The organism is Streptococcus sp. Marseille-P6264, assembly GCF_902460355.1.
Lineage (GTDB): Bacteria > Bacillota > Bacilli > Lactobacillales > Streptococcaceae > Streptococcus.
The window spans coordinates 403,560-461,230 of the sequence record NZ_CABPTO010000001.1 but is presented as its reverse complement, the minus strand read 5'-3'; the positions used below and the strand labels follow the sequence as shown (position 1 = coordinate 461,230).

The 57,671-nt window shown below is 42.1% G+C and carries 54 protein-coding genes, 1 pseudogene, 1 riboswitch and 1 other annotated feature (2 of these 57 cut by a window edge); of the genes and pseudogenes, 49 read left to right on the top strand and 6 right to left on the bottom strand.

What is annotated here, in order from left to right; all coding sequences use genetic code 11:
- The 20 genes from FZ941_RS02360 to rplL all read left to right on the top strand — a co-directional run.
- On the top strand, positions 1 to 591 hold the 3' portion of the coding sequence (locus tag FZ941_RS02360; protein ID WP_015604689.1) for a F0F1 ATP synthase subunit gamma. Its footprint begins 288 nt before the window's first position; only the last 591 of its 879 coding nucleotides appear in the window; its start codon lies off the left edge, out of view; it ends in the stop codon at positions 589 to 591.
- 37 nt (positions 592 to 628) lie between these two features.
- Positions 629 to 2,035: a F0F1 ATP synthase subunit beta gene (gene atpD / locus FZ941_RS02355; protein ID WP_005589740.1), complete on the top strand. Its 1,407-nt coding sequence runs from the start codon at positions 629 to 631 to the stop codon at positions 2,033 to 2,035.
- A gap of 7 nt (positions 2,036 to 2,042) precedes the next feature.
- Positions 2,043 to 2,465 (top strand): F0F1 ATP synthase subunit epsilon, encoded by a 423-nt coding sequence (locus FZ941_RS02350; protein WP_095666415.1) that lies wholly within the window; start codon positions 2,043 to 2,045, stop codon positions 2,463 to 2,465.
- 241 nt (positions 2,466 to 2,706) lie between these two features.
- Positions 2,707 to 2,937, top strand: coding sequence for a DUF1146 family protein (locus tag FZ941_RS02345; RefSeq protein WP_005589742.1), 231 nt, complete (start codon positions 2,707 to 2,709; stop codon positions 2,935 to 2,937).
- A gap of 68 nt (positions 2,938 to 3,005) precedes the next feature.
- A complete protein-coding gene (gene murA, locus FZ941_RS02340) occupies positions 3,006 to 4,286 on the top strand; it encodes a UDP-N-acetylglucosamine 1-carboxyvinyltransferase (RefSeq protein WP_148886697.1) in 1,281 nt (426 codons plus the stop codon).
- Positions 4,279 to 4,467, top strand: coding sequence for a DNA-directed RNA polymerase subunit beta (locus FZ941_RS02335; protein ID WP_148886696.1), 189 nt, complete (start codon positions 4,279 to 4,281; stop codon positions 4,465 to 4,467). The genes murA and FZ941_RS02335 overlap by 8 nt, the downstream gene beginning before the upstream one ends.
- A 73-nt stretch (positions 4,468 to 4,540) precedes the next feature.
- Positions 4,541 to 5,389, top strand: a complete 849-nt coding sequence (locus FZ941_RS02330; RefSeq protein WP_148886695.1) for a DNA/RNA non-specific endonuclease — start codon at positions 4,541 to 4,543, stop codon at positions 5,387 to 5,389.
- A gap of 207 nt (positions 5,390 to 5,596) precedes the next feature.
- The gene (locus FZ941_RS02325; protein ID WP_148886694.1) at positions 5,597 to 6,556 is read left to right on the top strand and encodes an ROK family glucokinase; all 960 of its coding nucleotides are present in this window, start codon (positions 5,597 to 5,599) and stop codon (positions 6,554 to 6,556) included.
- Positions 6,557 to 6,600: 44 nt separating this feature from the next.
- Positions 6,601 to 7,008 (top strand): hypothetical protein, encoded by a 408-nt coding sequence (locus tag FZ941_RS02320; RefSeq protein WP_148886693.1) that lies wholly within the window; start codon positions 6,601 to 6,603, stop codon positions 7,006 to 7,008.
- 83 nt (positions 7,009 to 7,091) lie between these two features.
- Positions 7,092 to 7,931 carry a thymidylate synthase gene (locus FZ941_RS02315; protein WP_148886692.1) on the top strand — a complete coding sequence of 280 codons (840 nt, stop codon included), beginning with the start codon at positions 7,092 to 7,094 and terminating at the stop codon, positions 7,929 to 7,931.
- A 135-nt stretch (positions 7,932 to 8,066) separates the two neighbouring features.
- Positions 8,067 to 8,552: a hypothetical protein gene (locus FZ941_RS02310; protein ID WP_148886691.1), complete on the top strand. Its 486-nt coding sequence runs from the start codon at positions 8,067 to 8,069 to the stop codon at positions 8,550 to 8,552.
- Positions 8,553 to 8,705: 153 nt separating this feature from the next.
- A complete protein-coding gene (locus FZ941_RS02305) occupies positions 8,706 to 9,218 on the top strand; it encodes a dihydrofolate reductase (protein WP_148886690.1) in 513 nt (170 codons plus the stop codon).
- Positions 9,219 to 9,437: 219 nt separating this feature from the next.
- Entirely contained in the window at positions 9,438 to 10,667 is a 1,230-nt protein-coding gene (gene clpX / locus FZ941_RS02295; RefSeq protein ID WP_015604700.1) for an ATP-dependent Clp protease ATP-binding subunit ClpX, read from the top strand.
- A gap of 9 nt (positions 10,668 to 10,676) precedes the next feature.
- A complete protein-coding gene (gene yihA, locus FZ941_RS02290; protein ID WP_148886689.1) occupies positions 10,677 to 11,264 on the top strand; it encodes a ribosome biogenesis GTP-binding protein YihA/YsxC in 588 nt (195 codons plus the stop codon).
- 283 nt (positions 11,265 to 11,547) lie between these two features.
- The gene (locus FZ941_RS02285; protein WP_148886688.1) at positions 11,548 to 12,246 is read left to right on the top strand and encodes a glucosaminidase domain-containing protein; all 699 of its coding nucleotides are present in this window, start codon (positions 11,548 to 11,550) and stop codon (positions 12,244 to 12,246) included.
- A 137-nt stretch (positions 12,247 to 12,383) separates the two neighbouring features.
- Positions 12,384 to 13,331: a homocysteine S-methyltransferase gene (gene mmuM / locus FZ941_RS02280; protein WP_148886687.1), complete on the top strand. Its 948-nt coding sequence runs from the start codon at positions 12,384 to 12,386 to the stop codon at positions 13,329 to 13,331.
- A 107-nt stretch (positions 13,332 to 13,438) separates the two neighbouring features.
- Positions 13,439 to 14,236 carry a formate/nitrite transporter family protein gene (locus FZ941_RS02275; RefSeq protein WP_005589763.1) on the top strand — a complete coding sequence of 266 codons (798 nt, stop codon included), beginning with the start codon at positions 13,439 to 13,441 and terminating at the stop codon, positions 14,234 to 14,236.
- Between the two features lie 284 nt (positions 14,237 to 14,520).
- Positions 14,521 to 14,862 (top strand): hypothetical protein, encoded by a 342-nt coding sequence (locus FZ941_RS02270; RefSeq protein WP_148886686.1) that lies wholly within the window; start codon positions 14,521 to 14,523, stop codon positions 14,860 to 14,862.
- Positions 14,863 to 14,921: 59 nt separating this feature from the next.
- Positions 14,922 to 15,056, top strand: a sequence feature (ribosomal protein L10 leader region).
- A 38-nt stretch (positions 15,057 to 15,094) separates the two neighbouring features.
- Positions 15,095 to 15,595: a 50S ribosomal protein L10 gene (gene rplJ, locus FZ941_RS02260; protein WP_001287273.1), complete on the top strand. Its 501-nt coding sequence runs from the start codon at positions 15,095 to 15,097 to the stop codon at positions 15,593 to 15,595.
- Positions 15,596 to 15,668: 73 nt separating this feature from the next.
- Complete coding sequence (rplL, locus tag FZ941_RS02255; protein WP_001196964.1) at positions 15,669 to 16,037, top strand: 50S ribosomal protein L7/L12; 369 nt, start codon at positions 15,669 to 15,671, stop codon at positions 16,035 to 16,037.
- A gap of 378 nt (positions 16,038 to 16,415) precedes the next feature.
- On the opposite strand, the pseudogene FZ941_RS02250 reads toward rplL, so the two are convergent.
- Positions 16,416 to 16,784 (bottom strand): annotated as a pseudogene (locus FZ941_RS02250) (cysteine peptidase family C39 domain-containing protein); the annotation flags it as partial.
- A gap of 381 nt (positions 16,785 to 17,165) precedes the next feature.
- Here FZ941_RS02250 and FZ941_RS02245 point away from each other — a divergent pair.
- The 4 genes from FZ941_RS02245 (at position 17,166) to FZ941_RS02225 (ending at position 22,079) form a co-directional block, all read left to right on the top strand.
- Positions 17,166 to 17,339 carry a bacteriocin gene (locus FZ941_RS02245; protein WP_262366262.1) on the top strand — a complete coding sequence of 58 codons (174 nt, stop codon included), beginning with the start codon at positions 17,166 to 17,168 and terminating at the stop codon, positions 17,337 to 17,339.
- Positions 17,340 to 17,354: 15 nt separating this feature from the next.
- Positions 17,355 to 17,495, top strand: a complete 141-nt coding sequence (locus tag FZ941_RS02240) for a bacteriocin (protein WP_262366261.1) — start codon at positions 17,355 to 17,357, stop codon at positions 17,493 to 17,495.
- Positions 17,496 to 18,560: 1,065 nt separating this feature from the next.
- Positions 18,561 to 20,297 (top strand): ABC transporter ATP-binding protein, encoded by a 1,737-nt coding sequence (locus FZ941_RS02230; protein WP_148886684.1) that lies wholly within the window; start codon positions 18,561 to 18,563, stop codon positions 20,295 to 20,297.
- Positions 20,298 to 20,306: 9 nt separating this feature from the next.
- Positions 20,307 to 22,079, top strand: coding sequence for an ABC transporter ATP-binding protein (locus FZ941_RS02225; RefSeq protein ID WP_148886683.1), 1,773 nt, complete (start codon positions 20,307 to 20,309; stop codon positions 22,077 to 22,079).
- Positions 22,080 to 22,168: 89 nt separating this feature from the next.
- On the opposite strand, the gene FZ941_RS02220 is transcribed toward FZ941_RS02225, so the two are convergent.
- A complete protein-coding gene (locus tag FZ941_RS02220) occupies positions 22,169 to 22,852 on the bottom strand; it encodes a B3/4 domain-containing protein (RefSeq protein ID WP_148886870.1) in 684 nt (227 codons plus the stop codon).
- Between the two features lie 73 nt (positions 22,853 to 22,925).
- Positions 22,926 to 23,909, bottom strand: a complete 984-nt coding sequence (locus FZ941_RS02215) for a YdcF family protein (protein ID WP_148886682.1) — start codon at positions 23,907 to 23,909, stop codon at positions 22,926 to 22,928.
- A 239-nt stretch (positions 23,910 to 24,148) separates the two neighbouring features.
- On the opposite strand from FZ941_RS02215, the gene brnQ reads away from it, so the two are divergent.
- From brnQ to sdbB, 12 genes are all read left to right on the top strand, one after another.
- Positions 24,149 to 25,480, top strand: a complete 1,332-nt coding sequence (brnQ, locus tag FZ941_RS02210) for a branched-chain amino acid transport system II carrier protein (RefSeq protein WP_148886681.1) — start codon at positions 24,149 to 24,151, stop codon at positions 25,478 to 25,480.
- 241 nt (positions 25,481 to 25,721) lie between these two features.
- Positions 25,722 to 31,103, top strand: coding sequence for an SSURE domain-containing protein (locus FZ941_RS02205; protein ID WP_148886680.1), 5,382 nt, complete (start codon positions 25,722 to 25,724; stop codon positions 31,101 to 31,103).
- A gap of 80 nt (positions 31,104 to 31,183) precedes the next feature.
- Positions 31,184 to 31,882, top strand: coding sequence for a response regulator transcription factor (locus FZ941_RS02200; RefSeq protein ID WP_111694521.1), 699 nt, complete (start codon positions 31,184 to 31,186; stop codon positions 31,880 to 31,882).
- A complete protein-coding gene (locus tag FZ941_RS02195) occupies positions 31,879 to 32,913 on the top strand; it encodes a cell wall metabolism sensor histidine kinase WalK (RefSeq protein WP_015604713.1) in 1,035 nt (344 codons plus the stop codon). The genes FZ941_RS02200 and FZ941_RS02195 overlap by 4 nt, the downstream gene beginning before the upstream one ends.
- 142 nt (positions 32,914 to 33,055) lie before the next feature.
- Complete coding sequence (ccdA2, locus tag FZ941_RS02190; protein WP_148886679.1) at positions 33,056 to 33,766, top strand: thiol-disulfide oxidoreductase-associated membrane protein CcdA2; 711 nt, start codon at positions 33,056 to 33,058, stop codon at positions 33,764 to 33,766.
- Between the two features lie 27 nt (positions 33,767 to 33,793).
- Entirely contained in the window at positions 33,794 to 34,114 is a 321-nt protein-coding gene (locus FZ941_RS02185) for a hypothetical protein (protein ID WP_148886678.1), read from the top strand.
- A gap of 67 nt (positions 34,115 to 34,181) precedes the next feature.
- Entirely contained in the window at positions 34,182 to 34,745 is a 564-nt protein-coding gene (locus FZ941_RS02180) for a redoxin family protein (protein WP_148886677.1), read from the top strand.
- Between the two features lie 15 nt (positions 34,746 to 34,760).
- Positions 34,761 to 35,882 carry a peptide-methionine (R)-S-oxide reductase MsrB gene (gene msrB, locus FZ941_RS02175; RefSeq protein WP_148886676.1) on the top strand — a complete coding sequence of 374 codons (1,122 nt, stop codon included), beginning with the start codon at positions 34,761 to 34,763 and terminating at the stop codon, positions 35,880 to 35,882.
- 59 nt (positions 35,883 to 35,941) lie between these two features.
- On the top strand, positions 35,942 to 36,676 hold the full coding sequence (locus FZ941_RS02170; protein ID WP_148886675.1) for a response regulator: 735 nt from the start codon (positions 35,942 to 35,944) through the stop codon (positions 36,674 to 36,676).
- Positions 36,673 to 38,376, top strand: coding sequence for a sensor histidine kinase (locus FZ941_RS02165; RefSeq protein ID WP_148886674.1), 1,704 nt, complete (start codon positions 36,673 to 36,675; stop codon positions 38,374 to 38,376). The genes FZ941_RS02170 and FZ941_RS02165 overlap by 4 nt, the downstream gene beginning before the upstream one ends.
- A 345-nt stretch (positions 38,377 to 38,721) precedes the next feature.
- Complete coding sequence (gene ccdA2, locus FZ941_RS02160; RefSeq protein WP_148886673.1) at positions 38,722 to 39,429, top strand: thiol-disulfide oxidoreductase-associated membrane protein CcdA2; 708 nt, start codon at positions 38,722 to 38,724, stop codon at positions 39,427 to 39,429.
- 12 nt (positions 39,430 to 39,441) lie between these two features.
- A complete protein-coding gene (gene sdbB / locus FZ941_RS02155; RefSeq protein WP_148886672.1) occupies positions 39,442 to 39,993 on the top strand; it encodes a thiol-disulfide oxidoreductase-associated lipoprotein SdbB in 552 nt (183 codons plus the stop codon).
- Between the two features lie 332 nt (positions 39,994 to 40,325).
- On the opposite strand, the gene FZ941_RS02150 is transcribed toward sdbB, so the two are convergent.
- Genes FZ941_RS02150 through FZ941_RS02140 form a run of 3 tightly spaced genes read right to left on the bottom strand, consistent with a single transcriptional unit; the run spans position 40,326 to position 43,129 of the window.
- Positions 40,326 to 41,549 carry an NAD(P)H-dependent oxidoreductase gene (locus tag FZ941_RS02150; protein ID WP_148886671.1) on the bottom strand — a complete coding sequence of 408 codons (1,224 nt, stop codon included), beginning with the start codon at positions 41,547 to 41,549 and terminating at the stop codon, positions 40,326 to 40,328.
- A 22-nt stretch (positions 41,550 to 41,571) separates the two neighbouring features.
- On the bottom strand, positions 41,572 to 42,180 hold the full coding sequence (locus FZ941_RS02145; RefSeq protein WP_148886670.1) for an NADPH-dependent FMN reductase: 609 nt from the start codon (positions 42,178 to 42,180) through the stop codon (positions 41,572 to 41,574).
- A 19-nt stretch (positions 42,181 to 42,199) separates the two neighbouring features.
- Positions 42,200 to 43,129: an FAD:protein FMN transferase gene (locus FZ941_RS02140; protein ID WP_316246080.1), complete on the bottom strand. Its 930-nt coding sequence runs from the start codon at positions 43,127 to 43,129 to the stop codon at positions 42,200 to 42,202.
- A 242-nt stretch (positions 43,130 to 43,371) separates the two neighbouring features.
- On the opposite strand from FZ941_RS02140, the gene nox reads away from it, so the two are divergent.
- The 13 genes from nox to FZ941_RS02070 all read left to right on the top strand — a co-directional run.
- Positions 43,372 to 44,751: a H2O-forming NADH oxidase gene (gene nox / locus FZ941_RS02135; RefSeq protein WP_148886668.1), complete on the top strand. Its 1,380-nt coding sequence runs from the start codon at positions 43,372 to 43,374 to the stop codon at positions 44,749 to 44,751.
- A 237-nt stretch (positions 44,752 to 44,988) separates the two neighbouring features.
- Positions 44,989 to 45,807, top strand: coding sequence for a PrsW family intramembrane metalloprotease (locus FZ941_RS02130; protein ID WP_148886667.1), 819 nt, complete (start codon positions 44,989 to 44,991; stop codon positions 45,805 to 45,807).
- 184 nt (positions 45,808 to 45,991) lie between these two features.
- A complete protein-coding gene (locus FZ941_RS02125) occupies positions 45,992 to 47,545 on the top strand; it encodes a chloride channel protein (RefSeq protein WP_148877626.1) in 1,554 nt (517 codons plus the stop codon).
- Between the two features lie 127 nt (positions 47,546 to 47,672).
- Entirely contained in the window at positions 47,673 to 48,545 is an 873-nt protein-coding gene (gene efeO, locus FZ941_RS02120) for an iron uptake system protein EfeO (protein ID WP_148886666.1), read from the top strand.
- Between the two features lie 4 nt (positions 48,546 to 48,549).
- Positions 48,550 to 49,758, top strand: coding sequence for an iron uptake transporter deferrochelatase/peroxidase subunit (gene efeB / locus FZ941_RS02115; protein ID WP_148886665.1), 1,209 nt, complete (start codon positions 48,550 to 48,552; stop codon positions 49,756 to 49,758).
- The gene (locus FZ941_RS02110; RefSeq protein WP_148886664.1) at positions 49,736 to 51,433 is read left to right on the top strand and encodes an FTR1 family protein; all 1,698 of its coding nucleotides are present in this window, start codon (positions 49,736 to 49,738) and stop codon (positions 51,431 to 51,433) included. The genes efeB and FZ941_RS02110 overlap by 23 nt, the downstream gene beginning before the upstream one ends.
- Positions 51,426 to 52,133: a twin-arginine translocase subunit TatC gene (tatC, locus tag FZ941_RS02105; RefSeq protein WP_148886663.1), complete on the top strand. Its 708-nt coding sequence runs from the start codon at positions 51,426 to 51,428 to the stop codon at positions 52,131 to 52,133. Before FZ941_RS02110 ends, tatC begins: the two co-directional genes overlap by 8 nt.
- Positions 52,133 to 52,318, top strand: coding sequence for a twin-arginine translocase TatA/TatE family subunit (locus tag FZ941_RS02100; RefSeq protein ID WP_148886662.1), 186 nt, complete (start codon positions 52,133 to 52,135; stop codon positions 52,316 to 52,318). The genes tatC and FZ941_RS02100 overlap by 1 nt, the downstream gene beginning before the upstream one ends.
- Before the next feature lie 324 nt (positions 52,319 to 52,642).
- Entirely contained in the window at positions 52,643 to 53,626 is a 984-nt protein-coding gene (guaC, locus tag FZ941_RS02090; protein WP_148886661.1) for a GMP reductase, read from the top strand.
- Positions 53,621 to 53,718: riboswitch (purine riboswitch) on the top strand. (Overlaps the previous gene by 6 nt.)
- 101 nt (positions 53,719 to 53,819) lie before the next feature.
- Positions 53,820 to 54,401: a xanthine phosphoribosyltransferase gene (locus FZ941_RS02085; protein ID WP_148886660.1), complete on the top strand. Its 582-nt coding sequence runs from the start codon at positions 53,820 to 53,822 to the stop codon at positions 54,399 to 54,401.
- Between the two features lies 1 nt (position 54,402).
- A complete protein-coding gene (locus FZ941_RS02080) occupies positions 54,403 to 55,668 on the top strand; it encodes a nucleobase:cation symporter-2 family protein (protein ID WP_148886659.1) in 1,266 nt (421 codons plus the stop codon).
- Positions 55,669 to 55,909: 241 nt separating this feature from the next.
- Positions 55,910 to 57,253 (top strand): MATE family efflux transporter, encoded by a 1,344-nt coding sequence (locus tag FZ941_RS02075; RefSeq protein WP_148886658.1) that lies wholly within the window; start codon positions 55,910 to 55,912, stop codon positions 57,251 to 57,253.
- A gap of 226 nt (positions 57,254 to 57,479) precedes the next feature.
- Positions 57,480 to 57,671, top strand: partial view of an ATP-dependent Clp protease ATP-binding subunit gene (locus tag FZ941_RS02070; RefSeq protein ID WP_148886657.1) — the 5' portion only. 2,052 nt of this gene lie beyond the right edge of the window; 192 of the gene's 2,244 nt are visible here — the first part of the coding sequence; the start codon lies at positions 57,480 to 57,482; its stop codon lies off the right edge, out of view.

The following is a 57,671-nucleotide window of genomic DNA, read 5'->3' as shown; positions in this document are numbered from 1 at the left end:
GCAACCATCCTCAAATCAATGATGGAATTGATTTCTGAATACCACGAAAAGGATGACTATGTCATTATTTCGATCGGTGGAATGGGAGCTGATTTCTTCCGAGCACGGGGCATTCAGCCAATTTATGAATTGCGCGGCTTAGCCAATCATCCGAGTTTTGATGAAGTTCGGAAAATCATTTCCAAGACCATTGAAATGTATCAGAATGAGCTTTTTGATGAACTTTATGTGTGTTATAACCACCATGTCAACAGTTTGACCAGTCAGATGCGGGTAGAGCAGATGTTGCCAATCGTCGACTTGGATCCTAGTGAAGCGGATGAGAACTATATCCTTAATCTAGAATTAGAATCCAGTCGAAACGCGATTTTAGATCAGCTCTTGCCTCAGTTTGCTGAAAGTATGATTTACGGAGCCATTATTGACGCAAAAACTGCTGAAAATGCTGCTGGTATGACAGCCATGCAGACAGCAACGGATAACGCTAAAAAAGTTATCAATGATTTGACCATTCAGTATAACCGTGCTAGACAAGCAGCTATCACGCAGGAAATTACTGAAATTGTGGCGGGTGCAAGTGCACTGGAATAGTGTCACAGAAAATAAATATTATAAAGAGGAGAAAAGAATGAGCTCAGGCAAAATTACTCAGGTTATCGGACCGGTTGTAGACGTAGCGTTTGCAGCTGGCGACAAGCTACCTGAGATCAATAATGCACTTGTAGTCTATAAAAATGACGAAAAAAAATCAAAAATCGTCCTTGAAGTAGCTCTTGAGCTTGGTGATGGAGTGGTTCGGACCATCGCTATGGAATCAACAGATGGGTTGACTCGTGGCATGGAAGTGCTAGATACTGGCCGTCCAATTTCTGTACCAGTTGGAAAAGAAACACTTGGTCGCGTCTTTAACGTTTTGGGAGATACCATTGACTTGGATGCTCCTTTTGCGGATGATGCAGAGCGCCAGCCAATCCATAAGAAAGCTCCAACCTTTGATGAGTTGTCTACTTCATCAGAGATCTTAGAAACAGGTATCAAGGTTATCGACCTTTTAGCACCTTATCTGAAAGGTGGTAAAGTCGGACTCTTCGGTGGTGCCGGAGTTGGTAAGACCGTCCTGATTCAGGAATTGATCCACAACATTGCCCAAGAGCATGGTGGTATTTCCGTATTTACCGGTGTTGGGGAACGTACTCGTGAAGGAAATGACCTTTACTGGGAAATGAAGGAGTCTGGCGTTATCGAGAAAACAGCCATGGTCTTCGGTCAGATGAATGAGCCACCAGGAGCGCGTATGCGGGTTGCTTTGACTGGCTTGACGATTGCAGAATATTTCCGTGATGTGGAAGGTCAAGATGTTTTGCTCTTCATTGACAACATCTTCCGTTTCACGCAAGCAGGTTCTGAAGTTTCTGCCCTTTTGGGGCGGATGCCGTCAGCCGTTGGTTACCAACCAACGCTTGCGACAGAAATGGGACAATTGCAAGAACGTATCACATCGACCAAGAAGGGTTCTGTAACCTCTATCCAGGCTATCTACGTGCCAGCCGATGACTACACTGACCCAGCGCCAGCAACGGCTTTTGCCCACTTGGATTCTACAACCAACTTGGAACGTAAATTGGTTCAATTGGGGATTTATCCAGCCGTGGATCCGCTCGCTTCAAGCTCTCGAGCTCTTTCTCCTGAGATTGTTGGTGAAGAGCACTATGCAGTTGCTGCTGAAGTTAAACGCGTTCTTCAACGTTATCATGAATTGCAGGATATCATTGCCATCCTAGGTATGGACGAATTGTCAGATGAAGAAAAGACTTTGGTTGCGCGTGCGCGCCGGATTCAATTCTTCCTGTCTCAAAACTTCAACGTTGCGGAGCAATTCACTGGCCAGCCAGGATCTTATGTGCCTGTAGCTGAAACAGTTCGTGGCTTTAAAGAAATCCTCGAAGGCAAGTACGATAAGTTACCAGAAGATGCCTTCCGTGGTGTCGGTTCGATTGAGGATGTCATTGCTAAAGCTGAAAAAATGGGATTCTAAGAGGTGAATGATGGCTCAAATGACAGTACAAATCGTTACACCGGATGGTCTGATTTATGACCACCGTGCTGCATTTGTTTCCGTAAAAACGATTGACGGAGAACTGGGGATTTTGCCTCGCCATATCAATACAATTGCTGTTTTGGAAGTAGATCAGGTCAAGGTACGCAGAATTGATGATGACAAGCATATTGACTGGATTGCAGTCAACGGTGGCATCATAGAAATTGCTGATAATGTGATTACCATTATCGCTGACTCAGCAGAGCGTGAGCGTGATATTGATATCAGCCGTGCCGAGCGGGCCAAACTGCGGGCTGAGAAAGAAATCGAAGAAGCTCAAGACAAGCATTTGATTGACCAAGAGCGCCGTGCTAAAATCGCCCTCCAGCGTGCCATCAACCGTATTAACGTTGGAACAAGAATGTAATAAGTAAGAGGCTGGGACAAAAGTCCTAGCCTCATTTTTTCTTTGGATTGTCGAGCAAGACGCAGTGGTTGAGTGGGTCCTACTAGGCTGATTTCATCAGCTTTTACAGCCCTACTCAACTGTGCGGAGGTGGGACGACGAAATCGAATTCTAACGAATTACCGATTTCTGTCTCACTCTCTTTTATTGTCTCGTGTTTCTTTCCGCATGAAATAGTTTTTCTTATGGTATAATAAGAACTATGATAGAATTAATGTTTCGATTATGCAGTCATCTGCTCTTTATCTTTATGTCTTTTCATCTTTTGTCTACAGTGGTCAGTTGGGAAAGATTTCTAAAAGTAAATGCTGATAATGCCATCAAAATTCGTTTTTTGATTTTGTTGCTGAGTATTGCCCTGGGCTACATGGCTAGCCTATTTTTTATCGGCATTTATGATATGAGTCGGGCAATCTTTAATGGAACTTTATAAGGTCAGAATCTTGATTTTATGGTATGATAGTAAGGATGAATTTTTAAGGTTTGGAGTAACTAGTTAGTATGGAAAAAATTATTATTCAAGGTGGAAATAATCGTCTGGTTGGTCGAGTGAGGATTGAAGGAGCTAAAAATGCAGTGTTGCCACTGCTAGCTGCAACGGTCTTGGCCAGTGAAGGCAAAACGACACTCAAGAATGTGCCAGTCCTTTCGGATGTTTTTACCATGAACAATGTTGTTCGTGGCTTGAATACGCAGGTAGACTTTGACCAAGATGAAAATACTGTAGTTGTAGATGCGACTAAACCATTGACCGAAGAGGCTCCTTATAAGTATGTCAGCAAGATGCGGGCTTCGATTGTTGTATTGGGTCCCATTCTTGCTCGAAATGGGCATGCTAAAGTGTCTATGCCGGGCGGTTGTACGATTGGTAGCCGACCTATCGATCTTCATTTGAAGGGCTTGGAGGCAATGGGTGCTCAGATTACGCAGACTGCAGGATACATCGAAGCTAAGGCAGACCGCTTGATGGGAGCACATATTTACATGGACTTCCCAAGTGTTGGTGCGACCCAAAATATTATGATGGCGGCAACTTTGGCTCAAGGCACTACTGTTTTAGAAAATGCTGCTCGGGAGCCTGAGATTGTTGATTTGGCTTTATTGTTAAATAAAATGGGCGCTAAAGTCAGAGGAGCAGGAACGGAGACGATTACAATTGTCGGCGTTGATAAGCTGCATGGTGCTGAGCATAATGTCGTGCAAGACCGTATCGAAGCTGGAACCTTTATGGTTGCTGCTGCCATGACAGGCGGTGACTTGCTGATTGAAGATGCGATTTGGGAGCACAACCGTCCGCTTTTATCAAAAATGCAAGAAATGGGCGTGGAAGTGATCGAAGAAGACGAAGGGATCCGTGTCCGCTCGGATGTTTCAAAGTTAAAAGCTGTTTCTGTCAAGACCTTGCCATATCCAGGTTTCCCAACCGATATGCAGGCTCAGTTTACTGCCTTGATGGCGATAGCCCAAGGAGAGTCTGTTATGGTTGAGACGGTCTTTGAAAATCGCTTCCAGCACTTAGAAGAGATGCGACGGATGGGACTTCACTCCGACATTATGCGCGATACCGCTCGGATTTGGGGTGGTGGCAGCCTGCAGGGAGCAGAAGTCATGTCGACAGATCTCCGAGCTAGTGCGACCTTGATTTTGATGGGCTTGATTGCGGAAGGGGAGACAAAAGTCAGCAAGTTAGTTCATTTGGATCGTGGCTACTATAAATTTCATGAAAAGCTGGCAGCTCTTGGTGCCAACGTCAAACGCGTAAAGGAAGAAGATGATGAGTGAAAATTGGAAATACTTATCTAGACAGCTAGGCATCGTTGCCTTGGTGCTGATAGTCGCTTTTATCATTTTTTGTCTTGGTCTGGTCATCGGATATGGTGTGATTGGAAATGCAGATAATCCTTGGTCTATCTTATCACCAGATACCTGGAAAGAGCTTATTTCTAAGTTTACTGGTCAATGATCTGCCGAGAGTGTTCGTTAATTTACCGACTGTGCAGAATCTTTGCACAGTCCTTTTAAATGGATAGGAAAATATGCCAAAAAGAAAGAAATTACAAAAAAAGAGCACTAAATCTACTCAGACTATAGCTGGGCTTCTGGTTGCTCTGACTTTATCACTGGGAGCCTACTTTTTTGGAAATGGCAATCAGTCACCAGCGGTAAATACATCGTCAGTCATTAGTCAAAATAGGGATGCCAGTACACCTGATCAAACACTGGCTGAGAGTGTTCTCACTGATTCAGTGCGTTCACAACTTGGTGGAAAAATCGAGTGGAATGGAGCTGGAGCTTTCATCATCGATGGGAATAAAACGAACTTAAATACCAAAGTGTCGAGTGCACCTTATGCAGATAATAAAACGAAGATTGTTCAGGGGCAGACGGTTCCAACAGTCGCCAATGCCTTGCTTGCAAAATCGACCCGCCAGTATAAATCACGAGAAGAAACGGGAAATGGTTCTACTTCTTGGGTTCCTGCCGGTTGGCACCAAGTCAAACATCTATCAGGTGAATACAACCATGCAGTGGATCGCGGGCATCTCTTGGCTTACTCGCTGATTGGTGGTTTAAAGGGATTCGACGCCTCTACTAGCAATCCAGCCAATATCGCAGTCCAGACAGCTTGGGCCAATCAGGCCAATAAAGACAACTCGACGGGGCAGAATTACTATGAAACTCAGATTCGTCGTGCCTTGGATCAGAATAAGCGAGTCCGTTATCGTGTCACTTTGATTTATGCTTCGGAAAATGATCTGGTGCCATCTGGCTCGCATTTAGAAGCCAAGTCCAGCGATGGAAGTTTGGAATTCAATGTTTTTGTCCCAAATGTCCAGTCAGGAATTGTCCTTGATTATCGTACTGGCAAAGTGAGCCTTAGATAAATGTGGTTTACATAATATGATTTATTTGAAGTCAGCAGCTAAGCTGGCTTTCATGTCTTCAATAGACTTCCCGGCGCCTTAAGAGGTGCCGATTTTGCTTTGTATTGAAATGAGCATAAACTAAAAGCAAAAAATACCGTGCAAACCTTTTCATCGTTAAAAAAATCTGCTATAATAAGAGGGAGAACGAATACAGAGGAGAATATCATGTCAAAAAAAATTATTGGGATTGACCTTGGTGGTACATCTATCAAATTTGCAATTTTAACGCAAGAGGGCGAAATCCAAGAAAAATGGTCTATTAAAACCAATATTTTGGATGAAGGAAGCCATATTGTAGACGATATGATTGAGTCTATCCAGCATCGCTTGGAGCTCTTAAATCTATCAGCAGAGAACTTTATCGGAATTGGAATGGGATCACCTGGTGTGGTTGATCGTGAAAAAGGGACTGTTATCGGTGCCTACAACCTAAACTGGAAAACCCTTCAACCAATTAAAGAAAAGATTGAAAAAGCCTTGGGTATTCCATTCTTCATCGATAATGATGCCAACGTAGCTGCGCTTGGTGAGCGTTGGATGGGTGCTGGTGACAACCAACCAGACGTTGTCTTTATGACGCTTGGTACTGGTGTTGGTGGCGGTATTGTTGCAGAAGGTAAACTTCTTCACGGTGTAGCTGGTGCAGCAGGAGAGCTGGGGCACATCACTGTTGACTTCGACCAACCAATCGCATGTACCTGTGGTAAAAAGGGCTGTCTTGAGACAGTGGCTTCAGCAACAGGGATTGTCAACTTGACGCGTCGCTATGCTGACGAATACGAAGGTGATGCAACCTTGAAACGCTTGATTGATGATGGAGAAGAAGTAACAGCTAAAACTGTCTTTGACCTTGCTAAAGAAGGTGACGACCTTGCCTTGATCGTTTACCGTAACTTCTCTCGCTACTTAGGAATTGCTTGCGCCAATATCGGTTCTATCCTTAATCCATCAACTATTGTTATCGGTGGCGGAGTATCAGCAGCAGGAGAATTCCTTCTGCAAGGTGTTCAGAAGGTTTATGATGAAAATACCTTCCCACAAGTGCGTACATCAACTAAATTAGCTCTTGCAACTCTCGGAAACGATGCCGGAGTTATCGGAGCGGCTTCGCTGGTACTTCAGTAGTTCTAACCATATCCTCTCTTAGCAAAGCTATAAGGAGGGCTAAAATGAAGAGAAAAATCGCTTATTTTTTAGTAGTACTTCCCATCTTTATTTTGATTTTATCCGCTTGCAAATCCAAGACAGAAGGTTTTCTGACCATATTGAATAGTCAGAATCAGCAGATTTATCAGACAAGAAACACCAAAACCTTGGATGAATTTGCAGATATTTTAGATCTGGTAGAGTCTGAGGAAGATAATGAAGATGCCTGGGTCGATTTGCCTGATGATGCAGAGGTTAATTATATCTACGATATTAGTGGAAGAAAGGGAGAAAATGGTGTCAAATTTACGACCTACAAAAACTACCCCTATGTTACCATCTCAAATATTCCTGCTGTGTCAGATATCACCTTGAGATTATCAGAAAGAGATGTCAATAAGCTCAATCATCCAGATGAATGGGTCAAATAAACTTTTCTCCTGCTAAACTTGGCAGGAGAATTTTTTTGAAAAATCTGCTATACTAAAGAAAGTTTAAGGATTCAGGAGACATCATGACTAAAGCAGATACGATTTTTAAAGAGAATATAAAAAAGATTATGGAGCAAGGCGTTTTCTCTGAAAATGCCCGTCCGCGTTACAAGGATGGAAATGTGGCCAACTCTAAATATATCACTGGTTCTTTCGCAGAATACGATTTGAGCAAGGGAGAGTTCCCAATTACGACTCTGCGCCCTATTGCTATCAAGTCTGCCATCAAGGAAGTTCTTTGGATCTATCAAGACCAGTCCAATAGCCTGGAACTGCTCAACGACAAGTATCATGTTCACTACTGGAATGACTGGGAAGTCGGCGATACGGGTACTATTGGCCAGCGCTACGGAGCTGTTGTCAAGAAGCATGACATTATCCATAAAATTCTCCAACAGCTGGAAGCCAATCCTTGGAACCGCCGCAATATCATCTCTCTCTGGGATTATGAAGCGTTTGAAGAAACAGACGGTCTGCTACCATGCGCTTTTCAGACCATGTTTGACGTTCGACGTGTAGATGGAGACATTTATCTGGATGCGACTCTGACCCAGCGTTCAAATGATATGCTGGTGGCACACCACATCAATGCTATGCAGTATGTGGCTCTGCAGATGATGATTGCCAAGCATTTCGGTTGGAAAGTCGGCAAGTTCTTTTACTTTGTCAACAACCTGCATATCTATGACAATCAGTTCGAGCAGGCGGAGGAGCTATTGCGTCGGGAACCTAGCAACTGCCAACCACGGCTCGTTTTAAATGTGCCAGACGGAACCAATTTCTTTGATATCAAAGCAGAGGACTTTGAGCTCTTAGACTACGATCCAGTCAAACCTCAGCTCAAATTTGACTTAGCGATTTGATTGTATTTTCCCTACTGAATGAAGGTCAGTGGGGATTTTAAATTGTCAAGAGCAAATGATTGAAATATATTTTGTAAGTGCTATAATGACAATAGATATATGTGTTTCGCTAGTGCCTATCTCGGAGGTATTGATATGGAAGCAAATCTTTTAACACATAGAAGCAGGAGAAAACTCTTTAGTCTGGGCATTTGTTCATGTTTGCTTGGCTTATCGGTTTCTGTGACACCGATGGCTCTTGTGGGTGCGGATGAAGTCCAGCAGGCAGAGTCCCAACTTGAGCAAATTGCGGATTCTTCAGTGGAAGAAGATGATTTTCTACAGCTTGTAGACCAAGGTTCGGATGGGGCAAATCAGGGAAAGAAATCCTATACGATTGATTTGCTTTGTCATGGAAAAGGCCCTAAAAACAAAGGGACCGAGCAAAGCAATGCTGAGGATTCAACTGAAGGTAGGTCAGTCAAAAGAGAGGGATGCGATATTGATCCCTTAGCGGATAAAAAAGAGGCCGCCACTGCTGAGCCTAAGAAGACAGACTCAACCCTCTTGAACGTTTCCTTGTTTGGCCTTGTAGCTGCTGTTGTAGGATTTGTCTTTGTCAAAAAGATGAAGAAAGAGTAATTTGCCTAGCAAACAAATAGTCGATAATCTTTTGGGTTATCGATTTTTTATCTGGATTGGCTGACAAAAATAAATAGATAGAAGTGATAGTCCAAACAAGTCTTTTTTAATAAATTTTGATAGAATAGAAATATCAATGCGAAGGATGGAGAAATGACGAAAAAGATTGCGGCGATTTGGGCACAGGATCAAAATGGTCTGATTGGCAAAAACCAAAGCTTGCCATGGCATTTACCGGCAGAGTTGAAACATTTCAAGGAAATCACGACTGGACATGCAATTTTAATGGGGCGGGTGACTTTTGATGGCATGCATCGGCGCGTGTTGCCAAATAGAAAGACTCTGATTTTGACACGCGATAGGGATTATCAGATTGAAGATGAGCGTGTTTTGGTATTTCATGATCTTTCATCGGTGTTGAAATGGTATCAAGAGCAAGAGAAAAATCTCTATATTATCGGTGGCGGCCAAATCTTTTCTTTGTTTGAGCATGACTTGGATGAGGTGATTAAGACAGAAATCCATGCTAGCTTAGAAGGTGATACTTATTTCCCAACAGACTTTGATCTGACACAGTTCGAGGAAGCGAGCAGTCGCTTTCGACCCAAAGATGAAAAAAATGAGTATGATTTCACCGTAAAAATCCTCAAAAGAAAGGGTTCATAGGAATGGAAAGAAGTGTTTTTGGTTTTTTTACGGCCTTTTTATGTGCAATTTGTCTGATTTGTTCTTTTCAGACTTTTCGTAAAAAACGTTTTGGATTGGCTATTTTATTTTTGTTAAATGCTTTTACGAATCTTGTTAATTCCATCCATGCTTTTTATATGACCCTCTTTTAAAATGTAAATAAAAAATTGAATTAGAAATTTAGAATGGGAGTAAAAAATGCCTACAAATCGTAATAATGAGATGATGGTATATTGTTCTTTCTGTGGAAAGAATCAGGACGAAGTCCAAAAAATTATTGCGGGCAACAATGCCTTTATCTGTAATGAATGTGTCGAGTTGGCACAGGAAATTATCCGAGAAGAATTAGCTGAGGAAGTCCTGGCTGATCTTTCTGAAGTACCAAAACCACAAGAATTGCTCAATATTTTGAACCACTATGTGATTGGTCAGGATCGTGCTAAGCGAGCTTTGGCTGTTGCCGTTTACAATCACTATAAGCGGATTAATTTTCATGATAGTCGCGAAGAGGATGATGTGGAGCTGCAAAAATCCAACATCCTCATGATTGGTCCAACTGGATCTGGGAAAACATTCCTGGCTCAGACCTTGGCGCGTAGCCTCAATGTTCCTTTTGCTATCGCGGATGCTACAGCTTTGACTGAGGCTGGCTATGTGGGTGAAGACGTGGAAAATATCCTGCTCAAGCTTTTACAGGCAGCTGACTTCAATATTGAACGGGCAGAACGCGGCATCATCTATGTGGATGAAATCGACAAGATTGCTAAGAAGAGCGAAAATGTTTCTATCACTCGTGATGTTTCAGGTGAGGGTGTTCAGCAAGCCCTGCTGAAGATTATCGAAGGAACGGTTGCCAGCGTACCTCCTCAGGGTGGTCGTAAGCATCCACAGCAAGAAATGATTCAGGTTGATACCAAGAACATTCTCTTTATCGTTGGTGGCGCTTTTGATGGTATCGAAGAAATTGTTAAGCAACGTCTTGGTGAGAAGATTATCGGCTTCGGTCAAAATAATAAGGCAATCGACGAGGGTGCGTCTTATATGCAAGCTATTGTTGCGGACGATATTCAAAAATTTGGGATTATTCCTGAGTTGATTGGTCGTTTGCCAGTTTTTGCAGCTCTAGAGCAGCTGACCGTTGATGATCTGGTTCGCATTTTGAATGAACCGAGAAATGCGCTAGTGAAGCAATACCAAACCTTGCTTTCTTATGATGATGTTGAGCTTGAATTTGACGAGGAAGCCCTACAAGCCATTGCAAGAAAAGCCATCGAACGCAAGACAGGTGCGCGTGGACTTCGTTCCATTATTGAAGAAACCATGATGGATGTCATGTTTGAAGTACCAAGTCAGGAAAATGTTAAGCTGGTTCGGATCACGAAGGAAGCAGTGGACGGCACAGACAAGCCAATCTTAGAAACTGCCTAGGGGAAGCTTATGGAAATCAATACACATAATGCTGAGATTTTGCTGAGCGCAGCCAATAAATCGCATTACCCTCAGGATGATATCCCAGAAATCGCCTTGGCGGGTCGCTCCAATGTTGGTAAATCTAGTTTTATCAATACTCTGCTCAATCGTAAAAATCTAGCACGGACTTCAGGTAAGCCTGGTAAAACACAGTTGTTGAACTTTTTCAATATCGATGACAAGCTCCGTTTTGTGGATGTTCCTGGCTACGGCTATGCCAAGGTTTCGAAAACGGAGCGCGCTAAATGGGGCAAAATGATTGAGGAATACTTGACCAGTCGGGACAATCTGCAAGCGGTCGTGAGCCTAGTAGACTTACGCCATGATCCTAGTGCGGATGATGTGCAGATGTATGAATTCCTCAAATACTATGAAATTCCAGTTATTGTTGTGGCTACCAAGGCGGATAAAATTCCGCGTGGTAAGTGGAACAAGCATGAAAGTGCCATCAAGAAAAAGTTGGATTTTGACAAGACTGACGATTTTATTATCTTTTCTTCAGTTGATAAAACTGGTCTTGATCAAGCTTGGGATGCGATTTTGGGCAAAATTTAGATAGTAGATGATAAGGGAAATGAGATAGTTGAACCTTCAAAGTTTAAATATCCTAACCTGATTCCGTATGGATTGGAGTCAGGTTATTTTCATCTTTAGATAGAGCTGTATAACTTAGTGATAACGCCAAACGAGGAAATTTTACTTGTAACAATCGTGGCTTGTAAGACTTATATTTGTTAAAAATCTAAAAAATGTCATATACTTGTAATTTATTGCTAATGTTATTTTGCTTTTAGTATGTTACAATAGTAGAATAAATATTGTATTTAGGAGAAAGACTGTGAAGAAGAGAATTTCAAAAGAAAGAAAAAAACTTTTGACAGGTTTGGCAGTAATGGTGTCAACCGTTGTCTTTGGTCTGGCTTTGTCAAAGCAAATCAAGCCAGCAAGTGCAAATGATGCTGTTCAGCAACCATTGAACCAAACAGAATATTTCATTTCACAAATCAGTGAGCCAGCTCGCCAGTTGGCTCAGGATAATGATCTGTATGCTTCTGTGATGATTGCACAAGCTATTTTAGAGAGTGGTTCTGGCCAGTCTGGTCTATCAGGCTATCCTCACTATAATCTGTTCGGGATTAAAGGAGCCTATGCTGGTCAGTCAGCAACGATGGAGACTTTGGAAGAAGACGGTCAGGGCAATACCTACGCAATCAATGATCAATTCCGCTCTTACTCAAGCTACGCTGAATCACTTCAGGACTATGTTTATGTCTTGAGACAAAGTCATTTTGCGGGGGCTTGGAAGAGCAATGCACCAACTTATCAAGACGCGACAGCTGCCTTGACAGGTGTATATGCAACGGATAGTCATTACTATGCAAAATTGAACTATCTGATTGAAACATACAATCTGACTCAGTTTGATTCGCCTAGCTATCAGACAGGAGCGTCTAATATGGTTTACAATCCTTACCGTGGACAATACACGACTCAAGATGTTCTGGAAACAGACCAAGCATGGGCATCACATAACTAGATAAGAAAAAAGAGATTGTAATAATCTCTTTTTTGCGTTTTACTAATGAAGTAGACGATCATTTCAAATAAGCAGACTTATTTATCTTTAGCAAAACTGACTAAGCTGTTATTTTAGAAAAAGATTGAGGAGCAAGAATGGGAGCGTTTAAAGACTTACTTGAAAAGCAAGACATAATAATTCTAGATGGTGCTTTGGGGACAGAGCTGGAGAGGCAGGGCTATGATGTTTCTGGTCAGCTTTGGTCAGCTAAGTACTTGCTTGAGAATCCTCAGATTATCCAAGACCTGCATGAGGATTATGTTCGGGTGGGCAGTGACATTATCACCACTTCCAGTTATCAGGCCAGCATTCCAGCTTTTTTCGAAGAAGGATTGAGTTTAGATAAGGCTCATGAAATCGTCAAAGAAACAGTCCTTTTGGCACAGGCAGCGGTTAAAAATGTCTGGGGGAGATTATCGCTAGATGAACAGAAGCAGCGCTCTTATCCTTTGACAGCTGGATCGGTCGGGCCTTATGCTGCTTACCTGGCTGATGGTTCGGAGTACACAGGATCCTATCGCTTGAGTGAGGAGGAATTTAAAGACTTTCATCGTCCGCGCATTCAAGCCTTACTGAACGCGGGCTGTGATTTATTGGCACTTGAAACGATTCCTAACGGAGCAGAAACAGAGGCGCTTGTTCACTTGTTAGCAGAAGAATTTCCGCAGGCGGAGGCCTATTTATCTTTTACAGCTCAGACGGCATCGGCGATTTCGGACGGAACATTGATAGAAGAAGTTGGGCGCTTGGTTCAGTCGAGTCCACAAGTATTGGCTGTCGGTTTTAACTGCACAGCTCCGCATCTGCTTGTTCCCTTATTAGAAAAGTTAAAACAGGTGTGCGATAAACCCTTGCTGGCCTATCCAAATTCTGGAGAGGTCTATAATGTGGCGACGAATACTTGGCAGGACAATCCTGAGCAGCAGCCCTGTTTAACTGATTACAGTCAGCTTTGGAAGAAGCAGGGCGTTCAGCTTTTTGGCGGTTGCTGCCGAACACGGCCAGAAGATATAAGGCGGCTAGCAGGCGAACTAAGAACTTGAAATGTAGCTTTCCAAGTTCAAATTTAGCAAAAAACTTACAGAAAACGCTTTCTAAAAATAAAAGTTTGTGATATACTGTACATAGTTTAACTTAGAGGAGAATTATTATGGTCGAATCGACATTTATTCCAAAAATAGAAGCAGCTTGCCGTAAGAAAGAAGGCTTGTTTGACACAAGCAAGGGGAAGTATGCTGTTCGCTCTATCTTTGCGGGGGCCTTTCTGACCTTCAGTACAGGGGCAGGAGCTATTGCGGCAGACCTGACAAATAAGATTGTTCCAGGAACGGGTCGTTTTCTCTTCCCTTTTATCTTTGCTTGGGGATTGGCCTACATCGTCTTTCTGAATGCTGAGCTGGTGACTTCCAACATGATGTTTTTGACAGCGGGAACTTTCCTAAAGAAGATTGACTGGAAAAAAGCATTGATTATTTTGTTCTATTGTACTTTCTTTAATTTGATTGGGGCTCTGATTGCTGGGTGGCTCTTTGCTAATTCGGCGGCTTATGCGGGACTTAGCAAGGAAAGTTTCATTGCTGGTGTTGTGCAGATGAAGCTTGCCCGTTCAAATGAACTTATTTTACTTGAGGGAATACTCGCCAATGTATTTGTTAATATTGCGATTCTTTCCTTCGTCTTGGTGAAAGATAGTACAGCTAAGCTTTTCTTGGTTATTTCAGCTATTTATATGTTTGTTTTCTTAACCAACGAACACTTGGCAGCTAACTTTGCTTCTTTTGCTATCGTCAAATTTAGCTCAGCTGCATCACAGGTGGCAAATTTTGGTATTGGAAATATCCTGCGTCACTGGGCTGTGACCTTCGTAGGGAACTTGATTGGTGGTGGTCTTCTGATCGGTCTGCCATACGCTTGGTTCAATAAAAAAGAAGAACATTATGTAGATTAAAGAGAGTGGGACAGAAATCGGTAATTCGTTAGAATTCGATTTCGTTGTCCCACCTCCGCACAGTTGAGTAGGGCTGTAAAAGCTGATGAAATCAGCGTAGTAGAGTCCACTCAACCACTGCGTCTTGCTCGACAATCCAAAGACAATTGAGAGGCTAGGACTTTTTTCCCAGCCTCTTTTTTTGAAGAAGTGACCATCTGATTCCCGTCTAGATCTGCTTAAATTGACAAACATATAAAATTTTGTTATACTTTATTAATATTTTTATATTTAAGGAGATCTTGATGAATAAACTTACTATTCAAGCACCAGATGGCAGCAATGTTAAGACTTTGTCACCAATGTACTCTATTACAACCTTGCTATTTAACTTTTTCGTTCCTCTCTTGCGTAAAGACTGGAAATACTTTGGGATCATGCTTGGCTCACTGTTTGTATTTGCTGTGATTGCAACGCTTCTTATCCCAGATGATTTCTTGAGACCTGTAGGAACTGCCTACAACTTATTTTGGGCCTTTTTCTATAATCGTCTTTGGATAAAAGACCGAGTTTTCACTGATGGCTGGGTGCCTGCTGACGATGCTAGTAAAGCCTTGCTTGACAAGACTTTTCCTAAAAATGCATAAAAAAGTAAAAAGATTGCACAAAAAGCTTGCAATCTTTTTTTTCTTTTGCTATAATTATACATGGTTTGAAAAAACTGCCTAAGACAGTAGGGGAGCTCGACTCATAAAGATCCTACCGAGGACAAAACGTATCATGTAAAAGAAGCGTATTGTACTTTCGTGTCTAGGTTTGGGCGCGTTTTTCTTTTAGAAAAATTCCCTAAGCAAAATAATTACGGAGGTGAAACACTAAATGAGTGAAGCAATTATTGCTAAAAAAGCAGAATTAGTTGACGTAGTAGCTGAGAAAATGAAAGCTGCTGCATCAATCGTTGTTGTGGACGCTCGTGGTTTGACAGTTGAGCAAGATACTGTTCTTCGTCGTGAGCTTCGTGGAAGCGAAGTTGAGTACAAAGTAATTAAAAACTCAATCTTACGTCGTGCAGCTGAAAAAGCTGGTCTTGAAGATCTTGCATCAGTATTTGTTGGACCATCTGCAGTAGCATTTTCTAATGAAGATGTTATCGCACCAGCGAAAATCTTGAACGATTTTGCTAAGAATGCAGAAGCACTTGAAATCAAAGGTGGTGCTATCGAAGGCGCTGTCGCATCAAAAGAAGAGATTCTTGCACTTGCAACTCTTCCAAACCGCGAAGGACTTCTTTCTATGCTCCTTTCTGTACTTCAAGCGCCAGTTCGCAACGTTGCACTTGCTGTCAAAGCAGTCGCAGACAACAAAGAAGACGCAGCTTAATCTTAAGCTACGCAGCGTAGCCTAGCTACAAAAAATTATTATAAAAATAAAAACTTATTTGGAGGAAATAACAATGGCATTGAACATTGAAAACATTATTGCTGAAATTAAAGAAGCTTCAATCCTTGAATTGAACGACCTTGTAAAAGCTATCGAAGAAGAATTTGGTGTAACTGCAGCTGCTCCTGTAGCTGTTGCTGCAGCTGGTGCTGCTGACGCTGGCGCTGCTAAAGATTCATTTGACGTTGAATTGACAGCTGCTGGTGACAAAAAAGTTGGCGTTATCAAAGTTGTACGTGAAATCACTGGTCTTGGTCTTAAAGAAGCTAAAGAACTTGTTGATGGTGCACCAGGTGTCATCAAAGAAGGCGTTCCAACTGCAGAAGCTGAAGAAATCAAAGCTAAATTGGAAGAAGCTGGAGCTTCAGTTACTCTTAAATAATAAGGGTACGCAATTACATTGCGAAATCCCAGCGTAGCAAGGTTTTGAGCAATGTCAAAAAGCGAAATAGGGTGGAAAATGATTTCATTTCCCACCAAGACCCCACCAAACGAAAGTTTGGTGGGGTCTTTGATTTTTTGTGAATTGTAGTGAGTTAAGGAAATCTATCCTTGCTTTGATGAGTCTATGGATGGTTTTTTTCCATTGAAAATGAAGGAGTAAGAGTCGATAGAGTCATTATGCTCACTGAGGTCTTGAGAGTAGAAGAGAACCTTTTGTACAATCTCATAATCTGTCAAAGGTAAACAATTAAATAGGCTTCATAATTCCTACAGTGATTTTTCCCACTATATAATTTTTAGAAGCTAATATTTTTTGTCTAACATTTGGGATGCGGTTCACAATGATAAGATGGTTTTTTATATTTTGATAGACAACGTAGTAGTGTTGTAGTTTGCCCTCTTTATTAACATGAACGATAAAGGGATAAGGTATGTCTTCCATTTCAAAGAGGCCCATATCAGCTTTGATGGCTCTTGTTTCAAAACTTATTTCTTTGGCTGCTTTGACGATACCAAGAGCGGTCGTTCCTTGAGCGGTCGTTCCTTCTTCATTTGTTTTAGCTAGTTCTCGCAAATGATCTAAGGAATAGTCAGAACCATAAAACTTGGTAATAGAGGCTAAAGCGGCGATTCCACAGTCTCTAGCGTCGATTTGAGGGACAAAGGTTCGTTTGTAAGATGTCATTTGTCAAAACCTTTCTTGTTATTTACAAGATCATTATGACAAAAAATAGGTAGAAAAATCGTTCAAATCTTAAATGGAGCATATAATATCTTGAATGGTATTTTTGGATTTGAAAATTAGTTGACACCTTTTTTAACGGCATATTTTTAATCATGAATGGTTACAAATCATGAAAAAAGTACGTTTCGTGATGAAAATCGTACATTTAAAGATTTTGCTGTAAAACTAGTATTTATTATGATATACTAAACATGTCAAAATTGCAATCCGGCAAAAATAATAAATATTAATATGGAGGTATCCCTCATGGAAATAAAAACAACGACTCAATTTGATGTTTTGGATACCGAAATGCTGGCTAGCATTTAGGGAGGAACTGATTTGGGAGCAGTAGGAAAAGGAGCTGCCTATGGAGCGGGTATCGGAGTTGCTGTGTGTACGGTAGGAGGAGTCATTACTGGTGGTGCCGTATGGACTATGACTGCTGGCTGTGCTTGGGCTGGAGCTAAACTTGGTGGCGCTTTTACTGCAATTGCTGATAATATTTGGCAATAGAAAGTAGTAGAAATTATGTTTAATTACAAAATAGTAAATAATCAAGAATTAAGTAATATTTCTGGAGGTGGATTGGGAGGAGATGTGCTTTTAGGAGCCTTGTCGGGTGCATTTCAGGCAGGACAATCCTGTATTGCTGGGGGCCCTCAAGCTTAATTGATTTGCGCAACAGGGGGGCTATCGTAGGTGGCTTTGTAGTTTATGGATTGAGGCCCCCAAAATAGTTAAAAAAAGGAATGGATGTTAATATGTTAAATGAAACTATGATTCAACTTATACTCATTGTAATTTGTTGTGTGTACATCATTTTTAACACTAAGGCTGATAAAAATCCAAAGAGAGGATATCGTACAGCTTTGTACCTTGTCGTTATGGCTGGTATTATATCCTATATTATGAATTATCTAAATTGGTTAGATTTTTTCTTACTGATAACTCCAATAATGTGTCTATTTAAATTTGAAGATAAGTGGAGTTAGCAACATTTGACACTTCATTAGGTTATTAGCTCTTTTAATATTAATGTATTTTAAAAAGTTTTGAGCATGTTACATAGAGGCTAGGCAAAACTCCACTTCTAACTATCAAAAAAACGAGTATTCCATAGTTGAAGATACTCGTTTTCTTATGTCATGGTTTATAATTAAAATAAAATGAATGGTTACAAATCATGAAAAAATACGTTTCGTGATGAAAATCGTACATTTAAAGACTTTGCAGTAAAAATCTCTTTTGTTCTGCTATACTGAACTTGTCAGGGTTACAATCTGACAAAAAATATCTATTATATAGGAGGTACTCATGATGAATACAATGGTGAAACAATTTGAAGTAATTCTTAAATAATAAGGGTACGCAATTACATTGCGAAATCCCATTGTAGCAAGGTTTTGAACAATGTCAAAAAGCGAAATAGGGTGGAAAATGATTTCATTTCCCACCAAGAGTCTGGGACAATAGTCTCTTGGCTACAAAAAAAATGAGACAAAATAGTTCTCGGGTTCTTTTTTGTAATTGTTTTTTTATTAGAGTGTAAGAAATCATTGTAAGTGCTATATTCTTAAAGTATCATATAGATTGAAAGAAAAGATATCAGTGTCAGTCTTTACGATTTTTCATATTTCTGCTATAATATTCTTAATAAAGCGTGCATTTGCGCGCTCTTTTCTGTATAAAAGTACTCTTCAGTGCTTTTTTATTGTTATAGAAAATGGAGGGATTATGCTTTACATTTGGTCTTATTTGAAACGCTACCCCAAGTGGCTGGTGCTGGATTTTGTGGCGGCCATCTTTTTTGTAGTGGTCAATCTAGGGCTGCCAACAGTTTTGGCGCGCATGATTGACGAAGGGATCAACCAGGGCGATCAGGAACGCCTGTATTTCTGGGGCTTTATCATGCTGCTGGTTATTATACTTGGGATTTTAGGGCGGATCGTCCTTTCCTATGCCGCTGGAAAATTAACGACCAGTATGGTGCGGGATATGCGGAATGATCTCTATGACAAGCTACAGGAGTATTCTCATCATGAGTACGAGCAGATTGGCGTTTCTTCGCTGGTGACGCGGATTACCAGTGATGCCTTTGTCCTTATGCAGTTTGCTGAGCAAACGCTCAAGATGGGAGCTATCACGCCTATCATGATGCTGTCGTCTATCCTCATGATTTTCCTGACCAGTCCGTCCATGGCTTGGATTGTGGCGATTTCAGTGCCTTTTTTGGCAATCGTAGTCTGGTATGTGGCAGTCAAGACGCGTCCCTTGTCTGAAAAGCAGCAGAAGACGTTGGACAAGATCAACCAGTATGCTCGGGAAAATCTGACCGGTCTGCGGGTCATTCGAGCCTTTGCCCGTGAGGATTTTCAGGAAGAGCGCTTCGCCAATGAAAATGAAATTTATGCGGAGAATTCTAACCGTCTCTTTAAATTGACAGGTTTGACGGAGCCTCTCTTTGTGCAGATTATCATTGCCATGATTGTGGCCATTGTCTGGTTTGCTCTGAAACCACTAGGCAGCGGTGAGCTGAAAATCGGGGATTTGGTTGCCTTTATCGAGTACAGTTTCCATGCTCTTCTGTCCTTCCTGCTCCTATCCAGTCTCTTTACCATGTATCCACGGACAGCGGTCTCTAGCGAGCGGCTGAAGGAAGTTATGGATATGCCGATTTCCATCGATCCAAATGAGAATGGGATCACGGAAACTGCGACTCATGGCTATTTGGAATTTGACAATGTAACCTTTGCCTATCCAGGTGAGACAGAAAATCCTGTCCTGCATAATATTTCTTTCAAGGCCAAGCCAGGGGAAACGATCGCCTTTATCGGTTCAACAGGCTCTGGTAAGTCTTCCTTGGTTCAGCTGATTCCGCGTTTCTATGATGTGACCTTGGGCAAGATTTTGGTGGATGGTGTGGATGTCCGCGCCTATAATCTCAAGGCCCTCCGTCAGAAGATTGGCTTTATCCCGCAGAAAGCTCTGCTATTTACCGGGACGATCGCTGAAAATATCCGCTATGGTAAGGAAGATGCTAGCTCTGAGGAGCTCAATCAAGCAGCGGATGTGGCTCAAGCTCGCGACTTTATCGAGAGCAGAGAAGAGCGCTACGAGACGCATTTGGCTGAAGGCGGCAGCAATCTATCTGGTGGTCAAAAGCAGCGTCTGTCCATTGCGCGTGCGGTTGTCAAGGAACCGGATATTTATATCTTTGATGATTCCTTCTCGGCTCTGGACTACAAGACGGATGCTACTTTGCGCCGCCGACTCAAGGAAGAGACGCAGGATGCAACGGTTCTCATCGTGGCTCAGCGGGTCGGAACCATTATGGATGCGGATCAAATCATTGTCTTAGACAAGGGTGAAATCGTGGGTCGCGGCCGGCATGAGGAGCTGATGGAAAATAATGCCATCTATCGCGAAATTGCCAATTCCCAGCTCAATAGCCAATCACTAACAGAAGAATAGGAGGAAGAGATGAAAGAAAATAGTTTTGTCCGCTTATGGGGCTATCTAAAAGTCTATAAAGCAGCCGTACTTCTTGCAGTCTTCCTCAAGATTGTCAGCGTGGTCATGAGTGTCCTAGAGCCTTTTGTCCTAGGGCTTGCTATCACTGAGCTGACGCAAAATCTGCTGGATATGGCTAAGGGAGTGCCCGGTGCAGCCATCAATAGCAGCTATGTGGCTTGGATCATGCTGCTCTACTTTATTCGTGCCCTCTTTTATGAGATTGGTTCATACTTTTCTAACTATTTCATGACCAATGCTGTGCAGAGCACCGTTCGCGACATGCGCAATGAGCTTAGTCATAAGATCAATCAAATTCCTGTTTCGTACTTTGACAAGCACCAATTTGGTGATTTGATTGGGCGCTTTACCAGCGATGTGGAGACCGTCTCCAATGCTCTTCAACAAAGCTTTTTGCAGGTGGTCAATGCCGTCATGACCCTGATTTTGGTCATTGGGATGGTTCTTTACCTGAATGTCCAGCTGGCCTTGATCGTTATCGTCAGCATTCCTCTGACCTATTTGGGAGCAAGAATTATCCTCAAAAAATCCCAGCCTTACTTTAAGCAGCAGGCGGATGTTTTGGGTGCTATGAATGGCTTCGTCCAGGAAAATCTGTCAGGTTTTAATGTTCTCAAGCTTTATGGTCGGGAAGAGACTTCGGCTGAGGATTTTCGAGCTATTACTCAAAAATTACAGGAAGTCGGCTTTAAAGCCAGCTTTATCTCAGGGCTCATGATGCCCGTCCTTAATGCGATTTCTGATTTAACCTATCTCATCGTAGCTCTGGTAGGCGGATTGCAGGTTATTGCTGGTCAGCTGACTATCGGGAATATGCAGGCCTTTGTCCAGTACGTCTGGCAGGTCAATCAACCCATCCAAAACCTTACTCAGCTGGCAGGTCAGCTCCAGAGTGCCAAGTCTTCGCTGGATCGGATTTTCCAGATTTTGGATGAGCCAGATGAAGTCATGGATAATACTATCCAGCTAGACAAGGACTTGACTGGTCAAGTCAGCTTCAAAGATGTAGACTTCCAATATGTGGCAGACAAGCCGCTGATTCGCAACTTTAATCTGGAAGTCCAGCCGGGTGAAATGGTGGCTATTGTCGGGCCGACCGGAGCTGGTAAGACGACCCTGATCAACCTGCTCATGCGTTTCTACGATGTGACCAAGGGATCTATCAGCGTGGACGGTCACGATATTCGTCAGCTATCGCGTCAAGACTATCGCAAGCAATTTGGTATGGTTCTGCAGGACGCTTGGCTTTATGAAGGAACTATCAAGGAAAATCTTCGCTTTGGTAACCTTGATGCTACCGATGAGGAGATTGTAGAAGCAGCCAAATCAGCCAATGTGGATCACTTTATCCGCACCTTACCAGGTGGCTACAATATGGAAATGAATCAGGAATCTAGCAATATTTCGCTAGGTCAAAAGCAACTCCTGACAATTGCACGGGCGCTTTTGGCAGATCCTAAGATTCTGATTTTGGACGAGGCGACTTCTTCAGTGGATACTCGTTTGGAGCTCTTGATTCAAAAAGCAATGAAAACTCTCATGCAGGGGCGGACGAGCTTTGTCATTGCACACCGTTTGTCTACTATCCAAGAAGCAGACAAGATTTTGGTGCTCAAGGATGGACAAATCATTGAGCAGGGCAATCACGAGTCGCTACTGGCCGACAAGGGATTCTATCATGACTTGTATATGAGCCAATTTTCGGATAAGAAAGAAGCCTAGACATACAAAACAGGAAGCTCAGCTGAGTTTCCTGTTTGATTTATAATTGATGGGTTTTTACCTCAAAAGCTTGTCGGGTGAAAAGTTGCTTAAAGATCGTCTACTTGAATGACATGGGTTTCAAATTCGAGATTTGGCATGGCTGCCGCTAAATCTTGGTGAATGCGTTCGAGGGCGTCTAGTCGCATTTGGACAGATGTATGGGCATTTCCTTGGATAATGAAAATGGCATTTTTGGTGCTATCATCAAATTTATAAAGGTCGCTGTCACGGACATCAAGCCAAGCAAGGATGCCTTTTTCATCTCGATAGACATAGTCAGTCGGAGCTACATGCTTTTCTTTGGATAAGATAGGGAGGAAAACATCGTCCTTCTGACTGACAGTAAACTCAATCTCATCACCGATTTTATCAAGGTCATGCCCACCGATAGCCAGAAGAGAATGCAGGGCTTCCACATTATAAATATCAATGACACTGTTAATTCTTGGAATGGAGCCGCGGTGTTGGATATTGCGGATCAGAGCTGGTACAGTTGGTGGGTTCTTTTTAACACTGCGCCCCACTTTCTGCAGTAAATCACAGTAGCCCTGGATAGTCGGATGGTCAGTGATTTCTGCTAGATTGCAGTTTAAAGCCCAGTTTTCGGCTTCCTTCTGTTTTTGGAGAAAGGCTTCTGATAAAGGTGCTTGAGGATCAACGTTTTTAGCAATGCCAAGGACCACACTCTTAATGCCAAGTTCTGCTAAACTTTGATCAATGGTAAATTTCATCATAGACGGACCTCCATTTTTTTCTTACCTTGATTATACCTTTTTATAAGGATTTTTACAATGAAAATAATGTCTAAAATAGGAAGAAAAGGTAGCGAAGCAGCAGACTTCCGATGATAAAAGCATGCCATTTCCAGTAGATACGGATTAAGCCAGCAGTTTCTCGGATCCAAGCTGAGGGAAGAAAATAGAAGGCCGTGCGAGAACCAATACTGCGGCCTTTGAGACCAACCTGTTTCATATAGATGCCAGCACGTAGCGCATGGAAAGAATTTGTGACAAGGACAACCCGATCTTGCTCCAGTCCATGTGCTAGCATAAGCTGCTTACTGAATGTGAGATTTTCAAACGTCGTGCGAGATTTATTTTCAAGGAGAATACTGTCAGCTGGGACTCCTTTTTCCATCAAATATCCTGCCATGGCCTCTGCTTCGGAAATTAACTCGTCATCTCCTTGACCGCCAGAAACAATGATGACTGGCTTCCGATTAAACTTCTCATAGATGGCTAGCCCTTTATCCAATCGTTGAGCCAGTAGGGGAGGTACCTTGTCCCCAAACAATCCTGAGCCGAGGATAATGATAGTCTGGGGCTCTTTCTTGATTGGAAAGATATTTAAAAAGAAGTCGTAGATGATATAGGAAAGATAGAGAAAGGTTCCGTAAAATAGGAGCAGATCAGCGAAGGAAATCAAATTTGCAAGAAATGATCGTGGAGCGAAAAAATGCAACAGACCCACCCCCACGATAGCTAGGCCGTAGAGAAGCGATAGTAGATTGGCCAATCTAAGCCCCTCTAGCTGCACCATTTTGCGACCATTAAAAAGCAAATAAACAGTAGAAGCGAAAACACTAAAGGGTATTGCCAAAAACAAGATAATAGCTGGTGTATAGCCAATAAATCGCTCAAGACTAACAATGGTAAAACCTGCTAAAACAATTCCCATCATCATAAGAGTGAAGGTCAGGAGATAAGCATTGAATAAACTTCTGGGTTCTCGATAACATAATAGAGCAAATATAGCAGCAGGGATAAGCCAGACTAGATGAAGTACCATAATAAAACCTCGCAAATGAACTTTTAACCAGTATAACATAAATATATCCAATAAAAAAGTTATTTAATATGAAATAAATCGAATTACAAAAAGAAGGTCTCGAGTTGTTTTGAAATAAATCGCATCAAATCTACCGAATCCTTCCAATACTAAGAAAATGTAATTTTCATTTCAAAAATCTTGCAATGAAAGGTATTTATCTGTATAATGGAAAAATCTTAAAAAGACTGGAGATGATGATGTTAAAAAAAGGATCCCTAACCGGCCTGCTTTTATTTGGAATGTTTTTCGGAGCCGGTAACCTGATTTTCCCACCTCAGCTGGGCTTGGAATCTGGTCAAAATTTTGGGCCAGCTATTGGAGGCTTTGTCCTATCAGGTGTCGGTATTGCTATTCTAACCTTGATTATAGGTACTTTGAATCCCAAGGGTTATATTGATGAAATTTCGAAAAAGATTGCCCCTTGGTTTGCGGTTGCTTACTTGGTAGCCCTCTACCTTTCAATTGGTCCCTTCTTTGCCATTCCTCGGACGGCGACCACTGCCTTTTCTGTCGGAATTGAGCCTATGTTGCCTGCAGGTTCTCACACTATTTGGCTTTTTGCCTTCACGCTGCTCTATTTCGCTTTGGCCTATCTGATCGCCCTCAATCCCTCAAATATCCTTGATAGTATCGGTCGTTATCTAACACCAATTTTTGCCCTCTTGATTGTAGTTTTGGTTGTACTAGGTGCTATTAAATATGGATCTGCGGCTCCTCAAGAAGCAACAGCGGAATATGCTGCTTCAGCTTTCGGAGCAGGCTTTCTTCAGGGCTACAATACTCTGGATGCTTTGGCTTCAGTTGCCTTTAGTGTGGTCGCTGTGACGACACTCAACCAGCTCGGTTTCAAGAATAAAAAAGAATATATTTCTACTATTTGGATCGTGGGTATCCTTGTGGCGCTGGGCTTTAGCGTTCTTTATATCGGTTTGGCCTTCCTTGGAAATCACTTCCCACTTGATCTAGCGAATTTGCCGAAAGGTGCAAACGTAGGGGCCTCTGTTTTGTCTTCTGCAACTCAGGCCATCTTTGGTCCAATGGCTCAAATTTTCCTAGCAATTATGGTAACGGTGACCTGTTTTACAACTACAGCGGGACTCATCGTCTCAACTGGCGAATTTTTCCACAATACCTTCCCGAAAGTATCTTATAAGGTTTATGCAACCATTTTTACGCTAGTTGGTTTCGCTATTGCAAATCTTGGTTTGAATGCTATTATCCAGTATTCAGTTCCAGTTCTGGAGATTCTTTATCCTATTACTATCACAATTGTCATGATTGTTATGGTTAATCGCTTTTTACCACTTTCTAAACCAGGAATGCAGTTGGCCATAGCAGTGGTGACGCTAATTGCTTTTGCTAGCATTTTGGGACGACAATTCAAGCTAACTGCAATTCTCAATCTGGTCAATGCTCTGCCATTTGCACAAGCTTCTCTACCTTGGTTGCTGCCGGCTCTGGTTGGAATCTTGCTCTCGCTCCTTTTGCCAAACAAGCAAAAAGGTGAAGCATTTGAATTTGAAGTATAAGAACTAAAATTCATCACGAAAGTGATGGATTTTTTTGATTCATTGTCAATTGTAGTAGGTGATTACTGATGATGCCTAGGAATATTTGATGAAGTACTTTAATCTGGTTTTTGATGAGTGATAAGGCGATATAAGCATTTTATAAGAAGGATTTAAGAAAAATTTTAATTTTTTCTTATTCCTTTTTAATCTTAGGGGATTATACTAGAGTCAATAAAAAAACAAACCAAAGGAGAATCCTATGAAATTCAATCCAAATCAAAAGTATACTCGTTGGTCAATCCGTCGTTTAAGCGTGGGTGTGGCTTCCGTCGTGGTTGCTAGTGGTTTCTTTTTGCTAGTTGGACAACCAAACACTGTGCATGCAGATGTTCTCACTTCAACTCCTGCTCCAGTTCTTCAAGTAGATTCATCATCAGTAGAAAAGAATGAGTTGCCAGAGACAGTTCTCAAAGAAGCTGTAGATTCAGCTCTTCCTGCAAATCAGACGACTCCAACTCCAAAGGAAGTAGTCGATGAGACTAATTCTTCAGACAAGTCTAGCCTAGCTCCTAAGGAAGAAGTTGTAAAACCAAAAGAAGAAGAGGTTATGCCGGAAGTTAACGAACCAAAAGAAGAAAAGGTTATGTCGGAAGTTAACAAACCAAAAGAAGAAGAAGCTAAGCCAGTGGCAACTCCTAATGCAGTTTCAAAACAAGACCGTGAAGCGACTACTCCTCAATCAGTAACAACTCCAGAGGAAGTTAAAAAAGGCGTTGCTGAGAATACTAAAGATACAGTAGATGTTCCAGCAACTTACTTGGACAAAGCCAACTTCCCAGGTCCATTCACAGCTGGTGTCAACCAAGTCATTCCATACGAATTCTTCGCTGGTGACGGTATGTTGACTCGTCTTATCTTGAAGGCCTCTGACAAGGCTCCATGGTCAGACAATGGTTCAGCTAAAAACCCCGCTCTTCCACCAGTAGAAAAATTGGGTAAAGGCCTCTACTTCTATGAAGTAGACTTGGCAGGCACCCAAGGTAAATCTGACAAAGACTTGTTAGACTTGTTGAAACAAAATGGCACTCAAAGCTATAAAGCTACTATCAAGGTGTACGGTGCTAAAGACGGTAAGGCTGATTTGACTAATCTTGTCGCAACAAAAGATTTGGATGTCAACTTGAATGGCTTGACTACGCCAACTGAAGTCCAAAAAGGCGTAGCCGACAACACCAAAGACACAGTAGATGTTCCAGCAACTTACTTGGACAAAGCCAACTTCCCAGGTCCATTCACAGCTGGTGTCAACCAAGTCATTCCATACGAATTCTTCGCTGGTGACGGTATGTTGACTCGTCTTATCTTGAAGGCCTCTGACAAGGCTCCATGGTCAGACAATGGTTCAGCTAAAAACCCCGCTCTTCCACCAGTAGAAAAATTGGGTAAAGGCCTCTACTTCTATGAAGTAGACTTGGCAGGCACCCAAGGTAAATCTGACAAAGACTTGTTAGACTTGTTGAAACAAAATGGCACTCAAAGCTATAAAGCTACTATCAAGGTGTACGGTGCTAAAGACGGTAAGGCTGATTTGACTAATCTTGTCGCAACAAAAGATTTGGATGTCAACTTGAATGGCTTGACTACGCCAACTGAAGTCCAAAAAGGCGTAGCCGACAACACCAAAGACACAGTAGATGTTCCAGCAACTTACTTGGACAAAGCCAACTTCCCAGGTCCATTCACAGCTGGTGTCAACCAAGTCATCCCATACGAATTCTTCGCTGGTGACGGTATGTTGACTCGTCTTATCTTGAAGGCCTCTGACAAGGCTCCATGGTCAGACAATGGTTCAGCTAAAAACCCCGCTCTTCCACCAGTAGAAAAATTGGGTAAAGGCCTCTACTTCTATGAAGTAGACTTGGCAGGCACCCAAGGTAAATCTGACAAAGACTTGTTAGACTTGTTGAAACAAAATGGCACTCAAAGCTATAAAGCTACTATCAAGGTGTACGGTGCTAAAGACGGTAAGGCTGATTTGACTAATCTTGTCGCAACAAAAGATTTGGATGTCAACTTGAATGGCTTGACTACGCCAACTGAAGTCCAAAAAGGCGTAGCCGACAACACCAAAGACACAGTAGATGTTCCAGCAACTTACTTGGACAAAGCCAACTTCCCAGGTCCATTCACAGCTGGTGTCAACCAAGTCATCCCATACGAAGCCTTCGCTGGCGACGGTATGTTGACTCGTCTTATCTTGAAGGCTTCTGACAAGGCTCCATGGTCAGACAATGGTTCAGCTAAAAATCCTGCCCTTCCACCAGTAGAAAAATTGGGTAAAGGCCTCTACTTCTATGAAGTAGACTTGGCAGGTACTCAAGGTAAATCAGATAAAGACTTGTTAGACTTGTTGAAACAAAACGGCACTCAAAGTTATAAAGCTACTATCAAGGTGTACGGTGCTAAAGACGGTAAGGCTGATTTGACTAATCTTGTCGCAACAAAAGATTTGGATGTCAACTTGAATGGCTTGACTACGCCAACTGAAGTCCAAAAAGGCGTAGCCGACAACACCAAAGACACAGTAGATGTTCCAGCAACTTACTTGGACAAAGCCAACTTCCCAGGTCCATTCACAGCTGGTGTCAACCAAGTCATCCCATACGAAGCCTTCGCTGGCGACGGTATGTTGACTCGCCTTATCTTGAAGGCTTCTGACAAGGCTCCATGGTCAGACAATGGTTCAGCTAAAAATCCTGCCCTTCCACCAGTAGAAAAATTGGGTAAAGGCCTCTACTTCTATGAAGTAGACTTGGCAGGTACTCAAGGTAAATCAGATAAAGACTTGTTAGACTTGTTGAAACAAAACGGCACTCAAAGTTATAAAGCTACTATCAAGGTGTACGGTGCTAAAGACGGTAAGGCTGATTTGACTAATCTTGTCGCAACAAAAGATTTGGATGTCAACTTGAATGGCTTGACTACGCCAACTGAAGTCCAAAAAGGCGTAGCCGACAACACCAAAGACACAGTAGATGTTCCAGCAACTTACTTGGACAAAGCCAACTTCCCAGGTCCATTCACAGCTGGTGTCAACCAAGTCATCCCATACGAAGCCTTCGCTGGCGACGGTATGTTGACTCGCCTTATCTTGAAGGCTTCTGACAAGGCTCCATGGTCAGACAATGGTTCAGCTAAAAATCCTGCCCTTCCACCAGTAGAAAAATTGGGTAAAGGCCTCTACTTCTATGAAGTAGACTTGGCAGGTACTCAAGGTAAATCAGATAAAGACTTGTTAGACTTGTTGAAACAAAACGGCACTCAAAGTTATAAAGCTACCATCAAGGTGTACGGTGCGAAAGATGGCAAAGCTGACTTAACAAATCTGGTAGCGACTAAAGATTTGAATGTCAACTTGAATGGCTTGACTACCCCAACTCAGGTTAAAGAGTCTGTTGTTAACAATATCAAAGACATGATTGATGTCCCAGCTAGCTACCTAGAAAAAGCGAATGTTCCTGGTCCATTCTTGGCGGGTGTTAACCAAGTCATCCCGTATGAAGCTTTCGGTGGCGACGGCATGTTGACGCGTCTCCTGCTCAAATCTTCTGATAAAGCACCATGGTCCGACAATGGTACAGCTAAAAACCCAGCACTCTTGCCACTTGAAGGCTTGGCCAAAGGTCAATACTTCTACGAAGTAGACTTAAACGGCAACACGACAGGTAAAGATGGACAAGCCCTTCTCGACCAACTTCGCACTAACGGAACTCACAGTTACCAAGCTACTGTCAAAGTTTATGGCGCCAAAGACGGCAAACCAGATTTAAGCAATCTTGTTGCGACAAAAAATGTGACGGTTGACATGAATGGTCTTGTTTCAAAAGAAGCAGTCAAAGATTCAGTTACTAAAAATATTAAAGACCATATTGACGTTCCAGCTAGCTACCTAGAAAAAGCGAATGTTCCTGGTCCATTCTTGGCGGGTGTTAACCAAGTCATCCCGTATGAAGCTTTCGGTGGCGACGGCATGTTGACGCGTCTCCTGCTCAAATCTTCTGATAAAGCACCATGGTCCGACAATGGTACAGCTAAAAACCCAGCACTCTTGCCACTTGAAGGCTTGGCCAAAGGTCAATACTTCTACGAAGTAGACTTAAACGGCAACACGACAGGTAAAGATGGACAAGCCCTTCTCGACCAACTTCGCACTAACGGAACTCACAGTTACCAAGCTACTGTCAAAGTTTATGGCGCCAAAGACGGCAAACCAGATTTAAGCAATCTTGTTGCGACAAAAAATGTGACGGTTGACATGAATGGTCTTGTTTCAAAAGAAGCAGTCAAAGATTCAGTTACTAAAAATATTAAAGACCATATTGACGTTCCAGCTAGCTACCTAGAAAAAGCGAATGTTCCTGGTCCATTCTTGGCGGGTGTTAACCAAGTCATCCCGTATGAAGCTTTCGGTGGCGACGGCATGTTGACGCGTCTCCTGCTCAAATCTTCTGATAAAGCACCATGGTCCGACAATGGTACAGCTAAAAACCCAGCACTCTTGCCACTTGAAGGCTTGGCCAAAGGTCAATACTTCTACGAAGTAGACTTAAACGGCAACACGACAGGTAAAGATGGACAAGCCCTTCTCGACCAACTTCGCACTAACGGAACTCACAGTTACCAAGCTACTGTCAAAGTTTATGGCGCCAAAGACGGCAAACCAGATTTAAGCAATCTTGTTGCGACAAAAAATGTGACGGTTGACATGAATGGTCTTGTTTCAAAAGAAGCAGTCAAAGATTCAGTTACTAAAAATATTAAAGACCATATTGACGTTCCAGCAAGCTATCTAGAAAAAGCGAATGTTCCCGGTCCATTCTTGGCTGGTGTTAACCAAGTCATCCCGTATGAAGCTTTCGGTGGTGACGGCATGTTGACGCGTCTCTTGCTCAAATCTTCTGATAAAGCACCATGGTCTGACAATGGCACAGCGAACAATCCAGCTCTCTTGCCGCTTGAAGGCTTGGCCAAAGGTCAATACTTCTACGAAGTAGACTTAAACGGCAACACGACAGGTAAAGATGGACAAGCCCTTCTCGACCAACTTCGAGCTAACGGCACTCACAGTTACCAAGCTACTGTCAAAGTTTATGGCGCCAAAGACGGCAAACCAGATTTAAGCAATCTTGTTGCGACTCGTCAAGTAACGATTCAGCTTCGTGGAAAAGAAATGGCAACAACACCATCTCAAGAAGGTCAAATGAATAAGAAACCTTCTACAACACCATCTCAAGAAGGTCAAATGAATAAGAAGCCTTCTACAACACCATCTCAAGAAGGTCAAATGAATAAGAAGTCTTCTGCAACACCATCTCAAGAAGGTCAGATGAATAAGAAGTCTTCTGCAACAGATTCTATGAGTACAGCTAAGGGTAAGAAGGAAGTGGATCATAGCATGACTGATGTGAAGGGGGAACGCCAAACTTCTAAGCCGATGGTAGATACAATGAAAAAAAATGATAAGCCTACGTTACCAAACACTGGTGAAGCTCAAACAGCTACAGCTACCATTGGTTTCTTAGGACTAGCCTTGGCAGGAATTCTTAGCCTTCTAGGTTTGAAAGCAAAACAAGAAGATTAAGGTTCAAATCATTTAAAAATTACTAAAAATAGTGTTATACTAAAGCCAGTATAACACTGTTTTTATCAGGAGATTGGCAAATGGGAAAGACAATTTTACTCGTTGATGATGAGATGGATATTCTAGATATCCAAAAACGCTATCTTGTGCAGGCTGGCTATCAGGTTTTAGTGGCTCGAGATGGCGTGGAGGGATTAGATCTTTTTAAAAAGAAATCTGTTGACCTGATCATCACAGATATCATGATGCCAAATATGGACGGTTATGACTTTATCAGTGAGGTTCAGTCTATCGCACCTGATCAACCTTTTCTCTTTACAACGGCTAAGACCAGCGAGCAGGATAAGATTTATGGCTTGAGCTTGGGGGCGGATGACTTTATCTCTAAGCCTTTCAGTCCGCGCGAGCTGGTTCTAAGAGTCAATAATATCTTGCGTCGTATTCAGCGTGGGGACGAGACAGAACAAATTGAGCTCGGTGATTTGGTGATGAATCATGTGGTTCATGAGGTTCGCATCGGGAAGCATTTTTTGGAATTAACAGTGAAGTCCTTTGAACTGCTCTGGATTTTAGCTAGCAATCCTGAGAGAGTTTTTTCAAAGACGGAGCTTTACGAGAAGGTGTGGCAGGAAGACTATGTAGATGACACCAATACCCTTAATGTTCATATCCATGCACTCAGACAAGAATTGACCAAGTATGCCAGTTCAGACACTCCTGCCATCAAAACTGTCTGGGGTCTGGGGTATAAAATGGAAAGGCCACGAGGTATAAAATGAAATTAAAAAGTTATATTCTAGTAGGATATCTGATTTCTAGTCTATTAACCATTTTGCTCGTGTTCTGGGCAGTTCAGCGAATGTTGATCGTGAAAAGTGAGATTGATTTTCTAGTTGGAATGACCTTAATTGCTAGTTTTATTGGAGCAGCAGTCAGTCTCATTCTTTTATCGCCAGTATTTTCTTCTCTTCGGCATTTGAAAAAACAAGCCCAGGATATAGCCAGCAAGGATTTTGGAACAGAGATTGAAGCCAAAGGGCCTATTGAATTTCAGGAGTTGGGTCAGGCTTTTAATGATATGTCTCATAACTTGCAAGAAACGTTTGCATCACTTGATGAAAGTGAGCGCGAAAAGGGAATGATGATTGCCCAGCTTTCTCACGATATTAAAACTCCCATCACCTCTATTCAGGCGACTGTGGAGGGTATTTTGGATGGAGTGATCAAGGAAGAGGAGCAGATTCATTATTTAACAACCATTAGTCGTCAGACAGAGCGTTTAAATAAACTAGTGGAAGAATTGGATGTTTTGACTCTTAATGCCCAGCCTCGATCAGAATCAGATGGAGAAGCCGAAATAGTCTTTATAGACCAGCTTTTGATCGAGGCTATGAGTGAATTTCAACTCTTGATTGAGCAGGAAGAGCGGGACATTTACATTCAAGTGTCTCCTGAGTCAGCAAAAATTAAGAGTCATTATGACAAACTTTCCCGTATCTTGGTCAACTTGCTAAATAATGCTTTTAAGTATTCAGACCCAGGAACTAAAATCGAGGTTACGGCTCAATTAACTGAGCAAGTCTTGACAATCAGTGTGAAAGATGAAGGACAGGGCATTGCTCCCGAGGATTTGGATAAGATTTTTAAACGCCTTTACCGTGTGGAAACTTCACGTAATATGAAGACAGGTGGCCATGGTCTGGGGCTTGCGATTGCGCGTGAGTTGGCTCATCAGCTGGGTGGAGAAATTACAGTCGAAAGCCAGTATGGCCTAGGAAGCACCTTTACATTTGCTCTCAACTTAACATAGATCCTCAGTCAGTGGTGAATGCTTTCAACTCATGGTGTAGAAAAGATAAAACCAAATTCAAGTTTTTCCAAATCTATCTCCCTATTTTTAGGGGGATTTTTATTTTATACTATAGTCAGAAAATGATCGAGAGGTTTTTGAAATGGCTACAAGTTTTTTGTTCTTTATTTCAGTTTTTCTGGCAGGGATTCTTTCCTTTTTCTCCCCTTGTATCTTACCGCTTATGCCGGTTTATGTAGGAATCTTACTAGATGAAGACCAGTCGAGAACATTCAAGATTCTAGGACGAGAGGTTTCTTGGTACGGGATGGTCAAAACACTCTGTTTTATAGCGGGATTGTCGACTGTATTTTTAGTCTTGGGCTATGGTGCTGGTGCTCTAGGGCAAGTCCTATACGCCCCTTGGTTTCGCTATCTTTTGGGTGGAATTGTCATACTATTGGGAATCCACCAAACGGGCGTCATCAATATCCAGCAGCTGCAAAAGCAAAAAAGCATCCAGTTTAAACAGAATAGCAAACGGAGTGACTTGCTTAATGCCTTCACTTTAGGGATTACTTTTAGCTTTGGTTGGACCCCCTGTGTTGGGCCTGTTCTGAGCTCTGTATTAGCGATTGCTGCTTCTGGTGGAAACGGTGCTCTTCAAGGAGGCTTACTTATGTTGGTTTATACACTCGGATTAGCCCTTCCTTTTCTAGCAATGGCTTTAGCTTCTGGCTGGGTATTACAGCGCTTTGCAAAACTCAAACCTTATATGGGAACGCTTAAGAAAATCGGCGGAGTTCTCATCATTCTTATGGGAATTCTACTTATGCTCGGAAATCTAAACGCTTTAGCGTCACTATTTGGATAAAAATTATATAATTAAAGGAGAACTATCATGAAAAAAATCGCTACTTTTACAATGGCTACTCTTAGTATCTTTGCCTTGGCTGCTTGCTCCAGTCAAAAGTCAAATTCAGATATGAAAAAGACGGACGACAGCAGCATGATGAAGAAAGACGATATGAAAAAAGATGACATGAAGAAGGATAATATGAAAGACTCTAGCATGTCTGATGACAAGATGAAAAAGGATGACATGAAGGACTCTTCTATGATGTCCGACAGTCAGTCTGACATGAAAGATGATATGAAATCAAGTGATTCAAGCATGAAGGATGACACGAAAGATTCGTCTGAAATGTCATCTGATAAATAAAATTATCAATAAGGCTGGAAGTCGTCAATTTTGTCGGCTTTCTCCTTGTTTAGAGAGGAAAAAAACTATGAGAAAACTGTCTCTATTAACCGCAGGGCTGCTTTGCGTAGGATTATTGGGAGCTTGCTCAAATCAGCAAATGAATTCGGAAGCTTCTAAAAGTGATAAAAGTTCCATGACTAGTAAGGCAAATTCTAATCAAGCTACAAAGATGGCGAAGGACTTTAGTCTGCAAGGAGTAGACGGCAAGACCTACAAGTTGTCTGATTTCAAAGGCAAGAAAGTCTATCTAAAATTTTGGGCTTCTTGGTGCTCTATCTGTCTATCCACTCTTGGAGATACCAATGACTTGGCTAAGGAGCAGTCAGGAAAAGATTATGTTGTCCTATCGGTGGTGTCTCCAACTTTTAACGGAGAAAAGTCTGCTGATGATTTCAAGGAATGGTACAAGTCTTTGGATTACAAGAACATGCCAGTTCTTATGGATACTAAGGGAGAATTGCTGAAAGAATACGGTATTCGATCCTACCCATCTGCTCTCTTTATCAATAGTGATGGCTCACTTGCTAAAACTCATGTGGGCTACATAAGCAAGGAAGATATTGAAAAAACACTAAAGGAGATCAAGTAGAAAGGAGTAAAGAAAATGGAAAGTAAATGGAAGATTTTTCTGGTTTTAATTGGTTTGCTTTTCTGTTTTGGCCTATTTTTCCTAATCAAGGGTTCCGTGTCTATTAGCTCGTCTCAGGCTAATATTGAGCAAATCAAGAAAGCCTCTATGAGTAAGACAGAAACAGTGTCCAAGCAAAAGAAAGAAGATGTCAAGGAAGAGGACAAGCGGGAGATTTATCTGGCTGGCGGCTGTTTCTGGGGAGTAGAAGAGTATTTCTCTAGAGTACCAGGTGTCATTGATGCGGAATCTGGCTATGCAAATGGTAAGAGCGACACGACCAAGTATGAATTGGTCTCTCAAACTGGTCACGCTGAGACGGTAAAAATTACCTATAACGTTAAAAAGATATCTCTCAAAGAAATCTTACTTCATTATTTCCGCATTATTGATCCAACTTCTAAAAACAAGCAGGGAAATGATCAGGGTACCCAGTATCGAACGGGTGTTTATTATAAGGACGAAGCTGATCTTGATACTATTAATCAGGTCTTTGATGAAGTCGCCAAGAAATATGATAAGCCTTTAGCTGTTGAAAAAGAACCTCTGAAAAACTTTATAAAGGCAGAAGATTATCATCAGGATTATCTAAAAAAGAATCCTAATGGATATTGCCATATCGACGTCAATCAAGCTGCTTACCCTGTTATCGAAGCTAATCGCTATCCTAAGCCTAGCGATGAAGAGATTAAGGCTAAGCTTTCGCCAGAAGAATACGCAGTTACACAAAAGAATGACACAGAGCGGGCTTTTTCTAACCGCTATTGGGATAAGTTTGATGCTGGTATCTACGTGGATGTGGTGACGGGAGAGCCTCTCTTTTCATCAAAGGATAAGTTTGACTCTGGCTGCGGTTGGCCAAGTTTCACACGTCCTATCAGTCCAGATGTTGCGACTTACAAAGAAGACAAGAGCTTTAATATGACTCGAACGGAAGTTCGCAGTCGGGTTGGAAATTCCCATCTGGGTCATGTTTTCACGGACGGTCCTAAGGACAAGGGCGGCTTGCGCTACTGCATCAATAGTCTGTCAATTAAGTTCATTCCAAAAGCTGAGATGGAGGAGAAGGGCTACGGTTATCTCTTGGATTATGTTTAAGAGCATTTTGATTGAAAATTTGCTATAATAAATCCAGTATAAATAAGGAGTTGAATCTTGTGTATTCAATTATGATTGTAGAGGATGAGTATCTGGTAAGACAGGGGATTGCGTCCTTGGTAGACTATGAACAGTTTGGTATGCAAGTCATTGCCCAGGCTGAAAATGGAAGAGAAGCTTGGCAGAAATTTCAGGAAAATCCTGCTGACATCCTGCTGACCGATATCAATATGCCACAGATGAACGGCCTCGCACTGGCCAAGCTAGTCAGGGACCAGGCTCCCAAGTGCCATATCGTTTTTCTGACTGGATATGATGATTTTGACTATGCTCGGACGGCCATTAAGCTAGGTGCAGATGACTATCTTCTCAAGCCATTTTCCAAGGATGATGTCGAGGAGATGTTGACCAAGCTGCAGATCAAGCTTGATAAGGAGCGCAAAAAAGCCCAGATTCAAAACTTAGTCGATCAAGGACAGCACTCTGAGTTGGAAGAGGCTATTCATGCGCGTCTAGCTGATTCAGAATTAAGCCTGAAAAGTTTGGCTTTCCATTTAGGGTTTAGTCCGTCCTATCTAAGTGTTCTTATCAAAAAAGAATTAGGCTTGCCCTTTCAAGATTATTTGATTCAAGAGCGGATGAAAAAAGCAAAACTCTTACTCTTAACTACAGATTTGAAGATTTATGAAATAGCAGAGCAGGTAGGTTTTGACGATATGAACTATTTTTCTCAGCGCTTCAAGCAGGTGGTTGGGCTGACACCCCGGCAGTTTAAAAAAGGAGAGGAGAAATGAAACGGTATCCGCTTCTTATCCAGTTGATTGTCTATATTTTTCTGCTGGTCCTTTTACTCTTGGGGGGTGTTGGGAGTCTTTACTATCAGACTAGCTCGGGGACTATTCGGCAGCTGACAGAGCGTACGACGCGTAATAGTATGGAGCAAAGCGGGCAGTTCATTGCTTCCTATTTGCAGAAATTAAAGCAAACCACCTCCGCACTAAGCAAGGAAGAAACGATTCGGAAGTTTGCTCAGAATCAAGAAAGCAGCGAAACGTCAGTTCAGTCTTTGATGAAAACCATCATTGAGACAGATCCGGATTTAGTGTCGGCAGTATTGGTTACCAAGGACGGGCGTGTGGTATCGACAGATACTCAAATCAGCATGCAGACATCCTCTGATATGATGAATGAAAAATGGTATCAGGAAGCAGTCCATACCAGGGCCATGCCTGTCTTGACCCCTGCTCGTAAGGAATCTCTATCATCAGAGAAGGAGAAGTGGGTTGTTTCTGTCACTCAGGAAGTGGTGGATGACGCAGGGCAGAATCTGGGTGTTTTGCGTCTGGATATAGGCTATAACAGTCTCAAAGCCTATCTGGATCGGCTTCAGCTAGGGAAGAAAGGCTTTAGCTTTATTGTCAACAGCCAGCATGAATTTGTCTATCATCCTAAGAAGAGTGTTTATTCCTCTAGTCAGGAAATGAAAGCTATGCAGCCCTATATCTCAGTCAAGGACGGTTACGCAGACCAGAAGCGGGCTTTTGTCTACCAGATTGATATTGCGGACAGCGACTGGACTTTAATTGGCGTCGCCTCATTAGAGCAATTACAGATGCTTCAGTCACAGATGCTTTATTCTTTTGTAGGAATGGGCGTTTTAGCACTCCTGCTGTGCTTGACTGGTATTTGGTTTGTTCTGCGTTTGTGGATTAAGCCTCTGCAGAATCTGCAGGCTGTCATTCTGAAGATTGGGGCAGGTGACTCAAATCTGCGAGCGGAAGCAAAGGGTTCTCCAGAGTTAGTTGACTTGGCTCAGCAGTTCAATAAAATGCTGGACCAAATTGAACAACTGATGGAAGCTGTCAAGACTGAAGAACAAAATGTCCGACGCTATGAGCTCCGAGCTCTCTCAGCTCAAATCAACCCCCATTTCCTTTATAATACCTTAGATACGATTGTCTGGATGGCTGAATTTAACGACAGCAAGCGTGTTGTTGAGGTAACGAAATCACTCGCTCAGTATTTCCGCTTGGCGCTCAATCAAGGGCATGAACAAATTTCTCTTAGAGATGAGATTGATCACGTTCGTCAGTATCTCTTTATCCAGAAGCAGCGCTATGGTGACAAGCTCCAATATGAGATTGAAGAGGATGAATCTCTGGCTGATTATAAACTGCCCAAGCTAGTACTTCAGCCTTTGGTCGAAAATGCCATCTACCATGGCATTAAAGAAATTGACCGCCAAGGCATGATTCGGGTGACGTCAGTAGTAGAAGAAGGACAACTGATATTGTCTATCTATGATAACGGCCGTGGCTTTGATGTCAACGCCTCTATAGATGCGACTCTCCTTCGTTTAGGTGGTGTCGGTCTGAAAAATGTTGATCAACGTTTAAGATTGCAGTTCGGAGACGACTATCATATGGAAATCCAATCCGAACCAGATAAATTTACCCAGATTTGTCTTTACTTGCCGCTAGTTACAGATGATTAAGTTCGCTATCTTTCAATATTCAAGAGGCTGGGACAAAAGTCCTAGCCTCTCAATTGTTTTTGGATTGTCGAGCAAGACGCAGTGGTTGAGTGGGCGCTACTACGCTGATTTCATCAGCTTTTACAGCCCTACTCAACTGTGCGGAGGTGGGACGACGAAATCGAATTCTAACGAATTACCGATTTCTGTCCCACTCTCTTTTTTGCTGTTTAGGAGCAAAATAGGACTTTCACAGATGGCTTCTCCGATAAATTATACAAGAATGAGGATAGTGTAGCAAAATGTGGAAAATTTTAAATCGTTTGTTATAATAATATTGACAAACACATCTTAAAGGAGGTTGGGATGGAGTCTGGTTTATTTTTTGTTTCGGTCTTTTTGGCTGGAATTCTCTCGTTTTTCTCACCTTGCATCTTTCCCCTGTTACCAGTCTACATAGGAATTTTGCTGGATGAAGAAGAGCCTAGAGAAGTCAAGTTTTTAGGCAGAAAGATTGCTTGGACTGGTCTGATCAAGACCCTGTGTTTCATTGCTGGAATTTCCTTGGTTTTCTTTCTACTAGGCTTTGGTGCAGGATTCTTAGGTGGAGTGATTTACGATGAGAAATTCCGTTATCTGATGGGGATTATCATTATCTTGCTAGGAATTCACCAGATGGAGCTGATTAATATCAGGCAGTTACAATTCCAGAAAAATGTGGAATTTAAGAAGAACAGTCGTCGGAATGATTTTCTGTCAGCCTTTTTGCTTGGTATTAGTTTCAGTTTTGGTTGGACGCCTTGTATTGGCCCTGTCCTTAGTTCGGTTCTGGCTCTAGCTGCCTCTGGAGGAAATGGAGCTGTTCAAGGAGCGCTTCTAACATTGGTGTATACCTTGGGAATGGCCTTGCCGTTTCTCATCTTGGCCCTAGCTTCTGGCTTCGTTATGCGCTATTTTGCGAAAATCAAACCCTACATGGGATTGATGAAAAAAATTGGAGGAGCCTTGATTATTTTCATGGGAATCCTTCTCATGCTCGGGCAGTTAAATGCTTTATCAGGAATCTTTGGATAAAAGGAGAAAAAGATGAAAAAAATTCTTTCGCTAGTTGTTGCTTTGGTGGCGTTTCTGACACTTTCAGCCTGCTCTTCTGACGAAAAGAGCACAGATAGCCAAAGCCAGTCCAATACAAGTGTTCAATCGCTGGTTGCAGTTGGCCAGGAGGCACCGGACTTCACTCTTCAGTCGATGGATGGAAAAACTGTCAAGCTTTCTGATTACCGTGGGAAAAAAGTCTATCTGAAGTTCTGGGCTTCTTGGTGCGGACCTTGTAAGCGAAGCATGCCAGAATTGGTCGAGTTAGCTGGTAAAAAAGATCGTGATTTTGAAATATTGTCTATTGTAGCACCGGGTCTCCAAGGAGAGAAGTCTGTTGAGGACTTCCCAAAATGGTATCAAGAACAAGGATATAAGGATGTGCCCGTTCTATTTGACACGTCTGGTGAAATCTTCCAAGCCTATCAGGTTCGCAGTATTCCAACCGAAATCCTCATTGATAGCCAAGGAAAAATTGGTAAAATTCAATTTGGAGCAATCAGCAACGAAGAAGCAGAAAAAGCTTTTAAAGAAATGAAATAAAGTAAAAATAGAGTCGGACAGAAATCGATAATTCGTTAGAATTCGATTTCGTCGTCCCACCTCCGCACAGTTGAGTGGGCTGTAAAAGCTGATTTCATCAGCTTTTACAGCCCACTCAACCACTGCGTCTTGCTCGACAATCCAAAGACAATTGAGGAATTTGGGACAAAAGTCCGACCTCAAATATAAAAAGCGAACAAAACTAGTTTTCTGGTCATCAGAATTCTGCTTTGTCCGCTTTTCGCATTTAATTATAGATTTGAAGGAATTAATAATTAAGATTTTTAAAAATTGAAATCTTTTTGTCCCAAACTCCTTTTATTTTGTTTTGATTAGGCACTAGCACCAGAAGTAGCATCGGCATTTCCACCGCCGTGGCCACCCGTATCTGAAGCGCCAGAAGAAGCATCAGCGGCTGCAGGTGCAAATGGTCCGCTTCCTCCGACCAAGCGTTGGCCAGTTGTTTGCAAATACCAGTCAAGCCAAGGTTGGAAGTTGAAGACGATTTCGTTGATACCAGCGTAAGAACCGTCAGGATAATACATTGCTTGGTAGTTATGGGTGTTGATAACCCCTGCTGGTGAACCTGGAACAATTGTACGAACGTACTCTTGATCACCATTACGAAGAACACCAACTACCCATTCTACGTTCTTCATGCGGGCAGCAGGAAGAGAGTTATGTAGAGTTGAGAGACGGCCACCTGATTGAGATGGTACACGTTTAGCAAACATAGTGTCTGGATCTTGATGAACGTTGTTATAGTAAAGGAACTGGTTGTTATCATCGGCATAAGTCAACTCGAACGGCATAGCTTTTAAGAACATGTCGATTTGGTTAACTGTCAAGATACCATGGTCAAGTTTGACATAAGTATCGCCAGAAACAGCACCAACAGCTTTTGCTGCTTTTTCTACCCATTCTGGATCATCAGGGTCAACTTCTGTGATGGTTGTTGCGATTGGTTTACCACAATCCAAGTCTTCTGGTTCAATTGGTTTTGGTTTTTTCAATTTTGAGACTACCTCAACATATTTAACAAAGTTATCTAAGCAAGATTCAAGGAATTTAACAGTTCCTTCGTTTGTGATGTTGCCTGCATTATCAAAAGCTTCTTTCGCTTTACCAAGAAGGAATTCATTTCCTGGTAAAGTATAAGCATTGACACCTGGAGCATCCAAGATTTTACGCAAATGCACTTGGGCACGAGAGGTTCCTTGGTCGTAGTAGGAAGCTCCCACAATCATGACAGGTTTGCTTTCAAATGGGTGAACCTCATAAGAGAGCCATTCAAGGACGCTTTTGAGAGCTGCTGTAATGGTGTGGTTGTGCTCAGGAGTAGCAATAATGACACCATCAGCGCGCGTGATTCGGTTGTACAAAAGGCGCAGTTGGAAGGATTCGTCCCATTTCTCATCTTGATTAAAGAGTGGAACTTCATCAATTTCCAAGACTTCTAATTCAAATTTCAGTTTAAATTGTTTTCTGATGAATTCTAGTAATTTACGGTTGTATGATTGGTCTGCATTTGAGCCGACAAGTCCAACAAATTTCATGTGATTCTTTCCCTTCTAGTTCTTACAATTTTTCCCAGTCAAAGTTTTCAGCTTCTTGATGAAGAAGTGCTTGGGCACTTGATAACTTTTCTGTAATTTTAACAAACAAACGGAAGTCATCAAAAAGAGCGTCTAATTTTTGAATGGTTTCGAGGTCAATCAAGTCTCCATTTTTATCAAAGGCTTGAAGTGAGTGAGAAAGTAGGAATTCAGAACCTGGCATAACAGAAGCCTTGAGTTCTGGTGAATCCAAAATTTGACGGAGTTGTAGTTGGGCGCGAGATGAACCCAGAGTTCCATAAGAGGCTCCTGTAATCATCACTGGTTTACCAAGTAATGGATAGATACCGTAAGACAACCAAGCCAAGGCACTCATAAGTACAGCAGGAATAGAGTGGTCATATTCAGGCGTTCCGATGATAACACCATCAGCAGCTTCGATTTTCGCAGCGATTTCTTTAACAATCTCTGGAACTTGCATATCAGACGGTTTGTTGAAAATAGGAATATCTTTGATTTCAACCAACTCGATTTCTGCTTTATCAGCGAAATGCTTTTGCATGTACTGAAGGAGTTGGCGGTTGGTTGATTTCTTTGAGTTTGTACCAACTAGACCGATAAATTTTAACATAGTAGGTTCCTTTCTGGATTTAGGATAAGATTTCTGGGCTGAGACCAGATGAATAAAAAATTTGATGATTTTCTGTAATAACGAAGGCTTCGATTCCATTTTCTTGTTCGACTTTCTCTAAGATGGAAGTAGGGCTTTCCCCGAATAAACGGGTCGTCCATATTTCACCATCTACGGACTTTGATGAAACAATCGTGAGACTAGCTAGCTGATTGTCAATCGGATAACCTGTGGTGCGGTCAAAAATATGATGATAGACCCTGCCGTCAACTTGCAGTTTTCTTTCATATATCCCTGAGGTCACGACAGACTGATCCTGAATGGATAGAAGAGCTAGGTCGTTTCCCCGTGGCAAGCTTGGATTTTGAATGCCAATCCACCAGCAACGATTATTTTTTTCATTTAGACCAATGGTTAAGATATTTCCACCAAGATTGATGAGGGCAGAGGTGACACCTTGTCTTCTTAGAAAAGCAGCGATTTTATCTGCGATATAGCCTTTGGCAAGGGCGCCTAAGTCGATTTTCATGCCTTCCATTGTTAAAAAAACACTGGAGGCAGCTGCATCTAACTCGATACACTCAGGGTCAGTGAGTGCCAGCGCTTGCTTGATTTCTTTGGGACTGGGAACTTTCGCATCCGCAAAGCCTATCCGCCAAGTTTGAATCAAGGGACCTAAGGTAATATTGAGATGACTGTCTGGAGCGAGACTATGCTTTTTTCCTAACTCAATCAACTCAAACAGATCAGGATGGACGCAAACGGCATGTTTACCAGCAGCGTGATTGATTTGCATGAGCTCAGAGCTGTCATCATTTGCACTAAAACGCTTTTCGTACAATCTAAGAAGTGAAAACACTTGATCCAGAAGACTGTCAGCATCTTTATGGAGAATCGAAATAGTAATAGTTGATCCCATTAAATGGATGGATCTAGACTTAAGATCCACTTCTATCACAACCTTCCCTATTAAATTTCTTAATCTTCCCTATTAGTATACCAAAAAGATACCGTTTTCACAATTGTAAATATATACTATTTTCAGAAAAATTGAAATTTTTTGCTTAAATTTATGGAGAAATCGAATTTATTTGCCATATTTTTAAAAATCCTGAGCATATATCTTGTAAACGCTAACAGAAACATGATATACTAGCTTTGTAAATTAAATTTTAAAGGTGGAATTATTCTATGAGTAAAATTGTTGTAGTTGGTGCTAACCACGCGGGTACTGCATGTATCAACACTATGTTGGATAACTTTGGTCATGAAAATGAAATCGTTGTATTTGACCAAAACTCAAATATTTCATTCCTAGGTTGTGGAATGGCGCTTTGGATCGGTAAGCAAATTGACGGTGCTGAAGGCTTGTTCTACTCTGATAAAGAAAAATTGGAAGCAAAAGGTGCTAAAGTTTACATGAACTCACCAGTTCTTTCAATCGACTATGACAACAAAGTTGTTACAGCAGAAGTTGAAGGAAAAGAGCACAAAGAATCTTATGACAAATTGATCTTTGCGACTGGATCTACTCCAATCTTGCCTCCAATCGAAGGTGTTGAAATTGTCAAAGGTAACCGAGAATTCAAGACAACTCTTGAAAATGTTCAATTTGTTAAGTTGTACCAAAATGCTGAAGAAGTTATTAACAAACTTGCTGACAAGAGCAAACACCTTGAGCGTATCGCTGTTGTTGGTGGTGGTTACATCGGTGTTGAGCTTGCTGAAGCCTTTGAACGTCTTGGAAAAGAAGTTGTACTTGTTGACATCGTAGACACTGTGTTGAACGGCTACTACGATAAAGACTTCACTCAAATGATGGCGAAGAACTTGGAAGACCATAACATCCGCTTGGCTCTTGGTCAAACAGTTAAAGCAATCCAAGGTGATGGCAAAGTTGAACGCTTGGTAACGGACAAAGAAACATTTGATGTGGACATGGTTGTTCTTGCTGTTGGTTTCCGTCCTAACACAGCTCTTGCTGATGGTAAGATTGAACTCTTCCGCAACGGTGCCTTCCTTGTAGATAAGAAACAAGAAACATCAATCCCAGGCGTTTACGCAGTAGGTGACTGTGCGACTGTTTATGACAACGCTCGTAAAGACACAAGCTACATCGCACTTGCTTCAAACGCTGTTCGTACTGGTATCGTTGGTGCTTACAATGCTTGTGGACATGAATTGGAAGGAATCGGTGTACAAGGTTCAAACGGTATCTCAATTTACGGACTTCACATGGTTTCAACTGGTTTGACTCTTGAAAAGGCTAAAGCTGCTGGTTACAACGCAACTGAAACAGGCTTTAACGATCTTCAAAAACCAGAATTCATGAAACATGACAACCACGAAGTTGCCATCAAGATTGTATTTGATAAAGACAGTCGCGAAATTCTTGGAGCTCAAATGGTATCACGTGATTCTGCTATCAGCATGGGAATCCACATGTTCTCACTTGCTATCCAAGAGCATGTCACAATTGATAAATTGGCCTTGACAGACCTATTCTTCTTGCCACACTTCAACAAACCATACAACTACATCACAATGGCTGCACTTACAGCTGAAAAATAAGACATGAAAGTCCCGATGAGGGACTTTTTTTGTTGCTCGCTTTATCAAGTCCAATTGTCAAGACAATATAGAACGAGAAGTATCGCTGAAAAGACGAGAATGAAAACAAGACAAGCATATTATAGGTTTGCCAACTAGTACAATAATTAATAATCATTCTAATGAGTCTTAAAATTACTTCTATTTTAGATTTTTTTGTTATACTAAGATGAAAATAAAATTTTAGAAAGTTGCTATATGAAGAAAAATATTGTTCTTTTTACTTTTCTCCTTCTGAGCGCAATTGGCTTGGAATACGAGACACAAGCTTATACCACTGGCAGTATGTCAGGTTCTGGTTATGGAATTGTCGGACTGTCAGCCCTCTTGGCACTACTTTATATCATCCCAGCTCTGTTTTTGATTCGCAGTTTGGGTAAAAAATGGCAGACGCCAGCATTTAGCCTTGGGATTGCTCTGCTAGGTGGGTTATTCATTTCTGGTTGGACGTCTGGATTAGCTAATACTTATATCCACGAGTGGGTTAGCACGAGCTTTCCAAATACAGTGATTAGTTATCTAGAGAATGCCCTCGCAGCTCCGCTGGTTGAAGAGCCGCTTAAGCTTTTGGCAGTTGCTTTCGCTGTCTATCTAGTGCCAGTCAAAAAACTTAAAGGTTTTTTACTATTGGGAATTACAGCTGGCATAGGTTTTCAGATTAGTGAGGACTTTTCTTATATCCTTTCCGACCTACCTGAAGGATTTTCCTTCACGATCTCTGGTATTTTAGGCCGTATCACAGGCGGGGTAGCTTCTCACTGGCTCTACACTGCTTTGACCACTATCGGATTAGCTCTGATGTTCCGATTTGCTAAGACTCAAAAAATCTATTTTAAAGCTGGTCTATTTTACTTCTTATCAGCTTTTGTTCTCCACTTCTTCTGGAACTCTCCATTGACTTCTATTGAAACGGATATCCCAGTTATCGTTCCCGTCATGACTGCTGTGGCTGTCTTCATTTTCTACCAAGCTTATCGAACAGCACACAAGATTGATCAAGAAGATTTATCAATCTAAAAGCGAAACGACCTTCAGGGTCGTTTTTTTTGATGTCCAAACTGCATTTTTGGCATTCTTTTAACTCTGAGGGAGTTGATATTAAAAGTTTTACATTCAAAAGTAAAATGTTCATGGCTATCGCCTTGTTTCTGGCCCATATTTTGTGCTAAAATGTTGCTATAAGGTCTTTGGGAGAGAAATGATGATCAAACAAAAAGAACAAATTTCTGATACGAAAAAAGAATTTAATTTTATATCCAGCTCTATTATTTCCCAAGTATCTAGGGGGATTCTGGTAGGTATTTTTGCTGGACTAGTAGTGGGGGCATTTCGTTTTTTGATTGAGAAAAGTTTCCACTTGATTCAGGCGGCCTATGTGAGGGGTAGAAGTGAGTGGTTTTGGCTAGTAGCCTTGCTTTTCTTCTATGCTTTTATTGTCTTTATCAATGCTAGATTGGTAGCTACAGAAAAGGATATAAAGGGTTCAGGGATTCCACAGGTTGAGGCCGAGTTGAAAGGCTTGATGTCACTTTCTTGGTGGAGCATCCTCTGGAAAAAATTCTTAGTTGGTATTTTAGCGATTTCCAGTGGCTTGATGCTGGGACGCGAGGGACCGAGTATTCAGCTAGGAGCGATGAGCGGGAAAGGCATATCTAAGTGGCTGAACTTGAGTCCGGTAGAGGAGCGGACCTTGATTGCTAGTGGTGCAGCTGCGGGCTTGGCTGCGGCTTTTAATGCGCCAATTGCAGGTTTGCTTTTTGTCGTTGAGGAAGTGTACCATCATTTCTCCCGCTTCTTTTGGGTTTCAACCTTGGCCGCAAGTTTGGTGGCAAATTTCATTTCCCTGTCTATATTTGGCCTGACCCCCGTTTTGGATATGCCGGATAATATTCCTTTCATGGGGCTGAATCAGTACTGGATCTATATCTTAATGGGCCTGTTTTTAGGATTGGCTGGTTTTCTCTATGAAAAAGCGGTCCTCAATATTCATCTGGTTTATGAAGCTCTGGGAAAAATTTTTAGGCTACCGAAAAATTATTATCCAATTTTTTCCTTTGTTTTAATCGTTCCGATTGGCTATTTTCTGCCTCATTTGCTGGGCGGTGGGAATCAGCTGATTCTGTCTCTGACGAGTGCTCATTATACAGTCGGAACCCTGCTTATCTTTTTCTTGCTTCGTTTTGCATGGAGTATGATCAGTTATGGTAGTGGTCTACCAGGCGGTATTTTTCTGCCAATTCTAGCCTTGGGATCTCTATTGGGCGCAGCAATTGGAGTCCTTTGTGTAGAAGCTGGGTTCATTACGCAGGAACAATTTCCAATCTTTATCATTTTGGGAATGAGTGGGTATTTTGGCGCTATTTCTAAGGCTCCACTAACGGCTATGATTCTCGTGACGGAGATGGTGGGAGATATCCGTAACCTTATGCCACTGGGCTTGGTCACTCTGATGGCCTATATTGCCATGGATCTGCTAAAGGGAGCGCCTGTTTATGAAGCTATGCTTGAAAAAATGCTGCCTCATCGGATTGAAGATGACGGTGAGACAACCCTGATTGAAATTCCTGTTTCAGAAAAGATTGCGGGTCGGCAGGTGCATGAATTGGAGCTACCGCATGGCGTTTTGATCACCATGAATATCCATAAGGGTAAGACTCAGACGGTCAACGGAGCCAGTCGTCTCTACCTAGGAGATACGATTTATGTTGTCGTTAAGAAGTCAGAAATTGGTAAAATTAAAGATATCTTGCTTTAAAATACTTGTTTCTTGACTCAGAAAAAATAGTTTTATTATAATTATCTGACAATTTATTGAAATATGAGAAATAAATTGTTATAATTTATATGAATTCGCCCCTTTTAGGGAAAATAAAGGAGTCAAGATGAAAAAACTTGGAATTGTCTTATTGTCAACAGCTATTTTACTGACTGGCTGTGCTGCTAATCAAAAATCGAATACAAGTGCCAGCAGTTCGGAAGCGAAAACAAGTCTATCGGCCTCTGACCGGAAAGCTTTGGATAAGGCAACGGCAGAGTATAAAGCCTTTGTACAGAAAGAAATTGATCAATTATTGACGGATACGGAGAAATTCAGAGATACGCTCAAAGAAGGCAAGCTTGATGAAGCCAAGAAAATGTATCCGCTAATTCGCATGAGCTACGAGCGTTCAGAGCCGATTGCCGAAAGCTTCGGAGAGTCTGATGTGAAAATTGACTTCCGCTTAGCTGACTATGTGGATGAAAACAAGACCGAAGAAGGCTGGTCAGGCTTCCACCGGATTGAAAAAATTCTGTGGGAAACTAATACAACGGCTGGTACGGAGAAATATGCAGACCAGTTGGTCAATGACATCAAAGAATTAAAGGCTAAAATCGCGACTGTTGAGGTCACACCAGACATCATGCTGACTGGTGCAGTTGACCTCCTTAACGAAGTGGCGACCAGCAAGATTACTGGTGAAGAAGAAATCTTCTCCCATACGGATTTGTATGACTTCCGTGCCAATATTCAAGGGGCAGAAAAGATTTTTGAACTCTTTAAACCTTTGATTGCCAAGAAAGATGAAAAACTGGTAAAAAGTATAGAAACTGAGTTCAAGAATGTTAATAGTTTGCTAGACAAGCACATGACTGATTCTAAGAATTATAAACTTTATACCGAATTGAGCAAGGAAGATACCAAAGAGCTAGGAGAAGCTGTCACAAAACTGGGCGAGCCTCTCTCGCAAATGGGTATCATCCTAGATGGGAAGTAAGAAGATGACCAAGGACGAAAAATGGTTTAATAAAAAAATGAATCGTCGGGAATTTCTTAAAAAAGCAGGGATTGGAGGCGCAGGCTTAGCGCTTGGTGTCTCCAGTGCATCTGCTTTTTTCGCTAATCAAGCGAAGGAAGATAAGAAATTCGCTGACGGTGAGGAAGAAATCAGCTTCTACGGGAAGCATCAGGCGGGTATCACAACTCCGATGCAGAAGAATATCTATTTTGTTATTCTGGATTTGCATACGACGGATAGGGAGACCATTATGCAGATGTTCAAGGACTGGACAGTTTACAGTGAAAAGTTGGTCAATGGAGAGCTAGTCAAGAAAGATGGCGTCAATGCTCTCTTGCCACCTACGGATACTGGAGAAACGGTCGGCCTCAACCCTTATCGACTGACTTTGACCTTTGGCGTTTCCGCCTCTTTCCTGAAAAAAATGGGCTTGGAGGATAAAAAGCCCAAGGAATTTCGCGATATGCCTCCTTTCCCTAAGGAACAATTAAAAGAGAAATATACTGGCGGTGATATTGTCATTCAAGCTTGCGCGGATGATGAACAGGTGGCTTTTCATGCCGTTCGCAATCTGGTTCGTAAAGCGCGAAATGCTGTTACCATGAAATGGAGTCAGGCTGGTTTTGCTGCCATTGGCGATCGTATGTCTACTCCCCGCAATCTATTTGGTTTTAAAGACGGCACGGCCAATGTCACAAAGGAGAAAGATTTTGACAAGGTAGTTTGGTGTGACAGCAAGGACTGGATGAAGGGTGGCTCTTATATGGCTGTCCGCCGAATCCAGATGTTTCTTGAAACTTGGGATCGGACCAATTTGCAAGAGCAGGAAAATACCTTTGGTCGTTATAAGGAGAGCGGAGCGCCCTTTGGTAAGAAGAATGAATTTGACGAGGTAGACTTGGACTTGCTTCCAGTTGATGCACATGTGCGACTGGCCAAAGAAGTCGACAAGCCCCTCTATCGCCGTTCCTATTCTTATTCAGATGGTATTGATGAAACAACGGGTCAATTTGATACAGGACTCCTTTTTATCTCTTTCCAAAAGGATCCCGACAGCTTTATAAAGGTGCAGACCAATCTTGGGGCACAGGATAAGATGAATGAATATATCACCCATGTGGGCAGTGGCTTGTTTGCTTGCTTCGGCGGTGTCAAAGAAGGAGAATATCTTGGTCAGAAATTATTTGAATAAGATCCTGTTTTTACTTTTGGCGCTCGTACTCCTAGCTCAGCCTGTATCGGCTGAGGATTCTTATAGTAGTCTCTTTATCAAGATTACGGATGCTAGCACCGCCGTTCAAAAAGGCGATCAAGCTAGTGCCAAAGAATTACTGGAAGAAATCCAGACTGAATTTGCGGCTTTAAGCAACCATGACTCAGCTGCAGGGAAAGAAGTCAGCAAGGCATTGACTATCTCAGGCGATGTGACAGAGGACAAGCTGACCAAGGTTTCAGCTGCTCTTTTGGCTTTTGAAAAGGAGCAGAATCCCGTTGATCTTGAGGCGGAAAAAACCAAGCTGGTCAATAAACTAGAATCAAAATTTCAAGCTCTTCAGGCAGCGATTAAGAGCAAGGATCTTGAAAAGATTCGTGAAGCCTATAAAAAAATGAATTCGACTTGGACCGCTAATGAAGGAGTGGTGCGGGATCATAGTTCGGCTCATTATGGCAAAGTGGAGACGGCCATTTCCTTTTTACGGAGTGCCATCGAGACAGAGCCAACGGATTTTGAAGCTATTCAAACTTCCTATGATGACCTGACGGCAGCGATTGATAGCTTTGTCAAGGGAGAGGAAGCGTCTGCTAGCAGTGAGAATCTTACACTGGCAGATGGTATTGGTCTGCTGAAAAAGGCTCTGCTTGCTTTCCAAAAAGGGGACGAAAAGCAGGGCAAGGCTGCCATGAAGGAATTTATCACGATTTGGCCAAGCATTGAGGGAGATGTTAGCACTAAGAATCCTTCCCTCTATACTAAAGTAGAAAGCCAGTCGCCTGTCATCATGGTGAAGGGCAAGGATAAGGACTATCAAGACCAGCTAGAATCCTTGATTAGTGAGCTAGAACAGATTGACACCAGCGGATCTTATACTTTCTTTGATGCCATGCTGATTTTGCTACGTGAGGGCGTTGAGGCTCTCTTGATCGTGATGGCACTTGTCACGACGCTCAAGGCCTCCAAGATGAAAAAAGGTCTCAAATGGGTTTATACTGGTGCTGCCTTGGGCGTACTAGCCAGTGCGACCATTGCTATTTTGCTGCAAACTCTTTTTCCAGCCGTTGCCTCTGGCTCCAATCGTGAAATCATTGAGGGGGCAGTGGGGATTTTTGCGGTTGTTATGATGATTTTGGTCGGCATTTGGCTCCACAGTAAGTCCTCTGTCAAGAAGTGGAATGACTTCATGGAGAACCAGATGCAGGCAGTGACAGCCAGTGGTAGTTTTATTTCCATGTTTGCCCTGAGCTTTCTCGCTGTCTTTCGTGAAGGAGCAGAGACCATCTTGTTCTATGCAGGCATTTTACCACGAATTACTGCTCTAGACTTCTTTTTGGGACTGGGACTTGCTATTTTGGTTTTAGTCTTGCTCGCAATTCTAATGACCAAGGCCAGTAGTCTCATTCGGCCTCATCGGATTTTCTTTGGTCTGACCTGGCTGATTTATGCCTTGGCCTTTAAGATGTTGGGTGTCAGCATTCATGCCCTGCAATTAACAGCCATTTTCCCTAGTCACTTGATTTTTCATCTTCCAACCATTGATTGGCTGGGAATTTATCCGAGCCTAGAAGTGCTTCTAAGTCAAGCCATCTTTCTGGTCGTTGTCCTTTATGTGACCTTTAGAAATCGGCAAAAGGAGCAAGCAGATGCCTAGTAAGGAACAGACCGTTGTTGAGCATTTGACGGAATTTAGATTGCGTTTTATAGCCGTCTTAATCTGGTTCGGTTTGATTTTTCTGGTCAGTCTGCTTTTTGCAGCGGATATTTACAAATGGTTGACCGCTTCCTTTGAGCAGAAGCTGATTGTATTGGGGCCAGACGACATTCTTTGGATTTATATTAGCCTGGCTAGTCTTGTGGCTTTCTCACTGACGCTCCCTTTTATGGTCTATCAGATTTGGGAATTTATCCGACCTGCTCTTAGAAATAGTGAGGCAAAGGCGATTTTTGCTTATATACCAGCTACATTTTTCAGCTTTGTCTTGGGTTTGGCCTTTGGTTTTTACTTTGTCAGCCCCGCTATTTTGCAAGTTTTGCTCTCTCTAGGAGATGGTTTATTTGCCGTCCAGATGACAGCGCAGAACTACCTGTCCTTTCTATTTCACACGACCATTCCGATTGCTTGCTTGTTTGAATTGCCTGTCATTGTGGCCTTTATGACATCAATCGGTTTGCTCAAACCGCAATTTTTGATAAAATATAGACGCTATGCTTATTTCGTTTTATTAGTATTAGCAGTAATCTTGACGCCGGCTGATTTCATCAGTGACTTATCAATGACAGTGCCACTGATTTTACTCTACGAAATCAGTATCTTACTGAGTAAAATGATTGAGAAAAGGAGAACATCATAATGGGAATTTTAAAAGACATTGGATTACCAGGGCTTATCGTTATCGTTCTAGGAGCCTTGCTGATTTTTGGACCAAAACGTCTGCCAGAGCTGGGGCAGTCGATTGGAAAAATGTTTTCAGAGTTTAAAAAGGCAATCGATGGAGGAGCAGAAGATTCTAACTCAGAGAAAGATAAGAAAGATTAGAGAGTGGGACAGAAATCGGTAATTCGTTAGAATTCGATTTCGTCGTCCCACCTCCGCACAGTTGAGTAGGGCTGTAAAAGCTGATGAAATCAGCGTAGTAGAGCCCACTCAACTACTGCGTCTTGCTGACTATCCAAAGACAATTGAGAGGCTAGGACTTTGTCCCAGTCTCTTCTTAATTTCCGAACATTATTATCTAATCCAGCTAAAATATTTTACAGAACCTGTACCTTGTGATATACTTTTTCTGGAAACGTCTGGATAGATGTAGCGATGCTGAACAGCATAGGTAGGTCATTTTTTAGTATTGATAAGGAGTGTTCCATGCTCAATGATTTTCAGGTTTTTGACTATGAAGATATTCAACTAATTCCAGCGAAATGTATTGTAAAAAGCCGTTCGGAGGCTGATACCAGTGTGAAATTCGGTAAACATAGGTTTCGGATGCCAGTCGTTCCGTCCAATATGCAGACAATTATTGATGAATCTGTCGCTGAAGAGCTTGCTCGAGGAGGCTATTTTTACATTATGCACCGTTTCGATGAAGCAGGTCGCAAACCATTCGTCAAACGAATGCACGAGAAAGGTCTGATTGCATCGATCTCAGTCGGTGTGAAAGACTATGAGTATGACTTCGTTAGCAGCCTCAAAGATGATGCACCTGAATACATTACCATCGATATTGCACATGGACACTCAGACAGTGTGATTCAAATGATCCAACACATCAAGAAAGAATTACCAGAGACCTTTGTCATTGCTGGAAATGTCGGAACTCCAGAAGCTGTGCGGGAGCTGGAAAATGCTGGTGCGGATGCAACTAAAGTCGGTATTGGCCCAGGCAAGGTTTGCATTACCAAAGTCAAGACAGGTTTTGGTACGGGCGGCTGGCAGTTGTCTGCGCTTCGTTGGTGTTCAAAGGTCGCCCGCAAGCCTATTATTGCGGACGGAGGAATTCGGACACACGGGGATATTGCCAAATCGATCCGCTTTGGAGCCAGCATGGTCATGATTGGTTCGCTCTTTGCTGGCCACATTGAAAGCCCGGGTGAAACCATTGAAGTAGATGGTGATAAGTTTAAAGAATACTATGGTTCTGCCTCCGAGTATCAAAAAGGTGCTTATAAAAATGTCGAAGGCAAGAAGATTTTGCTGCCGGCTAAGGGCCACTTGCAAGACACGCTGACCGAAATGGAGCAGGATTTGCAGAGCTCGATTTCCTATGCTGGAGGTCGCGATTTGCATAGCCTGACCCGCGTGGACTATGTCATCGTCAAAAACTCCATCTGGAATGGCGATGCCCATTAATTAAATAGAATAACTTATTTATCTTGCTAATGATTGGGGCAAGGTCTCTACAAGATGCCAAACATCTAACAATAAGTGAGCCTAATGACTTTTTGGTACTTTCAGTGTCAGGTTATTTGTCATTAAAAGAAAGGACTTGCTTATCGTGACAGGTCCTTTAATCGTTGAAGAAAGATATGTTAAGAGGAGATACATGAAAACATTAGAAGAAAGAATTTTGAGGGATGGCAACGTTTTAGGAGAAAATATTCTCAAAGTTGACTCTTTCCTGACTCATCAGGTCGATTTTTCGCTTATGAAAGAAATCGGGCAAGTATTTGCTGAGCATTTCAGAAGTGCAGGTATTACAAAAGTTGTGACGATTGAGGCTTCAGGGATTGTACCGGCTGTCTACACGGCAGAAGCTTTGGGTGTTCCAATGATTTTTGCTAAAAAGTCTAAGAACATCACCATGACTGAAGGGATTTTAACGGCGGAAGTATATTCCTTTACCAAGCAGGTCACTTCGACTGTCTCCATCTCGGGCAAGTTTTTGGAGTCAAGTGACAAGGTCCTGGTTGTTGATGATTTCTTGGCAAATGGTCAGGCAGCCAAGGGCCTGATTAAAATCATTGAAGAAGCGGGCGCTGAGGTAGCAGCCGTTGGAATTGTGATTGAGAAATCCTTCCAAGATGGTCGAAGCTTGCTAGAGGCTCAAGGACAAACAGTTCTTTCTTTGGCTCGAATTGACAGATTTGAAAATGGAAAAGTTGTATTTAGAGAGGCAGATCTATAAGATGAATTATAATGAAGAAAAACACTCACAGGCAGCCATTTTAGGTTTGCAGCACTTGTTGGCTATGTATTCGGGCTCTATCTTGGTGCCGATTATGATTGCAGGGGCCTTAGGTTATTCGGCAGAGCAGTTGACCTATCTGATTTCAACAGACATTTTTATGTGTGGTATTGCAACTCTTTTGCAACTCCAATTAAATAAATATTTTGGTATCGGTCTGCCGGTCGTGCTGGGTGTGGCCTTCCAGTCTGTTGCTCCTTTGATTATCATTGGGCAGAGTCACGGTAGTGGTGCTATGTTTGGTGCCTTGATTGCATCAGGGATTTATGTTGTTTTGATCGCTGGGATTTTCTCAAAAATCGCCAATCTGTTTCCTTCAGTTGTGACTGGTTCGGTCATTACGACCATTGGCTTGACCTTGATTCCAGTAGCCATTGGCAATATGGGAAATAACGTAGACAAGCCGACCGCCCAAAGTCTGATGCTAGCAGCTGTGACGGTATTGATAATTCTTTTGATTAACATTTTTACCAAAGGTTTTATCAAATCCATCTCTATTTTAATTGGTTTGATTGTCGGAACGGGCATTGCTGGAGCCATGGGCTTGGTAGATTTAACGCCGGTCGCACAGGCTCCGCTGGTCCATGTGCCAACCCCTTTCTATTTCGGAGCACCAAAGTTTGAATTTTCTTCTATCGTGATGATGTGTATCATTGCAACGGTTTCTCTAGTGGAGTCAACGGGTGTATACTTAGCTCTTTCTGACATTACCAAAGATAAAATTGACAGCACCCGCTTACGAAATGGTTACCGAGCAGAAGGACTTGCGGTGCTGCTGGGTGGTGTCTTCAATACCTTCCCTTACACAGGGTTTTCTCAAAATGTTGGCTTGGTCAAATTATCTGGTATCAAGACGCGGTTGCCGATTTACTATGCGGCTGGTTTCCTGATTCTCCTCGGCCTTTTGCCAAAATTTGGAGCCTTGGCGCAGATTATCCCAAGTCCAGTCCTTGGTGGTGCAATGCTGGTTATGTTTGGTTTTGTGTCTGTTCAGGGGATGCAAATCTTGGCGCGTGTTGACTTTGAGCACAGTGAGCATAATTTCCTCATTGCAGCGATTTCTATCTCAGCAGGTGTCGGACTCAATGGTAGCAGCCTTTTCAACAGCCTACCGACCAGCCTTCAGATGTTCTTCTCAAACGGAATTGTCATGGCCAGTCTGATTGCTATTGTCCTAAACGCTATCCTAAATCGAAAAAATAAATAAGAAAGAGAGTGGGACAGAAATCGGTAATTCGTTAGAATTCGATTTCGTCGTCCCACCTCCGCACAGTTGAGTAGGGCTGTAAAAGCTGATGAAATCAGCGTAGTAGAGCCCACTCAACCACTGCGTCTTGCTCGACAATCCAAAGACAATTGAGAGGCTAGGACTTTTGTCCCAGCCTCTTTTGACTATTCAGCTAGCTTGTAGTATAGTTAAAAAAGAAGATTAAAAAAAGGAATTCGACATGTATCAGACTTATCATTTGAAACAACGCCTAAGCTTGTTTGTCTCAATTTTTCTTCCCATCTTGATTTATCAGCTAGCAAATTTCTCGGCTTCCTTTGTTGACACGACCATGACGGGCCAATACGATACCTTGCATTTGGCTGGAGTGTCCATGGCAACCAGTCTTTGGATTCCATTTTTCGACCTGCTGATAGGGATTGTGTCGGCCTTGGTACCCATAATCGGGCATCATTTAGGACAGGAGAAAAAAGAAAAAATTGCTTCTGATTTTTATCAGTTTATTTATCTTTCTTTGGGGTTATCGATAATTTTATTTGCCTTGGTATTTGTGGGCGCTCCTCTGGTTTTGTCTCACCTTGGCCTAGAGCCTTTAGTAGAAGAAGTAGCTAAGAACTATCTTTGGTATCTGGCGCTCGGCATTATTCCTCTTTTGCTCTTTAGCACCATCCGTTCTCTATTTGATGCTCTAGGGTTGACCAAGCTTTCCATGTATCTCATGCTCTTACTTTTGCCTTTGAATAGCTCTTTTAATTATGCTCTAATCTACGGAGCATTTGGATTTCCAGAAATGGGCGGAGCTGGAGCTGGACTTGGGACTTCTTTGGCTTATTGGGTTTTGCTCCTCATATCCTTGTCAGTAGCTGTCAAACATCCAAAAGTCCGAGTCTATGAGCTATGGAAGATTCGACCGCTAGATAAAAAGGGCTTAATTGAAGGCATTCGACTTGGACTGCCTATCGGAGGAACGTTTTTTGCTGAAGTCGTGATTTTCTCTGTTGTTGGCCTGGTCATGGCTAAGTTTTCGTCACTAATCATTGCCAGCCATCAGGCGGCCATGAATTTTTCAAACTTAATGTATGCCTTTCCAATGAGTATTTCAACCTCTATGTCCATCATCGTTTCTTATGAAATTGGAGCCAATCGACCTGATGATGTTAAGAAATTCTGTAAACTCGGGCGGCTGACGGCCTTGGGAATTGCTGGATTTACCTTTCTCTTTCTCTATATCTTACGCGACCGAGTAGCTGCTCTCTATGGTTCGGATACTGAGTTTATCCGTATGACATCTGTTTTTCTGACCTACAGCCTCTTTTTCCAGTTGGCAGATACTTTTGCGGCTCCTTTGCAGGGCATTCTTCGGGGATACAAGGATACTCAGGTGCCATTTTACTTGGGTTTGATTGCTTATTGGGGAGTTTCGTTGCCCCTAGGACTCTTCTTAGATCATTTTACTAGTTTAGGCCCTTATGGATATTGGATTGGTCTCATTGCTAGTTTGGTGATGAGCGGCATTCTTTTTCAGTGGCGGCTTAATCGTTTGGCTAAAAATATCATAACTTAAAGAGCGCTGGCTTGTCCTTTTAGAATAAGTCAGTGTTATTTTTTCACAAACTTTTATTAAAATTAGATTAAAACGGTAAAACGCTTACATATTTTCTAGTATATTGATTGTGAAAATGATATAATAGTCATAAGATTATCAAGTCAAGTTTTTGTTAAAATAGGTTAATTTTTAAAATATTGTTTACAGTTGTCTTTGGTTTTCAGAAGAAAAGCGAGGGAACTATATGACTGAACGCTATACCCATCTTTTGCAAGAAGTACTAAATGTTGCAAAGGAATTAGCTATTCAAAAACACAATTATCAAGTGGACATTCCGCATGTCTGGACAGTGCTGACCCAGCCTCAGGCTTTTGCCTTGGAATTCTATACCGGTTTGGACCTTGATATTAATGAATTTATCAGCGTCATCAATCAG

Excerpts from the sequence above, each read along its gene's own strand:
- atpD (WP_005589740.1), top strand. The coding sequence starts at position 629 with ATGAGCTCAGGCAAAATTACTCAGGTTATCGGACCGGTTGTAGACGTA.
- FZ941_RS02350 (WP_095666415.1), top strand. The coding sequence starts at position 2,043 with ATGATGGCTCAAATGACAGTACAAATCGTTACACCGGATGGTCTGATT.
- FZ941_RS02345 (WP_005589742.1), top strand. The coding sequence starts at position 2,707 with ATGATAGAATTAATGTTTCGATTATGCAGTCATCTGCTCTTTATCTTT.
- murA (WP_148886697.1), top strand. The coding sequence starts at position 3,006 with ATGGAAAAAATTATTATTCAAGGTGGAAATAATCGTCTGGTTGGTCGA.
- FZ941_RS02335 (WP_148886696.1), top strand. The coding sequence starts at position 4,279 with ATGAGTGAAAATTGGAAATACTTATCTAGACAGCTAGGCATCGTTGCC.
- FZ941_RS02330 (WP_148886695.1), top strand. The coding sequence starts at position 4,541 with ATGCCAAAAAGAAAGAAATTACAAAAAAAGAGCACTAAATCTACTCAG.
- FZ941_RS02325 (WP_148886694.1), top strand. The coding sequence starts at position 5,597 with ATGTCAAAAAAAATTATTGGGATTGACCTTGGTGGTACATCTATCAAA.
- FZ941_RS02320 (WP_148886693.1), top strand. The coding sequence starts at position 6,601 with ATGAAGAGAAAAATCGCTTATTTTTTAGTAGTACTTCCCATCTTTATT.
- FZ941_RS02315 (WP_148886692.1), top strand. The coding sequence starts at position 7,092 with ATGACTAAAGCAGATACGATTTTTAAAGAGAATATAAAAAAGATTATG.
- FZ941_RS02310 (WP_148886691.1), top strand. The coding sequence starts at position 8,067 with ATGGAAGCAAATCTTTTAACACATAGAAGCAGGAGAAAACTCTTTAGT.
- FZ941_RS02305 (WP_148886690.1), top strand. The coding sequence starts at position 8,706 with ATGACGAAAAAGATTGCGGCGATTTGGGCACAGGATCAAAATGGTCTG.
- clpX (WP_015604700.1), top strand. The coding sequence starts at position 9,438 with ATGCCTACAAATCGTAATAATGAGATGATGGTATATTGTTCTTTCTGT.
- yihA (WP_148886689.1), top strand. The coding sequence starts at position 10,677 with ATGGAAATCAATACACATAATGCTGAGATTTTGCTGAGCGCAGCCAAT.
- mmuM (WP_148886687.1), top strand. The coding sequence starts at position 12,384 with ATGGGAGCGTTTAAAGACTTACTTGAAAAGCAAGACATAATAATTCTA.
- FZ941_RS02275 (WP_005589763.1), top strand. The coding sequence starts at position 13,439 with ATGGTCGAATCGACATTTATTCCAAAAATAGAAGCAGCTTGCCGTAAG.
- FZ941_RS02270 (WP_148886686.1), top strand. The coding sequence starts at position 14,521 with ATGAATAAACTTACTATTCAAGCACCAGATGGCAGCAATGTTAAGACT.
- rplJ (WP_001287273.1), top strand. The coding sequence starts at position 15,095 with ATGAGTGAAGCAATTATTGCTAAAAAAGCAGAATTAGTTGACGTAGTA.
- rplL (WP_001196964.1), top strand. The coding sequence starts at position 15,669 with ATGGCATTGAACATTGAAAACATTATTGCTGAAATTAAAGAAGCTTCA.
- FZ941_RS02240 (WP_262366261.1), top strand. The coding sequence starts at position 17,355 with ATGTTTAATTACAAAATAGTAAATAATCAAGAATTAAGTAATATTTCT.
- FZ941_RS02230 (WP_148886684.1), top strand. The coding sequence starts at position 18,561 with ATGCTTTACATTTGGTCTTATTTGAAACGCTACCCCAAGTGGCTGGTG.
- FZ941_RS02225 (WP_148886683.1), top strand. The coding sequence starts at position 20,307 with ATGAAAGAAAATAGTTTTGTCCGCTTATGGGGCTATCTAAAAGTCTAT.
- FZ941_RS02220 (WP_148886870.1), bottom strand. The coding sequence starts at position 22,852 with ATGAAATTTACCATTGATCAAAGTTTAGCAGAACTTGGCATTAAGAGT.
- FZ941_RS02215 (WP_148886682.1), bottom strand. The coding sequence starts at position 23,909 with ATGGTACTTCATCTAGTCTGGCTTATCCCTGCTGCTATATTTGCTCTA.
- brnQ (WP_148886681.1), top strand. The coding sequence starts at position 24,149 with ATGTTAAAAAAAGGATCCCTAACCGGCCTGCTTTTATTTGGAATGTTT.
- FZ941_RS02205 (WP_148886680.1), top strand. The coding sequence starts at position 25,722 with ATGAAATTCAATCCAAATCAAAAGTATACTCGTTGGTCAATCCGTCGT.
- FZ941_RS02200 (WP_111694521.1), top strand. The coding sequence starts at position 31,184 with ATGGGAAAGACAATTTTACTCGTTGATGATGAGATGGATATTCTAGAT.
- FZ941_RS02195 (WP_015604713.1), top strand. The coding sequence starts at position 31,879 with ATGAAATTAAAAAGTTATATTCTAGTAGGATATCTGATTTCTAGTCTA.
- ccdA2 (WP_148886679.1), top strand. The coding sequence starts at position 33,056 with ATGGCTACAAGTTTTTTGTTCTTTATTTCAGTTTTTCTGGCAGGGATT.
- FZ941_RS02185 (WP_148886678.1), top strand. The coding sequence starts at position 33,794 with ATGAAAAAAATCGCTACTTTTACAATGGCTACTCTTAGTATCTTTGCC.
- FZ941_RS02180 (WP_148886677.1), top strand. The coding sequence starts at position 34,182 with ATGAGAAAACTGTCTCTATTAACCGCAGGGCTGCTTTGCGTAGGATTA.
- msrB (WP_148886676.1), top strand. The coding sequence starts at position 34,761 with ATGGAAAGTAAATGGAAGATTTTTCTGGTTTTAATTGGTTTGCTTTTC.
- FZ941_RS02165 (WP_148886674.1), top strand. The coding sequence starts at position 36,673 with ATGAAACGGTATCCGCTTCTTATCCAGTTGATTGTCTATATTTTTCTG.
- ccdA2 (WP_148886673.1), top strand. The coding sequence starts at position 38,722 with ATGGAGTCTGGTTTATTTTTTGTTTCGGTCTTTTTGGCTGGAATTCTC.
- sdbB (WP_148886672.1), top strand. The coding sequence starts at position 39,442 with ATGAAAAAAATTCTTTCGCTAGTTGTTGCTTTGGTGGCGTTTCTGACA.
- FZ941_RS02150 (WP_148886671.1), bottom strand. The coding sequence starts at position 41,549 with ATGAAATTTGTTGGACTTGTCGGCTCAAATGCAGACCAATCATACAAC.
- FZ941_RS02145 (WP_148886670.1), bottom strand. The coding sequence starts at position 42,180 with ATGTTAAAATTTATCGGTCTAGTTGGTACAAACTCAAAGAAATCAACC.
- nox (WP_148886668.1), top strand. The coding sequence starts at position 43,372 with ATGAGTAAAATTGTTGTAGTTGGTGCTAACCACGCGGGTACTGCATGT.
- FZ941_RS02130 (WP_148886667.1), top strand. The coding sequence starts at position 44,989 with ATGAAGAAAAATATTGTTCTTTTTACTTTTCTCCTTCTGAGCGCAATT.
- FZ941_RS02125 (WP_148877626.1), top strand. The coding sequence starts at position 45,992 with ATGATCAAACAAAAAGAACAAATTTCTGATACGAAAAAAGAATTTAAT.
- efeO (WP_148886666.1), top strand. The coding sequence starts at position 47,673 with ATGAAAAAACTTGGAATTGTCTTATTGTCAACAGCTATTTTACTGACT.
- efeB (WP_148886665.1), top strand. The coding sequence starts at position 48,550 with ATGACCAAGGACGAAAAATGGTTTAATAAAAAAATGAATCGTCGGGAA.
- tatC (WP_148886663.1), top strand. The coding sequence starts at position 51,426 with ATGCCTAGTAAGGAACAGACCGTTGTTGAGCATTTGACGGAATTTAGA.
- FZ941_RS02100 (WP_148886662.1), top strand. The coding sequence starts at position 52,133 with ATGGGAATTTTAAAAGACATTGGATTACCAGGGCTTATCGTTATCGTT.
- guaC (WP_148886661.1), top strand. The coding sequence starts at position 52,643 with ATGCTCAATGATTTTCAGGTTTTTGACTATGAAGATATTCAACTAATT.
- FZ941_RS02085 (WP_148886660.1), top strand. The coding sequence starts at position 53,820 with ATGAAAACATTAGAAGAAAGAATTTTGAGGGATGGCAACGTTTTAGGA.
- FZ941_RS02080 (WP_148886659.1), top strand. The coding sequence starts at position 54,403 with ATGAATTATAATGAAGAAAAACACTCACAGGCAGCCATTTTAGGTTTG.
- FZ941_RS02075 (WP_148886658.1), top strand. The coding sequence starts at position 55,910 with ATGTATCAGACTTATCATTTGAAACAACGCCTAAGCTTGTTTGTCTCA.